The sequence below is a fragment of the Leifsonia sp. NPDC056665 genome, from assembly GCF_042791795.1.
Taxonomy (GTDB): Bacteria; Actinomycetota; Actinomycetes; order Actinomycetales; family Microbacteriaceae; genus Leifsonia.
The window spans coordinates 1-54,340 of record NZ_JBHTXK010000024.1 but is presented as its reverse complement, the minus strand read 5'-3'; the positions used below and the strand labels follow the sequence as shown (position 1 = coordinate 54,340).

At 63.5% G+C, this 54,340-nt stretch carries 46 protein-coding genes; 18 read left to right on the top strand and 28 right to left on the bottom strand.

What is annotated here, in order from left to right; translation table 11 throughout:
- Positions 1 to 141: 141 nt before the first annotated feature.
- From ACFQ9V_RS17770 to ACFQ9V_RS17730, 9 genes are all read right to left on the bottom strand, one after another.
- Entirely contained in the window at positions 142 to 1,482 is a 1,341-nt protein-coding gene (locus tag ACFQ9V_RS17770) for a right-handed parallel beta-helix repeat-containing protein (RefSeq protein ID WP_382460448.1), read from the bottom strand.
- A 44-nt stretch (positions 1,483 to 1,526) separates the two neighbouring features.
- Positions 1,527 to 1,709, bottom strand: a complete 183-nt coding sequence (gene tatA / locus ACFQ9V_RS17765; protein WP_382460447.1) for a twin-arginine translocase TatA/TatE family subunit — start codon at positions 1,707 to 1,709, stop codon at positions 1,527 to 1,529.
- A gap of 59 nt (positions 1,710 to 1,768) precedes the next feature.
- Entirely contained in the window at positions 1,769 to 2,971 is a 1,203-nt protein-coding gene (locus ACFQ9V_RS17760) for a NosD domain-containing protein (RefSeq protein WP_382460446.1), read from the bottom strand.
- A gap of 315 nt (positions 2,972 to 3,286) precedes the next feature.
- Positions 3,287 to 4,201, bottom strand: a complete 915-nt coding sequence (locus tag ACFQ9V_RS17755; protein WP_382460445.1) for a PfkB family carbohydrate kinase — start codon at positions 4,199 to 4,201, stop codon at positions 3,287 to 3,289.
- Positions 4,198 to 5,178: a glycosyl hydrolase family 32 gene (locus tag ACFQ9V_RS17750; RefSeq protein WP_382460444.1), complete on the bottom strand. Its 981-nt coding sequence runs from the start codon at positions 5,176 to 5,178 to the stop codon at positions 4,198 to 4,200. The genes ACFQ9V_RS17755 and ACFQ9V_RS17750 overlap by 4 nt, the downstream gene beginning before the upstream one ends.
- A gap of 11 nt (positions 5,179 to 5,189) precedes the next feature.
- Positions 5,190 to 6,236: a LacI family DNA-binding transcriptional regulator gene (locus ACFQ9V_RS17745; protein WP_382460443.1), complete on the bottom strand. Its 1,047-nt coding sequence runs from the start codon at positions 6,234 to 6,236 to the stop codon at positions 5,190 to 5,192.
- 42 nt (positions 6,237 to 6,278) lie between these two features.
- On the bottom strand, positions 6,279 to 7,118 hold the full coding sequence (locus ACFQ9V_RS17740; RefSeq protein WP_382460442.1) for a carbohydrate ABC transporter permease: 840 nt from the start codon (positions 7,116 to 7,118) through the stop codon (positions 6,279 to 6,281).
- Positions 7,115 to 7,972, bottom strand: coding sequence for a carbohydrate ABC transporter permease (locus ACFQ9V_RS17735; protein ID WP_382460449.1), 858 nt, complete (start codon positions 7,970 to 7,972; stop codon positions 7,115 to 7,117). The genes ACFQ9V_RS17740 and ACFQ9V_RS17735 overlap by 4 nt, the downstream gene beginning before the upstream one ends.
- Positions 7,973 to 8,087: 115 nt before the next feature.
- A complete protein-coding gene (locus ACFQ9V_RS17730; protein ID WP_382460441.1) occupies positions 8,088 to 9,365 on the bottom strand; it encodes an extracellular solute-binding protein in 1,278 nt (425 codons plus the stop codon).
- Between the two features lie 629 nt (positions 9,366 to 9,994).
- Between ACFQ9V_RS17730 and ACFQ9V_RS17725 the strand changes: the two genes are divergently transcribed.
- Positions 9,995 to 11,398 (top strand): ParB/RepB/Spo0J family partition protein, encoded by a 1,404-nt coding sequence (locus ACFQ9V_RS17725; RefSeq protein WP_382460440.1) that lies wholly within the window; start codon positions 9,995 to 9,997, stop codon positions 11,396 to 11,398.
- A 52-nt stretch (positions 11,399 to 11,450) separates the two neighbouring features.
- On the opposite strand, the gene ACFQ9V_RS17720 is transcribed toward ACFQ9V_RS17725, so the two are convergent.
- Positions 11,451 to 11,645, bottom strand: coding sequence for a hypothetical protein (locus ACFQ9V_RS17720; protein WP_382460439.1), 195 nt, complete (start codon positions 11,643 to 11,645; stop codon positions 11,451 to 11,453).
- Between ACFQ9V_RS17720 and ACFQ9V_RS17715 the strand changes: the two genes are divergently transcribed.
- The 3 genes from ACFQ9V_RS17715 (at position 11,638) to ACFQ9V_RS17705 (ending at position 14,311) form a co-directional block, all read left to right on the top strand.
- Entirely contained in the window at positions 11,638 to 11,868 is a 231-nt protein-coding gene (locus tag ACFQ9V_RS17715; RefSeq protein ID WP_382460438.1) for a hypothetical protein, read from the top strand. The genes ACFQ9V_RS17720 and ACFQ9V_RS17715 overlap by 8 nt on opposite strands.
- Before the next feature lie 804 nt (positions 11,869 to 12,672).
- On the top strand, positions 12,673 to 13,524 hold the full coding sequence (locus tag ACFQ9V_RS17710; protein WP_382460437.1) for a fumarylacetoacetate hydrolase family protein: 852 nt from the start codon (positions 12,673 to 12,675) through the stop codon (positions 13,522 to 13,524).
- 40 nt (positions 13,525 to 13,564) lie between these two features.
- Positions 13,565 to 14,311, top strand: a complete 747-nt coding sequence (locus ACFQ9V_RS17705) for an SDR family NAD(P)-dependent oxidoreductase (protein ID WP_382460436.1) — start codon at positions 13,565 to 13,567, stop codon at positions 14,309 to 14,311.
- Between the two features lie 110 nt (positions 14,312 to 14,421).
- On the opposite strand, the gene ACFQ9V_RS17700 is transcribed toward ACFQ9V_RS17705, so the two are convergent.
- The 12 genes from ACFQ9V_RS17700 to ACFQ9V_RS17645 form a co-directional block, all read right to left on the bottom strand.
- Positions 14,422 to 15,132 carry a GntR family transcriptional regulator gene (locus tag ACFQ9V_RS17700; protein ID WP_382460435.1) on the bottom strand — a complete coding sequence of 237 codons (711 nt, stop codon included), beginning with the start codon at positions 15,130 to 15,132 and terminating at the stop codon, positions 14,422 to 14,424.
- 45 nt (positions 15,133 to 15,177) lie between these two features.
- On the bottom strand, positions 15,178 to 16,278 hold the full coding sequence (locus ACFQ9V_RS17695; RefSeq protein WP_382460434.1) for a zinc-binding dehydrogenase: 1,101 nt from the start codon (positions 16,276 to 16,278) through the stop codon (positions 15,178 to 15,180).
- Complete coding sequence (locus tag ACFQ9V_RS17690) at positions 16,275 to 17,210, bottom strand: aldo/keto reductase (protein ID WP_382460433.1); 936 nt, start codon at positions 17,208 to 17,210, stop codon at positions 16,275 to 16,277. The genes ACFQ9V_RS17695 and ACFQ9V_RS17690 overlap by 4 nt, the downstream gene beginning before the upstream one ends.
- Positions 17,211 to 17,245: 35 nt before the next feature.
- Complete coding sequence (locus ACFQ9V_RS17685) at positions 17,246 to 18,130, bottom strand: amidohydrolase family protein (RefSeq protein WP_382460432.1); 885 nt, start codon at positions 18,128 to 18,130, stop codon at positions 17,246 to 17,248.
- Positions 18,127 to 19,215 carry a mandelate racemase/muconate lactonizing enzyme family protein gene (locus ACFQ9V_RS17680; RefSeq protein WP_382460431.1) on the bottom strand — a complete coding sequence of 363 codons (1,089 nt, stop codon included), beginning with the start codon at positions 19,213 to 19,215 and terminating at the stop codon, positions 18,127 to 18,129. The genes ACFQ9V_RS17685 and ACFQ9V_RS17680 overlap by 4 nt, the downstream gene beginning before the upstream one ends.
- A 30-nt stretch (positions 19,216 to 19,245) precedes the next feature.
- Entirely contained in the window at positions 19,246 to 21,411 is a 2,166-nt protein-coding gene (locus ACFQ9V_RS17675) for an alpha-galactosidase (protein WP_382460430.1), read from the bottom strand.
- Complete coding sequence (locus ACFQ9V_RS17670) at positions 21,404 to 24,700, bottom strand: DUF5107 domain-containing protein (RefSeq protein WP_382460429.1); 3,297 nt, start codon at positions 24,698 to 24,700, stop codon at positions 21,404 to 21,406. The genes ACFQ9V_RS17675 and ACFQ9V_RS17670 overlap by 8 nt, the downstream gene beginning before the upstream one ends.
- A 291-nt stretch (positions 24,701 to 24,991) precedes the next feature.
- The gene (locus ACFQ9V_RS17665) at positions 24,992 to 27,457 is read right to left on the bottom strand and encodes a glycoside hydrolase N-terminal domain-containing protein (protein ID WP_382460428.1); all 2,466 of its coding nucleotides are present in this window, start codon (positions 27,455 to 27,457) and stop codon (positions 24,992 to 24,994) included.
- The gene (locus tag ACFQ9V_RS17660; RefSeq protein WP_382460427.1) at positions 27,454 to 28,266 is read right to left on the bottom strand and encodes an NAD-dependent epimerase/dehydratase family protein; all 813 of its coding nucleotides are present in this window, start codon (positions 28,264 to 28,266) and stop codon (positions 27,454 to 27,456) included. The genes ACFQ9V_RS17665 and ACFQ9V_RS17660 overlap by 4 nt, the downstream gene beginning before the upstream one ends.
- Before the next feature lie 74 nt (positions 28,267 to 28,340).
- On the bottom strand, positions 28,341 to 29,669 hold the full coding sequence (locus tag ACFQ9V_RS17655; RefSeq protein ID WP_382460426.1) for an extracellular solute-binding protein: 1,329 nt from the start codon (positions 29,667 to 29,669) through the stop codon (positions 28,341 to 28,343).
- Positions 29,670 to 29,755: 86 nt separating this feature from the next.
- Entirely contained in the window at positions 29,756 to 30,685 is a 930-nt protein-coding gene (locus ACFQ9V_RS17650; protein ID WP_382460425.1) for a carbohydrate ABC transporter permease, read from the bottom strand.
- A gap of 5 nt (positions 30,686 to 30,690) precedes the next feature.
- Entirely contained in the window at positions 30,691 to 31,650 is a 960-nt protein-coding gene (locus ACFQ9V_RS17645; RefSeq protein WP_382460424.1) for a carbohydrate ABC transporter permease, read from the bottom strand.
- A 322-nt stretch (positions 31,651 to 31,972) separates the two neighbouring features.
- On the opposite strand from ACFQ9V_RS17645, the gene ACFQ9V_RS17640 reads away from it, so the two are divergent.
- Both ACFQ9V_RS17640 and ACFQ9V_RS17635 read left to right on the top strand, forming a co-directional pair.
- Positions 31,973 to 33,004, top strand: a complete 1,032-nt coding sequence (locus ACFQ9V_RS17640) for a zinc-binding dehydrogenase (RefSeq protein ID WP_382460423.1) — start codon at positions 31,973 to 31,975, stop codon at positions 33,002 to 33,004.
- Between the two features lie 73 nt (positions 33,005 to 33,077).
- Entirely contained in the window at positions 33,078 to 33,950 is an 873-nt protein-coding gene (locus ACFQ9V_RS17635; RefSeq protein ID WP_382460422.1) for an AraC family transcriptional regulator, read from the top strand.
- Positions 33,951 to 34,149: 199 nt separating this feature from the next.
- On the opposite strand, the gene ACFQ9V_RS17630 is transcribed toward ACFQ9V_RS17635, so the two are convergent.
- On the bottom strand, positions 34,150 to 34,683 hold the full coding sequence (locus tag ACFQ9V_RS17630) for an AAA family ATPase (RefSeq protein WP_382460421.1): 534 nt from the start codon (positions 34,681 to 34,683) through the stop codon (positions 34,150 to 34,152).
- A 1,537-nt stretch (positions 34,684 to 36,220) separates the two neighbouring features.
- On the opposite strand from ACFQ9V_RS17630, the gene ACFQ9V_RS17625 reads away from it, so the two are divergent.
- From ACFQ9V_RS17625 to ACFQ9V_RS17595, 7 genes are all read left to right on the top strand, one after another.
- Positions 36,221 to 36,415, top strand: coding sequence for a hypothetical protein (locus ACFQ9V_RS17625; RefSeq protein WP_382460420.1), 195 nt, complete (start codon positions 36,221 to 36,223; stop codon positions 36,413 to 36,415).
- 180 nt (positions 36,416 to 36,595) lie between these two features.
- Positions 36,596 to 38,638, top strand: a complete 2,043-nt coding sequence (locus tag ACFQ9V_RS17620; protein WP_382460419.1) for a sigma-70 family RNA polymerase sigma factor — start codon at positions 36,596 to 36,598, stop codon at positions 38,636 to 38,638.
- A 201-nt stretch (positions 38,639 to 38,839) separates the two neighbouring features.
- Positions 38,840 to 39,292 (top strand): hypothetical protein, encoded by a 453-nt coding sequence (locus tag ACFQ9V_RS17615; RefSeq protein WP_382460418.1) that lies wholly within the window; start codon positions 38,840 to 38,842, stop codon positions 39,290 to 39,292.
- Positions 39,293 to 39,315: 23 nt separating this feature from the next.
- Positions 39,316 to 39,528, top strand: coding sequence for a hypothetical protein (locus ACFQ9V_RS17610; RefSeq protein WP_382460417.1), 213 nt, complete (start codon positions 39,316 to 39,318; stop codon positions 39,526 to 39,528).
- A gap of 325 nt (positions 39,529 to 39,853) precedes the next feature.
- A complete protein-coding gene (gene mscL / locus ACFQ9V_RS17605; RefSeq protein ID WP_382460416.1) occupies positions 39,854 to 40,333 on the top strand; it encodes a large conductance mechanosensitive channel protein MscL in 480 nt (159 codons plus the stop codon).
- Between the two features lie 385 nt (positions 40,334 to 40,718).
- Positions 40,719 to 41,075 (top strand): hypothetical protein, encoded by a 357-nt coding sequence (locus tag ACFQ9V_RS17600; RefSeq protein ID WP_382460415.1) that lies wholly within the window; start codon positions 40,719 to 40,721, stop codon positions 41,073 to 41,075.
- Between the two features lie 375 nt (positions 41,076 to 41,450).
- Positions 41,451 to 41,708 (top strand): hypothetical protein, encoded by a 258-nt coding sequence (locus ACFQ9V_RS17595; protein ID WP_382460414.1) that lies wholly within the window; start codon positions 41,451 to 41,453, stop codon positions 41,706 to 41,708.
- Between the two features lie 377 nt (positions 41,709 to 42,085).
- On the opposite strand, the gene ACFQ9V_RS17590 is transcribed toward ACFQ9V_RS17595, so the two are convergent.
- From ACFQ9V_RS17590 to ACFQ9V_RS17575, 4 genes are all read right to left on the bottom strand, one after another.
- Positions 42,086 to 42,655, bottom strand: a complete 570-nt coding sequence (locus ACFQ9V_RS17590; RefSeq protein ID WP_382460413.1) for a class F sortase — start codon at positions 42,653 to 42,655, stop codon at positions 42,086 to 42,088.
- Between the two features lie 109 nt (positions 42,656 to 42,764).
- Positions 42,765 to 43,739 carry a class C sortase gene (locus ACFQ9V_RS17585; RefSeq protein ID WP_382460412.1) on the bottom strand — a complete coding sequence of 325 codons (975 nt, stop codon included), beginning with the start codon at positions 43,737 to 43,739 and terminating at the stop codon, positions 42,765 to 42,767.
- A gap of 97 nt (positions 43,740 to 43,836) precedes the next feature.
- Complete coding sequence (locus tag ACFQ9V_RS17580; RefSeq protein WP_382460411.1) at positions 43,837 to 45,357, bottom strand: SpaH/EbpB family LPXTG-anchored major pilin; 1,521 nt, start codon at positions 45,355 to 45,357, stop codon at positions 43,837 to 43,839.
- A 97-nt stretch (positions 45,358 to 45,454) separates the two neighbouring features.
- Positions 45,455 to 47,941 (bottom strand): SpaA isopeptide-forming pilin-related protein, encoded by a 2,487-nt coding sequence (locus ACFQ9V_RS17575; protein WP_382460410.1) that lies wholly within the window; start codon positions 47,939 to 47,941, stop codon positions 45,455 to 45,457.
- Positions 47,942 to 48,608: 667 nt separating this feature from the next.
- Here ACFQ9V_RS17575 and ACFQ9V_RS17570 point away from each other — a divergent pair.
- Positions 48,609 to 48,797 carry a hypothetical protein gene (locus tag ACFQ9V_RS17570; protein WP_382460409.1) on the top strand — a complete coding sequence of 63 codons (189 nt, stop codon included), beginning with the start codon at positions 48,609 to 48,611 and terminating at the stop codon, positions 48,795 to 48,797.
- A 181-nt stretch (positions 48,798 to 48,978) separates the two neighbouring features.
- Here the strand turns inward: ACFQ9V_RS17570 and ACFQ9V_RS17565 are convergent, their stop codons facing one another.
- The gene (locus ACFQ9V_RS17565) at positions 48,979 to 49,290 is read right to left on the bottom strand and encodes a hypothetical protein (protein WP_382460408.1); all 312 of its coding nucleotides are present in this window, start codon (positions 49,288 to 49,290) and stop codon (positions 48,979 to 48,981) included.
- A 503-nt stretch (positions 49,291 to 49,793) separates the two neighbouring features.
- Here ACFQ9V_RS17565 and ACFQ9V_RS17560 point away from each other — a divergent pair.
- The 4 genes from ACFQ9V_RS17560 to ACFQ9V_RS17545 all read left to right on the top strand — a co-directional run bounded on the left by ACFQ9V_RS17560 (position 49,794) and on the right by ACFQ9V_RS17545 (position 53,839).
- On the top strand, positions 49,794 to 51,134 hold the full coding sequence (locus ACFQ9V_RS17560) for a hypothetical protein (protein WP_382460407.1): 1,341 nt from the start codon (positions 49,794 to 49,796) through the stop codon (positions 51,132 to 51,134).
- 237 nt (positions 51,135 to 51,371) lie between these two features.
- Complete coding sequence (locus ACFQ9V_RS17555; protein WP_382460406.1) at positions 51,372 to 51,581, top strand: hypothetical protein; 210 nt, start codon at positions 51,372 to 51,374, stop codon at positions 51,579 to 51,581.
- A gap of 546 nt (positions 51,582 to 52,127) precedes the next feature.
- A complete protein-coding gene (locus ACFQ9V_RS17550) occupies positions 52,128 to 53,096 on the top strand; it encodes an AraC family transcriptional regulator (protein ID WP_382460405.1) in 969 nt (322 codons plus the stop codon).
- Positions 53,097 to 53,143: 47 nt separating this feature from the next.
- The gene (locus ACFQ9V_RS17545) at positions 53,144 to 53,839 is read left to right on the top strand and encodes an RNA polymerase sigma factor (protein WP_382460404.1); all 696 of its coding nucleotides are present in this window, start codon (positions 53,144 to 53,146) and stop codon (positions 53,837 to 53,839) included.
- Positions 53,840 to 54,340: the final 501 nt, after the last annotated feature.

The window sequence follows — 54,340 nt, the reverse complement described above, 5'->3', positions numbered from 1 at the left end:
GATCGCCCGCTGGGCCGAGGCGGAGAGTGTTGATGTCATGCAGTCTTCCTCCCAAGTGGAAGACCCGACTGTCAACAACCTCCGTCAGTTTTATATGCGCAAGTCGGCCTGCTGGGTAACACAGGAGCGACGCTGCTAACCCTAGGAGCCGATGCCGGGTGTCGGCCGGAAGGCATTGACTGTCCGGTCGAGATTCGTCTGGGCGTCAGTTCCGGAATCGAGAATCGTGTTCCGGTCGGAGCTCGGCTCAACAAGGACGGTGACGACGTCGAGGGCCTCGGCTGCCGCGGTTGTGAGCAGCGCGTCCACCTGCGCGTCGAACGCCGAGTCTCCTGACGAGGACCGTACATCCAGCGCGACCACATGGTTACTGGCGACGTAGTTGTTGCTTCCCTCAGTGAGCCTGATCATGACCGGGGTCGCTCCGCTGGGTCGCAGCTTGTGCGAGTCGACGATCTCGGAGAAGTGGTTTCCGATCACTGAGTTGTTGGTGCCCTCGATGAGCAGTAGTCCGAAGAGGTCGTCGCGTCCGTTGTCCACGTCGATGAATGGCGCCCAGGGTTCGCGGTCGCGAAGCAGGTGGTTGGAGGCGATGAGGTTTTCGGAAGCGTTCTGCTCCAGGATCAGCATGCCGGGGTAGAACGAGTGCAGACGATTGTTCGTCACGCTCGACCGTGTGACGCCTTTAAGGTGCACGCTGCTGGCGCCGCGGGGGAAGACATTGTTTGCTGTGATGAGCAGCCCGCCGTGGTTCTCGGCGTAGATGGAATAGCCTTTGGGTCCGGCGCCGATCAGGTTGTCCGTCACCTTCGAGGCCTGTCCCCAACCGCGCAACTCGATGCAGCTGCCGCTCTCGGCGATGAAGTTGTCGTGAATGGAAAGCGCATCGGCGTTGTAGATGGTGAGTGCGTGCTCGAGGTACACGAAACCCATCCCGTTGAACCGGAAGGAGTCGTTTGCGCTCGCGACGCAGATGCCTGTCTTGCCGTTGACGTAGGTGTTCTCGGGGTGCAGCTCGGACTCGTCCGCGACGAAGTGCAGCCCGTCGATGCAGAAGTTGGAGAACTCGACGGAACTGATCCGCGGGCTCCCCGTTCTTTTCACGAGGAAGGCGGCGCCTCCTGACTCGTCCCCGTCGTCGCCCGCCGCGATCTCAACCAGGATGCGGCTTCCACCGGGCCAGAGTTCGTGAAGATCCGACCACTGGTCCTCCGGGACGTTGAACCGGATGCTCGAGGAGGTGAACCCGTGTCCCGATCCTTCGATCCGGAGGAAGCTGACGTCGATCAACACCTGGGTTCGAAGGTGATAGTCCCCCGGCGGGATGTAGATCACCGCCCCGGGCTTGCCACCGTTTGGCTCGACTGAGGCGTTCTGGCGCTGTTTCACGTCGGCGATGATGCTGTTGATCACCTCGCCGATGTCTTCCGTTGCGTCGCCGAAGGGCCAGGTGGTCACGTCGTAGCGGGTGGTGCTTGGCATCTGTCTTTCCAATGGTGTGCTGCTTGATCCGAGGGGGTGCCGGGTCACGTGTCGGACTGGTCCGGCTTGGGGCTCTGCCCGTCGTGGAGGTCCTTGGCTTCGCTGCGAAGGATGCGGGCCGATTGACCAAGCGCTCGTGCGAGTGCTGGCAGCTTCGCGGCCCCGAAGATGAGGAGCACAACAGCAAGAACAACAAGAAGGTGCCAACCGGTGAGGTTCGCGAACATGGACGGCCTTTCGTCTGTTCGGGGCGGGTGCGAGGGGGTTGCCCTCGCACCCGCCAAACTTACGGCGTGGGACGGAACCCGTAACTGGTGGAGTTCGCCAGCAACTGCTCCTGGGTCCCGCTGTCGAAGACGTGCGAGTTGGTTGTTCCCGCGTCGAGGACGACGGTGTAGACGGCGAGGTTGGAGATCACGTGATTCGCGCCGATCAGGTTCTGGTCGCCGTTCTTGATCCGGAAGATCGCGGCGGTGCCGCCGGCGGGCTTCACCTGGTCGGGAGGGATGATCAGGGTGACGTGGTTGGAGGTGATGGTGTTGCCGTCACCGTTGACCTGCACGACTCCGAAGTCGTCGTCCAGTCCGTTTCCGGTACCGATGAACGGGCCGTACGTCTCGACCTGTCGCTCGAAGACGTTCGAGCTGATCAGGTTCTCCTTGCAGCTGCCCTCCAGCGTGATGCTTCCGGGATAGAACGACTGGAGGCGATTGGCGGAGATGTTCGACCGGAACGAGTTCTTGATGTGCACCGAGTCGATTCCGCGCGGGAAAATGTTGTTCCCGGTGATGAGGAGTCCGTTGCTGTTCTCGGCGAAGATCGAGAAGCCGACGGGGCCGGCGCCCAGGTGATTGCCTTCGATCTTGGTCGCCTGGCTACCGCCGAGGATGAAGATGCAGGTCCCGCACTCGGCGATGAAGTTGCCGGATACATCGAGAGCATCCGGCCCCTGGATCACCAGAGCCTGCTCGAGATACACCATCCCCATCCCGCGGATCCGCGCCGAATCGTTGTCGGTGCCGAAGCGGATGCCGACCTTGCCGTTGCGGTACGAGTTCTGGTTGCTGCCGAAGGAGACACCGTCAAGACAGAAGTTCTCGAAGGCGACCGCACTGAGCCTCGGGTTGCCGTTCCTGGCCACGAGGAACGCTTCCGAGGTGCCATCGGTGTTTTCGACTTTGATGTGGCTACCGCCCGGGTTCAGTTCGTGCCATCCGGTGGTATCCGAGTTGTACCGGATGGAGAGCGAAGTGAACCCGTGGCCGGACCCGCGGATGGTGAGGAAACTCACGTCGACGACGACGCGGGTCTTCAAGGAATAGGTACCCGGTGGGATGTAGATCACGGCGCCGGGCTTGTCGGCCGGGTCGCTCTGCCGCTGTTTGATATCGGCGATGATGCTGTTGATCACCGCACCGATGTCGTACTGAGGGTCGATCGGTTTCCCGGGAGTCTTCCAATCGGTGACGTCATACACGTTGGATTCCATCTGTATTCCTCTCGTTCGGTCGCAGCTTCGCTGTTACAGGAGGCCGACAGGGACTCGGCGTTTTGGTGCAGGCCGTTGTGCCTGCTGCGGTGGCGTGGTTTCTGCGGCCGCGGGTTTGGCGCCCACGTACGTGAGCGCAGCGATTGCCACGGCTGTCGCCGCGGTCTGGACGACAGCGCGGCGGGAGGGCTGGATCTTCTCCGTCATGGGGTGCTCCCCTTTCTGCCCAATCGTTTTGGCACAATGTGGGCGGCTTAGAGTAGCGATTCGTATCGCCGAATGGAAGAAGAAACTCGAGTGGCGCTGGTCGCCGAATCAGTCCGCCGCTGCGGCGGCGGTGAGCTCGCTCAGAACGGGAAGGTCAGCACCCGGGCGTGACACCGTGATGGCGGCGGCGTGTGCCGCTTTACCGCCCGCCACCTGCAGTCGGTCCGGCCGCACCGGCCGTCCGTCCCAGCCCTCGCCTTCGAAGATGAGCGCCCAGATAAGGGTGGCCATGAACGAATCACCCGCCCCGACGGTGTCGGCCACGACTGTCTTGACCGGGGGGATAATGACCCGGCCTTCCCCGCTCGACAGCACAGCCCCCTTGCTTCCTCGGGTGATGCCGGCCACGGCCACTCCGCCGTCGATGAGCAGATCGAGTACATAATCCAGGGACTTGCCGGGGAACAGGAACGCGGCGTCTTCATCGCTCAGTTTCGTAAGGTGGCTGGAAAACGCCAGCGCTTCGAAGAGCTTGCGCGCCTTGTCAGCCTGAGGAACGAGCGACGGACGCACGTTCGGATCGAACGTGATGATTGCACCGGCCGCGCGCCCCCGCCTGACGATGTCCCTGGTGATGTCCGAACCCGGATCGAGGAAAGCACCAAGCGAGCCGGCATGGATAACTCTCGGCGCCCCGAGATCATCGAGATTTCGAGGATCCCAGGTCAGCGAGAACTCGTAGGACGCCGATCCGTCCTCGGCAAGGATGGCGACCGCTTTGGAAGTCGGCGCTGCCGTCAGCGATTGCGGCGTCAATACCACCCCGGATTCGCTTAGGTACGCCCTGATCACGTCACCGTCGGCATCATCGCCGATTGTCGTGTGGAGTCGGGTGACGAGATCGAGTCGGGAAAGCCCGAGGGCGATGTTCGCGGGCGATCCGCCCGGGTAACGGCTTATCCGACCCGGTTCGACGACTTCGTCGATGAGCGCCTCACCGACGATGAGTGCGCCCGCGTTCACGATGAGACTCGGACTTCCCGCGTTTCGAGCTGGCTCTCAGACCCGACCGACAGGCGACCATTCACCCAGGAAACCGGCTGGGGGTCGGTGATCTCGCCGATCCACCCGCCGTCCTCGTCATCGTTCCTGAACGCCAGGAATTGCCATTGCCCGTTACGGTCCTGGATAAGCCGGCCGACGTAGAGTCGTTCGTCTGTGATGCGGTAGGCCTCCCGGGTGTCGAACGGCCCTGCGAGCGACTCGGTGGGGAATGCCCAAACGCCTCCGACACGATCTGCGGCCAAACGATCGTGCGCGAGCTCGGATGCAAGACACGAGAACACGCCAACTGGCTTCCCCTCGACGTTGAGCGTCTGCACGACCTCGATGTGTCCGAATCCGGCGCCAGGCTGTGAAAGGGGCGGCTGCACGGTCCACGTCGTGAGGTCCGGCGACGTCGCGTGACCGATGACCCCTCGGTTGTCGGGATCGCCGTGGTTGGCGCGGGCGGTGATCAGCATGTGCCAGCTGTCGTGGTCGCGGAAGACCCACGGGTCCCGCCAAGCCTGGTCAGGCCACTGACGGGTCTCCGCTGTCTCGTACCAGCGCGAATCCGGTTCGAGCACCTGCCGCCCGGGCTCCCGCCGCCAGGTGAAAAGGTCCTCCGAAACGACGGAGCTGATGCGCTGGACGATTCCTCCTTCGGATCGGCTCACCGCGGTATAGAACATGCGCCACGTTCCGTTGTCTTCACGCGCGACCGAACCGGTCCAGGTGGCCATGTCGTCAAACGCAGGGGCGTCGTCCGGAATCACTGCGTCGGCGTGCTCGGTCCAGGTGGTCAGGTCTGTGGAGGTGGCGTGCCCGATGGTCGCGCGCCAATGGCGGCGGTCGGGGTCCAGGAGGGCGCGGGAAGCCTTGAGGAAGAACAGGTGGTACCGGTCGCCGTCGTCAGCGAGCCAGAAGTCCCATACCCAGGACGAGGCGAGTCGGAGCATCTGTGTACCTTTCAGGCGGAAGTCGGTCGTGCGACCGATCCTCGGACGATGAGCGGGCAGTCGAGCAGTGTGGGCTTGTCGGCGAGCAGTTTGTATTCGGCTTCGCCGTGGATCAGGCGCACCAGTGTCTCCACGGCCCAGGCGCCCATCTCGTAGTGGGGAAGGGCGACGGTCGTCAGCCCGGGGAAGAGGTTGGCTGCGATGAGTTCCTGGTTGTCGAAGCCGACGATAGAGAGGTCGTTCGGGATGTTGAGACCGAGTTCCGTGGCTGCCCGGTACGCACCCATCGCCATCCGGTCGTTGTAGCAGAAGAGCGCCGTCGGCCGATCCGTCCGGGAGAGCATCTCGCGCGCCAGCTCATAGCCGGGCAGCGTCTCAGACGGTGCAGTGGAGACGAGGGTCGCGTCGAACGGGATGCCGTGTGCGTCCAGCACCTGGCGGTAGCCCTCGAACCGGAGGTGTGTCGCTGGGACATCGTCATCGTTGTTGAGAAACCCGATTCGGGTGTGGCCCGCCTCCACGAGGTGCGTGACTGCTGCGACCGCGCCACCGACCTCGTCGGGGACCACTGCCGGGACGATGCCGGCGCGGTCCGTCGAGTCGATCAGGACAGCGGGCAGTGCCTGCAGGTTCGGGGGGAGGGACACGCGACGGTGGTACATGGTGGCGTAGAGGACCGCATCCACTTGCCGGTCCAGCAACGCCTGCACGTCGTCCTTGTGCGAGTTGCCGGCGGATTCGCGTTCCGTGTTGATGATGACCAGGGTGAGATCGTGTTCGCGCGCGGCGTCCTGAGCGCCGAGGATGATCCGGCCCGCGTGCGGGGTAGTGGCGATCTCCTCGCTAAGCAAGCCGATGAGCCCGGACCGATTCGTCCTCAGCGCCTGCGCCGCACGGTTCGGACCATAGCCCAGCGACTTCGCCGCGTGACGAACACGTTCCCGCGTCTCTTCTGCCACCCTCGTGTGCGGCGTGTCGTTCAACACGTGCGACACCGTCGTGACCGATACGCCGGCCAGTTCGGCTACGTCTCGGATTCCAGCGCTTTTCACTGACACAGCTCTTCCTCCCCCGATTCCTGATGATTCATATCGCGCGCGTCAGCCCTTGACCGCACCGAGCGTGAGGCCGGCCACGATGTGCCGCTGCAGCACGATCGCCAGAATGATCACCGGGACCGAGTAGAGCACAGCGAGCGATGTCATGTTGCCCCAGTCGAGCCCGAACTGACTCTGGAAGTTCGCGATCTGAAGCGGGGTCGTCACGGCTCGCACCGAGGTGAGCAGCAGCGCGAAGATGAAGTCGTTCCAGGAGGCGAGGAAGGCGAAGATCGCGGTGACCGCCACTCCACCCCTCGCCACAGGCAGGACGACCCGCCACAGCGAACCGAGGCGGGAGCAGCCGTCCACCCGGGCGGATTCGTCGAGCTCGTCGGGGACCGCCTCGAAGAAGCTGGCCATCAGCCAGATGGAGAGCGGCAGCGAGATCGTGGTTTGGGCGATCGCGAGAGCCAGGGACGTGTCCGACAGCCCGAGGCTGTGGAACATCGTGATCAGCGGAGCGCCGACGATGATCGCCGGGACCATCCGCATGATCAGCGCGAGCAAGATGAAGATGCGCCCTGGCCGGGTGCGATAGCGGGTCACCGCGTACGCCGCCGGCACTCCGAGCACGAGGGAGAGCACCGTGCTCAAGGCAGCCGTCTGGAGGCTGTTGACGAACGACTCCGGCACCCCTTGGGTGCTCAGGACGTTCAGGTAGTTCTGGATCGTCCAGGTCGACGGCAGGATCTGCGGCGGGATGGCGTTCGTCTCGATCGGCGTCTTGAACGAGGTGAAGAGCATGTACACGAACGGGAACGCGTACAGGACCACGAGAACGCTCAGAGCGATCCAAAGGACAGCGCGGGTGCCCACGCGGCGGGTCTCGAGTCCGTTCATCGCTCTTCGCTCCCAGGTCGCCAGATGGTCAGGACGGCGACGATGGCGATCACCATCATCGCGATCAGATAGATCGTCCCCATGGCACTGGCAAGGCCCGGGTTCCCGTTCGCGATCTGCGTGTTGTACACAAGCAGCGACAGCACATTGGTGGAGTTCTGCGGGCCGCCGTTGGTCTGGACGACGATCGTGTCGAAGGCCCGGGCGGCGTCCACGCCCCGGACGATCAGCGCGACGGCGATGATCGGGCGAAGCTGCGGAACGATGATCCGGAACAGCAGGGTCGGGTATCTGGCCCCGTCGAGACGTGCCGCCTCGATGATGTCGCCTGGGACGTTCTGCAGACCGGCGAACAGGACCAGCGTGATGAAGGAGGTCGTCAGCCAGATGTCTGGCAGTGCGACGGAGAACAGCGCGATGCTCGGGTCGCTGAGCCATTGGATCTGGTTCGGCGAGGAGATGATGTGCGCCTCGTAGAGGAGCTGGTTGACGATCCCGGAGTTGTCGATCAGGAGGAACCGCCACAGCAGTCCGGCGACGATGGGGGCGATCATCAGCGGGTAGAGAAAGATCGTGCGGAAGATTCGGGACCGGTTGCCCAGTCCGCTGAAGAGGAGCGCGACAGTCAGCCCGAGCACGAATTCCAAGGTGACGACGATCACGGTGTAGGCGATCGTGCGGAAGGCGGAGTTGCCGAATTCTGAGGAGGTGAACGCTGCGACGTAGTTGCCGAAACCGACGAAGGTGTGGGGGCTTCCGGCGATCGGGTTGTACCGGTAGAAGCTGTTGACGACGAACTGGACCAGAGGCCACGCAACGAACACGGCGAGGAAGGCAGCCGCGGGAAGCATCATCAGCAGCGCGAACCGGGCGTCGGTGAGGCGGAACCGCGAACGGCGTCGTGGTTGGGTGCGGGGGCCGTGAACGGCCGGCCGGGCGGCCGGCCGTTCACGTGTGGCGGTGGTCATGTTACTGCTGGACAATCTGATCGATCTGGTCGGACGCGGACTTGAGCAGAGCCGCATTGTCAGCACCAGGCTGAAGCGACTTCTGGATCATCGGCACGAGGACGTTGTTGACGATGTTCTGCCAGTTGGCGTTCGCGGGCCGGGTGACCGTCCCAGGGGCCGAGAGGGTCGTGACCATCGGGCCGTACGCCTCGTAGCCCGGCTTGTCGGCGTACTGCTTGAGCGCCGAGATCCGGGCGACTAGACCCAGGGAGGTCTTCGCGCTCAGGGCGTTGTGGTCGTACGCGTACTTGACGAACGCGGTCGATGCCGCCTGGTGGGCCGCCTGCTTGGGGATGCTCAGGTAGAAGGGGCCTGGCACGCCGGCGATCCCGCCCGGGCCTGCGATCATCGGCGCGACTCCGGTCTTCCCGTACACGGGAGCGCTGGTCGGGATCTGGCGGTAGGCGTGCGCCCAGAAGAGCATCATCGCGGCCTTGCCCTGGTTGTACAGGTTCTGGGCGGCATTCCAGTCCACAGCCGCGGCGCCCGACGGACCGTACTTGGCGAGACTGGTGTAGTAGTCGAGCGCCTTCAGGCTGGCTGCGTCGCCGAGAGTCGACTTCGTGCCGGCAGCATTGAGCACCATGTTCTTCTCACCGGCCTGTGAGAGCGTCGCGAGGTACTGTGTCTCCACAGCGCCCGGAAGCGGCGCCCCGTACATGCCGTCCTTCGTGAAGAACTCAGCCACGTCGGAGTACTGCTGCCAGGTGGTCGGGGGCTTCAGGTCATAACCGTACTTCGCCTTGAACGCCGCCTGGTTGGCCGCGTCGTTGAACAGGTCGGTGCGGTAGTAGAGGATCTCCGAGTTCGCGAAGGCGGGCATTCCTACGTAGTTGTCGCCGACCTTCGCCTCCTGCACGACGGCGGGGAAGTTGTCCGACTTCACTTCCGACGTGTACATGCTGTTCAGCGGCTGGAGCCCGGCGGCGAACGCCGGCAGCCAGATCGCGTCCAGAGCAGCCACGTCGAACGAGATGCTCCCCGTCGAGAGCTCGCTGTTCACACGGTTGTAGAGACCGTTGTATGGCAGCTCGACGAAGGTGACCTTGGTGCCGGTGTCCTTGGTGTACTGGTCGGCGATCGGCTGAAGCTCGGCGTGGCCGCCGGCCTCGACGAGCACCGTGATGGATTTGGCAGAGGAGGACGAAGACGTTCCTCCAGACACGCCGCATCCGGCGAGCGCCAGCGCGACGGCGACACCCACTGCCGTCGCTGCTGCGATTTTCTTGCGAAGCATCGTTACTCCGGATCGTGAAGAGCAGCTCCCGCTGCATGTGATTGGACCATTCTAAGGGGCCAAGACGTTTTGGCAAAACGTCTTGGCATGAAGTTACGTCTGACGACGTCACATCCGCAACCGCCAAAACGCGCCAAAATGCCAAAACTTGCCAAAGCGACCAGTCGCGCTCTAGCCCGGTCACGGCGGCGTCATGCGTCTTTCGATGCGCTGCGTAGAGCACTTGTGTCACGGTTCGTCGAAAAGGAGTCATGGTCACGCAACGCGGCGCCCGGGATCCGACGCGACACCCTCGAATACCTGGTCCTAATCGACCCGATGGACGACTTGGGCTGCGATAGCTGTCAGTAAGCCCCGACGAGCCCACGCCAGCCGGTCGCGGGCTCGATTCCTGTGCTGGGGAGACGTGAATGGAGCCGCGAGCGACGCCGTGCTTGATGGGTTGTCCGTCTGCCTGGCCGGTTGATCGTAGTTCGCTCCCGCGGGCTGCGTGCCAGGCTTTCGCGGCATATCCTCACTCGCTTCGCTCCCTGCGGTATTCCACGACCCGGCACTGCGCTCCGCTCCCGCTCACCCTCGATCCCCTTGCCAGACAGGCGAACAAGAACAGTTGAAGGGATCACAGAACCATGAGCGACACAACCACCGTGGCCGGCACCATCGAGCACCTCGACCCGCACACCCTGATCATCGAAACCAACGTGCGACCCTCCGCACCCATCACCCCCGCCTTCGTCCAGTCCATCAAAGAGAACGGCGTCCTCACCCCCGTCCTCGGCCACCGCAGCGACGACGGCCAGGTGACCGTGAGAGCAGGGCAACGCAGGGTGTTCGCCTCACGAGAAGCCGGACTAGCCACCATCCCCGTCTACCTGGTGGACGCCAACGAGGCCACGGCGGAGCGGATCGTGCAGCAGATGGTTGAGAACGACCAGCGCGAAGCCCTCACCGACAGCGACCGGGCCGCCGCGTTCCAGCAACTCGCCTTCGAAGGGCTCACCGTAACCGCGATCGCACGGCGCACCGGGACGAAGCAGAAAGAGGTCAAGACCGCGTTGGCGGTCGTCGAGAACCAGGCTGCGGCGTCCGCGATCCAGGAGCACCAGCTGACTTTGGATCAGGCGGCGGTGCTGATCGAGTTCGACGGCGACGACGGAATCCGCGCCGACCTGATCCAGGTCGCGACCACCGACCCGGCGCAATTCACGCACGCGGCCCAGCGGGCACGCGACGAGAAAGCACGCAGCAAGACCAAGTCGGACACGGAAGCCGACCTGGCGGGACGCGGGTACCTGATCCTCGACAACGATCCCGGCTACTACGACACCGAGTACACCCACATCAGCGAACTCATCACCACCGACGACCAATGCGTCACAATTGAGCACATCGAGAACCTCGACGGACGCGCAGCCCACGTGCGCGTCTACGCCGACGGGGAGACGAACGTGACGTATTTCGTGCGCGACGCGAAGGCCGCTGGGTTCCACACCTTCGGCGGAAGCCAACCCAAGTCCGGACCGATGACCGACGAAGAGAAGGCCGAGCGGCGCATCCTGATCGCCAACAACAAGGCGTGGGCATCCGCCGAGATCGTCCGCCGCGAATGGCTCACCACCCTCCTCTCGCGCAAGACCCTCCCCAAGGACACGGCGGTCGTGATCGCCAGGGGCCTCACCGTCCACCGGCAGGCGATCAGCACCGCCACCCGCGAAGGAAACGAGCTCGCCCACCACCTGCTCGGCCTGGAGCCGTCCGGCTACTTCGAGAACGACAAACTCGCGGCGCTGATCAAGCAGACCCCGGCTAAGGCTCAGCACGTCGCCCTCGCGGTCGTGCTCGGCGGGTGCGAATCCGTCACTAGCAAGCAAACCTGGCGGTACCCCTCACCCACTGACGCCGACTACTTCGCCCTTCTCGCCGACTGGGGGTACAGCCTCAGCGACGTCGAGCTCATCGTGACCACCGAGAAGGCAGCAGACGCGGAGGGGAACGCCCCTGCAGTCAGTGCGGAGCCTGGCGACGGCGACTGATCACACCGGACGGAAGCGGGCCCGCACACCGGGCCCGCTTCCGTTTGCGCGTTCAGGACAGTCCGTGAGTCGATGCCCCAACCGTCGCCGGCCCGACGACCGGACCGCCCCGCTGCGCCACCCGGTTGAAGGCCACGAACGGCACACACGCCGTCTCCGCCGTCAGCGCCGCCAGCCGGCCGATCGGTGTGCGCGGGTCCGCGGCGATCGCCCACCCGTCTGCGGCATACCGACTCACCGTGTCCACGCACTCCTTCTTCTCCCCCGCTGATGGGCTGCTCGAGCCGACCACCCCGATCAGTCCGCCTTGCAGTTCCGGGCCCATATTTCTCGTATCGATGGTGAATACCCGCATCCTGATCACTCCCCTGGTTGATCGTTTTGTTTGCCTTTCCGGCGGAGAGATCGAGAGCGAGTGGGAGGGGCGCAGTGCCGGGACCGTGGAATACCGCAGGGAGCGCAGCGAGTGAGGATATGCCGCGAAAGCCCGGCACGGAAGCACCGGGAACGAGCTACGATCGCCCCGCGGAAAGACACACAAACCGGCAAGAACGGCGCCGCCAACGGCGGCCCCAATCCGGTGTCTAGGTTGACGCACTCGGGCACATCCTGCCGATCTTCGACGCCCCCAACCGACTTACCTGCCATGAAATCGGCTGGCGAGCAAGGCAAATCAGACTGGACCAGTCTCGGAATGGCTCTCCATGAGATGTGAACTCAACTTCAGGGACCCGAGTTTTTGACGATTCCGGCCAATCATTCGGCGGAGGGCCAATCGAATGGGCTTCCGTCGTCGACTAGGACATACGACCCTTTACGGTCATCGTCAGGATGGAGTCGACCAGCCCGCCAAGAGTTTGACCGTCTTGTGACGTGCCAATACCTCGTTGACAGCCTATTTCAGGACATCGGGGACGCTTAGATCGTCTTCGGCTTGCGACGGCACCTTTGCTCGAGTGAATAGGCAAACGGACACAGCCACGCGAGGCCGTCGCCAGCCAACGAATTCCCCATAGTCGTTTCGTTTAGGTCTCCAGTCGAATGTGCCATTCAAGTCCTTTGCTCCCACCGTAAGATCACAATCGGTAGCCCGTTGAGATTCAAATCCCAGATTGGAAAGTATCTGGGCTTGAGCTGGCGCGAGCAGTGTGGGATTGAATTTGCGGACGACGTCTTGGCGCTTGCCCCTTGTTTCTGCACAACAAGCAAGCCCATCCCAACATGGGGGCTCGCGAGCCCCGCAAGCCAGGCGCGACCTCTGCGAAAGGACTCCTATGCGTTTCATGCGACTCGGCGACCCCGGTGCGGAGATCCCCGCCGTCAGCGACGGCGAGAGCACGTGGGACCTGCGCCCGCTGACCGCCGACATCGACGGCGCGTTCCTCGCCTCCGACGGGCTGGCGCGCGCGGAGGCCGCTGCATTGGCGGGCGAGCTGCCGCAGCTCGACGCGGCGGGCCTGCGCGTCGGCGCCCCGATCGCGCGGCCGCAGGCGGTCATCTGCATCGGTATGAACTACGCCGCCCACGCCCGCGAGTCCGGGGCCGAGCCGCCGAGCGACATCGTCGTGTTCTACAAGCACCCCAACACGGTCGTCGGCCCCGACGACGACATCCTGCTGCCGCCCGGCTCCACCACGACCGACTGGGAGGTCGAGCTCGCCGCCGTCATCGGCACCCGTGCCCGTTACCTCTCCTCCCCCGAGGAGGCGCTGGGACACATCGCCGGCTTCACGGTCGCCAACGACGTCTCCGAGCGCGAGTACCAGCTGCAGCGCTCGCTCGGGCAGTGGAGCAAGGGCAAGAGCTTCGAGACCTTCAACCCGCTGGGCCCCTGGCTGGTGCCGACCGCGGAGGTCGGCGACGGGTCCGGGCTGCGGATCTGGTCCACGGTCAACGGCGAGCCGCGCCAGGACTCGAACACCTCCGACCTGATCTTCGGCGTCGCCGAGATCGTCTACCGGCTCAGCCAGTTCACCGTCCTCGAGCCCGGTGACCTCATCAACACGGGCACGCCGGAGGGCGTCGGCCTCTCCGGCCGCTTCCCCTACCTCGGCGACGGCGACACGGTGACGCTCGGCATCGACGGGCTCGGCGAACAATCCAGCACGGTGCGCCCCGCACTCTGACCACGCACTGACCACCCGCACCACCGACAAGGAGACGATGTTGTCCGACTTCGAAGGGCTCGTGGCCGCGGTCACGGGCGGAGCATCCGGCCTGGGCAAGGCCATCGCCGACGAGCTCGCCTCCCGCGGCGCCCGCGTCTACGCGCTCGACCTCGACGCGTCCACGGTGACTGCGCCGCACATCGGCGTCCGCTGCGACATCGGCGACGACGCAAGCGTGCGCACCGCGATCGCGCAGGTGGTCGCCGACGCCGGGCGGCTGGACATCGTTATCGCCAACGCCGGCATCGGCGCCCAGGGCGATGTGGAGGCCAACGACGACGCCGAATGGGCACGCGTCCTCAATGTCAACGTCATCGGCTCCGCCCGCACCATCCGCCACGCCATGCCCCACCTGAAGGCGTCCCCGGCCCCGGCCGTCGTGCTCACCAGCTCGATCGCGGCGTGGGCCGGTCTCCCGCAGCGCGTGCTCTACTCCGCCTCCAAGGGCGCCATCTCGGCCATGACCCTGGCGATCGCCGCAGACTGCCTCCCGCACGGGGTCCGCGTCAACGCCGTCGCCCCCGGCACCGCCGACACCCCCTGGGTCGGGAGGCTGCTGGACAGCGCCGCCGACCCCGACGCCGAACGCGCCGCGCTGGAGGCCCGACAGCCGAGCGGCCGGCTGGTGCAGCCGCAGGAGGTCGCCGACGCCGTCGCCTACCTCGCCTCACCGCGCTCCGCCTCCACCAACGGCGTCATCCTCGCCGTCGACGGCGGAATGTACTCCCTCCGCCCGCGCCGCTGACGAAGGCCCGAGAGTTCTCGCTCCGGGGTCGATTGCACTTGGCTTCTCGGAGCGAGCGACTTGTGTCGCCCGAAAGTCTTACGAACTGATCGGCAGGGGTTACCCCTCTGCTATGCCGCGGTGTAGTCCGCGTCTTCGGAGATGCGTTCGTAAGACTTGTCGATGTGGTCGAGCATCGCTTGTTCGGCCTCCGCTGGTGTGCGGGCCCGCAGCGCCGCAACAACCGCCTCGTGCTCTCTCAGGGTCTCGGCAACCACTCCGTGTTTGAAGTAGATGCGGTACTGGTGCATGTGCGAACGGAGCCGAACGATCGCGTCCTCGAGGAGGGTGTTACCCGAGTGGGCTGCGATCAGTCGGTGGAACTCGGCATCCTGGTTGGCGAACTCCTTATAGTCCTTGAAGCGGTCCTCACCGGTCTGCGCAGCCTCGCCGCTGCGGTGCACGTCCTCGCACAGCTGGTCCAGTAGGTCCAGCGTCTCGGGGTCGATCTCCCCCGCGGCACTGCGGGTGGCGTACGGCTCCAGGAGGCGCCGCATCTCGAAAAGCTCGCGTAGCCCGTCGCTGTCCAGCAGCGGCGCTGCCGTGTAGCCCTTCAGCGCTTTCTTCGCCACCAGACCGTCGGACACCAAGCGGGCGAGCGCCTCGCGCACAGGTGTGGGCGAGACGCCGAGTCTGCGTGCGATGCCGTCGATACTGGCACGGCTGCCGGGCTCGATCACCTGATCCATGAGCAGGCCGAGCACGGCGTCGTGGACGTCGTCAGCCAGCGCCCGCCGAGCAGGAACCGTATAGACAAATGGGCCTGGTTCTCCGTCCGTCACGGCAGGACTTTCCAGGAAGGACGGCAACGAAGGGTCCCAACGGATTCACGCGGGGACATCAGATCGATCTTCTCGCTGCGGTGCCCCTGCCGGAATGAGAACCACCTTTCCGGTCGAACCGGACGCGGCAAGCTTGTACGCCTCGTCGGCGTCTGCAAGATCGAATCGGTGGGTCACAACGTCTTCTGGTCGGAGCCCAGCATCAGATAGGAGCCGGGAGAGCTCCTCCATGCCTTGCAGCGAAGTAACCCAAGAGGCAGTGAGCGTGAGCTGCTTGTGAAGGAGGGTGTCTGAGACCTCCGTCTCAAGTCGACCTCCCTCTCCGATCAAGCCGACGCGACCCCACTCGGCGGTGGCCCCGACGGCGGTGGACCTGCCAGGTGTGCTGCCAGAGCAGTCAACGCTCACCTGGCAGCCAACTCCTTTCGTAAGCGACATGATGTTGGCCACGGCAGACGAGTCGGCTTGAACGATGTCGTCCAGCAAGCCGCCTGATCGCACGGCCTCGATCCGCTCGAGGCTGCGTTCCACACCGATGATCCGTCGCGCACCGAGAAGCCGGCCGATCATTGCGGCGGCTAGTCCGACGGGTCCCAGCCCGACTACCAGGAGGTCCTCTCCCCCGTGAATGCCGGTGCGCTTCAACCCTTCGTATGCGGTGCCGAAACCACAGGCGATGAGGGCGCCGTCAACGAAGCTCAGGCCGTCTGGTAGCGGAATGCAGGTCGATTCGTCTACCAACACGTAGTCGGCGTGGCCGCCGTCACGCTGCCACCCGTACGACGCCTTGTTCCGCGGATCGGAACAGCTGATGTAGTACCCGGCCCGACAGTTGCCGCATCTGCCGCATCCTTGGATGTGATAGACGATTACGTCGTCGCCCACCCCGAAGCGGACCAGGCCGGGGCCTGCTTTGACGATTCGGCCGCTCGGTTCGTGCCCTGCTACAACTCCTTTGTAGGCGGGGGCGCCGTCGAGACCGCGGTGGGTGTGGTGACCGTTATAGATGAGTCCGAGATCGCTTCCGCAGATCCCGGACGCCCCGACTTTTACGAGCACCTGACCCGGACCGGGCTCTGGCACCGGAATCTCTCTCGTAACAGCGGTGCTGTCGCCCGGAAGGAATACACCTCGCATTGTGGTCATTCCCCGCTCGTTAGAAGGCTGGCTTCCGCGAGCGCAACCCACAGTGCATCAGGCACGCCCGCGCGAAACAGCCGTTCATTTCGCTTGACCTGGTCTGCACTGCGCATTCCGAGGGTGACGCTCGCAACTGAAAGGTTGCGGAGAGGGAATGCGATCGCGACCTGAGGAAGCGTCACGCCAAACCGATCGCAGATGTCCGCGATTTCATTTGTTCGTGCGATCAGGTCCGCGGACGCCGGCGAATAGTCGTACAGAGCTCCGGCGTCTGGACGATGTTTTGCTAGTAGTCCGGAGTTGAAAACTCCCGCTGCGACGATGGGTCGGCCGTCGGCGGCTTCAAAGATGTCATCACCGGCCCGGTTGTCTAGCAGCGTGTATCGCCCGGCCACCATTGCGAGGTCAATATCGGCGACTCGAAATAGATCGGTGACGGCGGCCGCATCGTTGGAGCCGATTCCTACGGCTCGCACGACGCCTTCGCTGCGCAGTTCGATCAGCGCTTCTGCGCCCTTCTCGGCGGCATCGGGGTCGCCTGAAACGTCGGGATCATGTAGGTAAACAATGTCGAGGTAGTCCGTTTGCAGCCGCGTGAGACTAGCTTCGATCGATCGGAGGATCCCGTCACGGCTGAAATCCCATTCCCGGCGAAGCTCATCACCGACAAGGAAGAGATCGTTGTCGCGTCCCGTCGGGTTCTCATTCGGTACGAGCAAACGTCCCACCTTTGAGGAGATAACGAGTTCATCACGAGGGAAGCGGGTCAGCGCCGAGCCAAGACGGCGCTCCGACAAACCAAGCCCGTAGTGCGGGGCCGTGTCAAAGTAGCGAATTCCGACGTCAAGTGCTGCCTGCACTGCCTCGGCGGCTTCCGACTCGGTCGTTTCACGAAAGAGGTTGCCCAGGCTTGCCGCCCCGAACGACAGCTCGGACACGTGAACTCCCGTTGACCTGATAGCTCTGGTTTGCATCAGTTTGCTATCCGATACGTCCTGGCCGCGTTGTCAGCGAAGATCGCGGCTCGCTCGTTCTCACTGATCGAGGTCAACAGTCCGTCGAGCACGGTCGCCCAAAGCCGTCGCCCTCCGGTTAGAAGAACCAACGGCCAGTCTGAACCGAACAGGAGCCGATAAGGACCAAAGGCGTGCAGAGCGACGTCCACGACGGGGTGAAGATCTTCGGCGATCCACGTCAGCCAATCAGCTTCGATGGTTAGACCCGAGAGCTTGGCTACGACATTCGAGTTCGACGAGATGGATACCAGATCTTCTGACCAGCGGTCGAGGGAGCCGCTTCGAATCGGCGGCTTGCCGAGATGATCAAGGATGAAGCGGGTCCCCTGATGCGAGGCAACAACCTCCGCTGCTAGCTGCAGTTGGGACGGGTTGAGTACCAGTTCAAATGGAAGTCCGATGCGTCCCAGAGCGTCTAGTCCGGCTCCAACCGATTCGCGTCCGAGCCACTGAGGGTCTGCGTCTTGATGAACGAGGTGCCGAATCCCAACTAGAAACTCCCCGCCGGGCGCTTCGAGCAGGCTTGACACCTGGTCGATGACGTCGCGTTCCAAGTCGACCCACCCCACGACGCCTAGGATCGCGGGACTTGTCGCGGCGGCTGCCAAGAGGTCTCGGGACTCATCGAGGGAATTGGATGCTTGGACAACTACCGCACCCGAGTTGGCAGGAAGGTCCGCCTCGAGCTCGGGAATCCAGAAGTCCCGATCAATAGCGGCCATCGATACAGGGTCGATCCACGGTTGCGGATTGCGGTGTCGCTGCCAGAGGTGAGCGTGAGAATCGATGACACGGGCACCGGCCCGTGTCGGCCCTTCGAGGTCAGGCCCTTGGCCGGTCACGCCACCCTCCGGTCGTCGATTGCGTCAGGGTCCCATTCGATGCCAAGACCCGGAGTGTCTGGGGCGAGGGCGTGCCCATCCTTTATGGCCATCTCGTTTCGGGTGATCGACCGCAGCTGGGGAATGTGTTCCACGTAGCGACCGTTGGGCACGGCGGCTACGAGACTGACATGAAGCTCCATGAGGAAGTGCGGACACACAGCAACGTTGAACGACTCAGCCAGGTGCGCCACCTTGATCCACGGGGTGATCCCGCCGACCCTCGCTGCGTCGACCTGGATGATGCTTGCAGCGCCACGTTCCAGGTACTCCCGGAACTGAGCAATCGAGTACATGGACTCACCAACGGCAATTGGAATGGTGGTCGCTCGCGCGAGTCGTTCGTGACCAGAAATATCTGTGGCCGGCAGGGGTTCCTCGAACCAGAACAGGTCGACAGGTTCGAACGAATGGGCACGTCGAATCGCCTCTGCAGCGGTCATCGACTGATTGGCGTCAACCATGATGTCGAATCGGTCACCCACCGCTTCCCGGACAGCGAGCAGTCGTTCAAGGTCCTCACGATGACTGGCCTTACCAACTTTCAGCTTGGCGCCGCCCCAGCCGGCGTCGCGCGAGGCGATCGCGCCTGAGACCAGCTCGTCTTGGCTGAGGTGCAACCATCCACCCTCAGTATCGTAGAGCGGTACGTCGCGACGAAAACCACCGGCCACCTTCCACAACGGCGCGGCCGCGCGCTGGCATTTGAGGTCCCAAAGCGCGGTGTCGACGGCGGCAAGCGCCAGCGATGTGATCGCGCCGACAGTCGTTGCCCGTGTCGAGGCAAATAGATCCATCCAAATGGCTTCGATCTTCGAGGAGTCTTGCCCTTCGAGGCGGGGCACGAGATGGTCCCGCAACATTTGGAGGACAGAGCGCCCACCGGTCCCGATGGTGTACGAGTATCCAACCCCGGTGAGGCCGTCGCTTGTTGTTATGGACACGAACACGGTTTCCTGCTTGAGGAAAGCCTGGACCGCGTCCGTTCGCACCGTCTCCACATCGATGTCCACCAGGTACGCCTGGGCACTGGTAATCGTCGTCACAGCTAGTCCTTAAGGATCGGTTCAGCAGGTTCAAATGATCGATTCAATGGAGAGCAAGTAGGCGTGCTCCGGAGCGAGTGGCACCAGCTGAACACCGCTCATCTCTAGGGCGCGCCCGGAAAGAATTACCTCCTGGTCCACCCACGCCGGCGGTTTTGGTCGAGCTGCTTCGAGAGTTGTAATCGGGCAGACGCTCACCCGATAGTGACGGTCTGGGCTCAGGCCAGGCAGGCGCAGCATTCCGGGCGGCCAGGTGGCCGGGCGGGACATCATGGCCACACCGAAGAGAGCACTAGACCGATCAGGGGAAACAACCCCTGACACCCACACCGAATCGTCGGCGCTGTCTACGGTGATCGTCTCGCCGTGATGGATGAGAGGTCTCTGCTGCTTGTGGAACTCCACCCAGGACGCGAGTTCACTGAGCTCGGAGTGGCTGCTGTTGCGTAGGTCGATTTCGATGCCGAACGACTTCCAGAATGCGGTTTCGGCTCGAAACTGCAGGTCATGCATCCTCGAGGTCGTGTGTGACGGGGAGGCTCCAACGTGCGCGCCGATCAGTTCCGGTGGAACGAGGAGTCCGAGTCCGCGATGGATGCGCTGGCGTTCAAGGGGGTCGTTTGTGTCGCTGCCCCAGACTCGATCGGTGTGATCGAGCATCTCAAGATCGATTCGGCCGCCGCCGGAGGCGCATGACTCGATTTCCAAACCGGGATGCCGGCGGTGCAACTCATCCATCAGTCTGTAGACGGCGAGGGTTTGTCCGTGGATGGCTGGTCGTCCCGAAGGCTGGTGGCCCGCTTCCACGAGCTGGCGGTTGTGGTCCCATTTCAGGTAGGCGATGTCGTACTCGATCAGCAGACGGTCGAGCGCGTTGAGGATGTGCTCATACGCTTCGGGGTGGGTGAGATCGAGAACATGCTGATTCCGCGAAGAGAATCCTTCGCGTCCACCGGCAGAGAAGATCCAGTCGGGGTGTGCTCTGGCCAAATCGGAGTCGAGGTTGATCATTTCCGGTTCAACCCAGAGGCCGAAGTCCATCCCGAGTGCGTGAACGCGGTCGATTAGCGGTTGAAGTCCGTTCGGCCAAACGTCGGTCGACACCGTCCAGTCGCCCAACCCGCTGCGATCGTCGCGCCTGGAACCGAACCAGCCGTCGTCGAGGACAAATCGTTCAACGCCGATGTCCGAAGCGATCTCAGCGATCTCGCCGAGAACCTCGAGATCGTGTTCGAAGTAGACAGCCTCCCAACTGTTTACGATGACGCGTTGGGGGGTCTGTCGGTATCCGGGTCGGCTGCGCACGTGTTCGTGGAATCGGGCCGACATGGCGTCCAGTCCGACGGCGCTATGAGCGCCGTAGAGCCACGGCGACGTGTAGCGTTCGTCGGCGTCGAGGATGACCTCGCCGCTTTGCAGGAGCTCCCCTCCACCGATGCTTCGGGCGCCGTTATAGGTTCGCTCGGCGTACAACTCCTGGTTTCCGCTGAAAGCCAGGTGAGAGGCCCACAGTTCGCCTGCACGATATCCGAAACCTTTGCGGCCGGCGGCCAGAAGCCCGGCGGCATCGAGCCCGGTGCGACCGCCCCGCATCTCACGCGAGTGCAAACCTACGGGGAAGGAGGATCGTTGTTCGGCTCGTTCCATGAGATGACGCCCCGTGAAGTCCAGCAACTCGTCGGCTTCACCACCGACCGGGAGAACGAGGCGGATAGCTTCCACGGTGTACGGGTCGTTCGGACGCTCGTTCGTCAACGTTGCTCGCGCTCGAAGTAGCCCGGTCTCAAGCAACTCGATCTCGAGGAGCACACCCAGTCCTGCGGACTCGTCGTGCCCTGTCGCGCGGACGGCGTCACCGCGCCGACCATCCTCCAGGTCTACTGAGCGTTCAACCTGAATCGTCTCGGTGCGGAACGATGGCGACCAGTCTCGGCCTCCGCGCGAGCCTTGGATTCCAGGTCGTCCTACCCATCCGTGGGCAAAGTCGGGCAGAACCGAAATGTCCCAAACCTGGTCGTTGAGATTGTGTTCCATCGGGGGTCGGCGTGCGAAGTAGAGGGCGGCCAGTTCCGCGGTCTCGACTTCTCCAAGATCGGCGCCCCAGTGAACGATCCGTGGGAGCAGTCCCCCGCCGGTTGCGAGCACGAGGCTGACGCCGGCATGACGAAGGTGGATGAGGTCGTCGTTGCTAGGCATTGAATCCGTCCAGGGTCAATTCGCGATCGATTGCTGTTTCCAGGAGTGCTGCTGCGTGAGCGTCTGCCGGGTCCTCCGCGAGGACACGGGCCAGATGCTCGCGAGCACTGTCGATGCTGCCGGTGGCGAGTGCGAGTTGAGCGTCGAGCAACGCCACGAGACGGTCGCGTCGCGCGATCAGGTCGTCGTCGAACGTCAACAGCTCAGGCAATGACGTTGCAAAGTAGTCGATCTTCGGTGTGCTCGCGCGAAGGTGGTCTGCGTACGTTGCCAGGCCCTCCAGCAGCCCGAGCGCTCGAGACTCGTCTCCGAGCCGACGTGCTGCGGTAGCTGAGTAGTACGTCATGGAGGAGAACGGGACGACCGACATTGTCGTGAAGTCGCCCGCGCTCTCAGCGGCGCGAGTCCACGCTTCGAAGGCTGCGTGGGTATCGCCAGACCTCGACGCTCCGTCTCCTGCGAGCAGCAGGACATCAGAAAGGTTCGCCAATGGATGGCGTTCCTCGCCGAGCGATTCTGGAAGGTTCAACGCCTGGTCGACTAATTCGCGTGCTTCGTCCGGGCGCCCTCCGGCAAGGGCTCGACGCGCAAGCATGAGGTGAGCGCTCGTCCACACGCGAATTGTTTCTCCCTCACCGCCCTCCCACGGCTGGAAGGCGTGCGCGCGAAGAAGGGCTACGGCCTGTTCGGGATTCCTCGTCAGCACATGCAGTTCCGCGAACACCAGAAGCAGGTCGTCTCGCTGCGCCACTGCGGAGCGCTGGTTCTCCAGTGCGGCAAGCCGTCGTTGAGGGTCGACCCCTCTCAACCGAGCGAGCTGATCAGCTTCGAGAAGCAGACGCGGGTCGGCCGGGCTCGCTGCCAAGGCATGTGCGTACGCGTCTGCTGCAGCGCTCGCGTCATGGTCGACGTTCATTCGCAGCATGCCTAGACCGCGCCATGCGACCGAATCGGAAGGCCGCAGGCGGCTCGCCCGGTCAAGCATCCTTTTCGCGTCATCGAATCGTCCGTGCGCCTGGAGCCAGTGACCGTATGTCGCTGCCGCTTGTGCATCGTCGTTGTCGTGAGCGGTGACTCGGTCAAGCAACAGCGCATCCTCGAGTCGCGACACGAAGCTCCGCTCGGCCCAGGTCGACCGGTCTGCGTTCAGGCTCGGCTGTGAGTCGCCATTGTGTGCGAGCGCCTCCCGCTGGCGATACCGGAGGACCGGTTCCAATGTGGGCATCCCGTTGACGGGTGCCTCGGTCTCCAGACGGATCGCGACATCGCAGAGGCGAACAACGTCATCCCAAAGCCCGAGTGAGAAGTATTCGACGGCGATGTCAGCTACGACGTCTGGGCTACTGGACACGGGGCCGCCATCGAGGTCGCTGAGCCACGCGTCGAGCGGGTCCAGCTGGCGAGCAGCGGCGAGGGCGATGCTTGCCTTGCGGGCGCCGCCCGTTCGGCGGAGGGCAATGACACGGATCGCGGCAGCTTGAAGCTGGTCCGAGTCCACGTGCAATGCGTTCTCAGCATGAACCAGTGCTGCAGCCCAGTTACCTTCCGATGCCGCGATGCGTGCCCGCAGAAGTTCGGCAGCTCCTCGCCAGGCGGCGTTCCAGGCGGATTTGGCGAACGCGTCGTCGGCGCGCTTGGTCTCGCCCGCGTACCAGCGGGCCACTCCGAGCAGGTAGTAGGACTCACCATCTCGCGGGTTGGGATTGCGATGGGTCTGTCGAGCGATCGCGCGCTCGAGCAACTCGATCGCATCCGACACTCGTCCAGCGTGGAGTCGGCGCTCGGCCAACGCAATCCCTGACCGCGAATCGCCCGGATCACGGCGCAGCGCTTCCTCCCAGTACGGTTCGGGGTCACGAGTAGCGTGCCGATACTGCGCGAGGTGGACTCCCGCCAGGTAAAGCTCATCGTTTGAAGAGATCGTTTCCGGCGCCGGGATCTCCGTGGCTGGCTCGGCGAGGTCGAGGTCGAGGTCGTCGTCACTCGCGTTTCGACGGTGCCAGCGCAACAGCTCAGCGTCAGCCTGCGAGATGACGAGTTCGAGCTCACCATCCTCCGCGTGCTCCAGTGCGACAGTCCTGCGCACAGCAGTTCCCGGAGTAAGGGTCAGCTCTTCCTCGCGCCAGACAGTCACGTCCTGATGGAGCACGGACACCTGAACGTTGCTCACGGCTCGGCTACCGGCGATCGCGAACTCGATCGCGCCACGCTCCACCGCGACATGAACCGCCGCGTCCTTGGTTGCTTGCTGCGGGATTCCGATTTCGTGAATCGGGTACCAGAACTGGCTGAACGTCTTCGTCTCACCAGGCAGAAGCCACGCGAAATCGGGCTGGTTGTCGGTGTAGACACCGGCCATCAACTCGACGTACGGGCCGTCACCATCGGTGAGATTACGATCCCACGCCCACCCGAACGGGTCGTTTCCCCACGTCCACTGCTTCTTACCCGGAGCGATGTGATGGTCGGCGACATGGACGAACCCGAGGTTTGCGGCATGGTCGTACCCGCCGAAGAAGTCATCGTCGGTGCCCAAGCACATGTAGGAGGTCGGGACGGGGATGTTCCTGTACCAGTCGAGCCGGTCCCCGTCGGGGCGCTCCGGCGTGACGCGAGACGGGTAGTCCACGCCGTAGTACCGGCCTTCTGCGCGCGGGAAGGTGGACACCGCACGCTTGGCGTGATCGGCGACAACGTGCACGTCCGTCGGGAAGAAGCTCTGGTAGTCGTCATGTACCGCCGCTGCCACGTTCGCCCACCAGAGGAAGGTCTGCGTGAGAGGAGTCCGGTTGAACAGACGCACCCGCGCTTCGATGATCGCACTACCCGGCCGCAGCCGAATACCGTGCATCCCTTTGAGCCGGCTCTGCGGATCGTGGTCGGAGCACCACACTGTGACAGACCCGTCGTCTTCTTCTTCGATCGACCAGTCGACCGGGAGGTATGTTGACGGTCGGTGGTGCTGTGGCCAGTTGAACTCGACTCCCCCGGAGATCCAGGGACCCGCGAGCCCCACCAGGGCCGGCTTGATCACGTTGTTTCGATAGAACAGGTCCCGGCCAGACAGCTTGTCGTAGGCGACATGAATTCGTCCGCCGAGGCTCGGCAGGATCATGAGCCTCAGATACTCGTTCTCGAGATGGAGGGCCAGCCACTCCTGGTGATGCGCGTCGCGATCGACCGCCTCGATGAACGGGATTGGATAGACCCGTCCGGAGGAACCCTGGTACACCCGCTTGTCGAGGAAGGCCGGAAAGCGGCTCGCCTCTGCAGGGCTGTAGGTGAGCATGGACACAGTTTCGGCCCAGCCGGCTACTGCGCGATCCGCCTTTGAGGATGGGACAGGGGGAAGGGACAACCGGGCACTGGAGTCAAGCATGTTCACGATGCTAAGGACCTCGACAATCGTTACGGCACAAGAGTTCAACGGAGTATCTGGATAAAACACTCATCCAGGGTTGGATTTTGCGCCGCAGGGCAGGTATCTAATGGACTATTCGTTGATTTGGTCAGATGGCTGGCGCGGTCGAACGCCGCGTTGCGTGGGCGCTGGGCACCCTGCCGATGGGCGTGAATGCCATCACGAGCTGACTCGTTCGGGGATGCCTGCCGCCACTCGGCGCAGGTCGCCATTCAGGGTCACTGTTTCCCCTAGTGGCACCTGGACAGCAACCTCGACGAGGCCGTACACAACCGTGACCGGCACGTCGCCATCGCCGCTATCGCGAGTGAGGCGTACCTCAGACACCTCGCCGTCGCTGACGTCGAGGTCTAGCGTGATGCCTCCTCGCGCCCGCACGCCCCGCAGCGCAACATCTCGCCATTGGGCCGGCAGCGCTGGGATGAGTTGGATCCTGCCCCGATGACTCTGCACGAGCATTTCCGTGATGGCTGCGGTGAAACCGTAGTTGCCGTCGATCTGGAATGGAGGGTGCGATGAGAACAGGTTGGGCAGGAGCCCGCCCCATTGTGTTCCGTCCCAGGGTGCGTTGACGTCCGGGTTTCCGTCGAGGCGTGCCATCGCTTGGAGCAGTAGCCTGCGAGCAGCCGAACCGTCACGCAGACGAGCGCGGCACGCTGCCTTCCATGCCCATGACCAGCCCATCGCGCCGTCATCTCGCTGGTCCAGGAGATGTTCGGCCGCGCTGGCGAGCTCCGGCTCGGAGTCAACATCGATCAAGTCGAATGGGTACAGGGCCACAAGCGGTGAGATGTGCCGGTGTTGAGGGTCTACAGGCTGACGGTCGCGCTCCCATTCGAGCAGCAAGCCGTCCTCGCCGATCCCGAACGGTGGGAGCCGGTCAAGCATCGTCTGGACTGCCTCGGCGCTGGGGACGGCCTCCTGGATCCCCAGAACTTCCAGCGCCTGCAGGTATGCCTGACCGTTCGATCGCGCCAACGTAAGGTCAATTGTTGTCGATCGGGAAAGTGACTGCGCTGATCCGTCCGCGGCGACGAACTTGTTCTCTGGGGACATGGACGGTGAAATGTCGAGGCGGTCGCCCTCTCCCGGAACGACGACACCGAGGTAGAACTGAACGATTCCAGTGAGCACCGGCAGAGCGCGATCGCGGAGGAAGTCTCGATCGTTGGTGTGTTCGAAATGTTCCCAGAAGTGTGTCGCGAGCCAAGCGCCGCCGCCAGTGAACGCCGCCCACCCGGGGTCACCTTTGCCTCTTCCTGCGGGAAGGGCCCAACCCCAGATGTCGGTGTTTGAGTGCAGGACCCAGCCGTCGGTTCCGTAGAGCTCTCGGGCGACGTCGGCTCCGTTCTTGCGAACGACGTCGACGAGATCGAACAGTGGGCCGTGGCATTCGGACAAACCGGTGGTCTCGGCGGGCCAGTAGTTCATCTCGATGTTGATGTCGTTCGTGTAGCCCGATGACCACGCCGGTTGCATCTGGTCGTTCCAGATTCCCTGCAGGTTCGCCGGAGGCCCTGAGTTGGGCCGAGATGCTGACATCAGCAGGTAGCGACCGAGCTGGAACATAACGCTTATGAGTTCGGGCTCGCTGTGGACGTCAGAGAGGAGCCACTCGGCTGGGATAGGATCGCCGGCCGGTCGGCCGATCTGCAGAGTCGTCGCGTCCAGGAGGCGTCGCGCATCAGCGACATGTGCCTCCAACAGTTCTCCGGCGGGTGTCTGAGCGGCGTTGGTCGCTGCCGCGAGCGCTGCTTTGCGGTGGGCCTCCCTGGCGCGTGGCCCCGGTTCGTGGCCGAGCCTGGCTTTCCACTCCGAGGCGGGAGCTGTCGAACTGCTGACAGCTACGAGCAGACGGCTGTAGTTTTCGACGACTAGTGCAGACGGCCCGACGGTTGTTGCGTCGCCGTCCGTGGTCACGACGAGCTGGGCCGTCGCGTAGGGATCATAGGAACCGTGACCGGGTGTCGTGTACGTCCATGCCGGGTCAATGTCTGGTTCGTGTTGCGGTGCCCCGTCGACGGGTAGTTCAACACCGATACCGAGCCGGCCGTCGGCTGCCGCGCGATCAGCGATGGGCAGGGGCGAGTTGAGTCGCAACGTGGACGACAGAAGTCCGCCGACGACCTCGATTTCGACCAGCAGAGCGTCCTGCGGCTTACTGGCCCAGACTTTCCTGCGAACCATGACGCCGTCGATTTCTGCTTCGTCCTCGGCGATTGCAGCGTTGAGATTGAGTGTGCGACCACGGTAGGTCGCCCCCTCTAGTCCCGGCGTTTCGATCTGGATATCAACGAACGGAAGGAACTCCTGGCTATAGGGTCCCTGGAAGGTCTTGATCAAGGACTCAGCCGTTGTGTAGTCCCCGCGGTCGATGGCCGAGCGCACCTCGTCGAGACGTTCCGGCCCGGCACCGCCACGGAGGACCTCGCCGAGGTTGTCGGAAGGGAGAGCCGGCGTTCCGGACCAGACGGTGGAGTCGTTCACTTGAAGTCGGAATTGGTCGGTGCCGCCGAACATCATGGCGGCAAGTCGCCCATTGCCCACGGGCATTGCTTCGATCCAGGCTTGGGCGGGATCCGCCCAAGTCAGAACGATGTCGGTGTCGTTGCGGTAGTCCGTCATGCTCGCTCACCGTCCGATGCCCACAGGGCCGCAAATTCGTTCTCGGGCCTGCGATAGAACGCCAGATCCAGTTCGTTCACTCGCTCACCGAGGACACGGTGCAGAGTCTCGATGGTTGGCACGGGTGATGGGATTGCCGTGTCGACAAGGTTCGCGACGCGAACCCCCGGTCGAAGAGGGCGAACGACCGCGTCGGTGAACTGGTCCAAGACCTTGCTGACCGGGACCGTTCCAAGCTGGGTGAATGGCAGCACAACTTCATCAAGTATGGCCTTGTAGTCGTCGTCGGCGACCACGACTCCGATGCGGAAGAGGTCGAACTCCAACGCGGCGTCGCTGCGCGCGAAGTATCGAGACATTTCTTCGATGAAGTACTTCGAGACCCCGTACACGTTGACCGACTCACAGGGGTGGTCGGATGGGATGGGAACTGCAATGGGCCAAAAGTCTTGTGTTAGACAGCCGGCTGCAGCGATTGAGCTGGCGATGACGAACCGACGCGTGCCGTGATCAATCAGGTAACGGAGGAAGTGCCGGGTCCCGTCGACATTGACCCGGAACGCGTCGTCTTCGTTGGCTTCACCGGTGACTCCGGCGAGATGGACGACGACATCGAAGGAGTGGTCCCGCAGTTGGACGAGATCGTCCGGGTTCGCGAAACTCCCCACGATGTTCTCGGCCGGAGAGTCCACCGCTGTTCGCCCGAGTGTGGTGACCGCGCAGCCGCGGTCAGCCAGGTGTGTAACCAGACGCGAGCCTATGTAGCCGCTGGCCCCGGTAACGAGGACTCGCGGTGTATCGATGTTCATGCACTTCCCTTTGTAGATGCTGCGATGGCCGGCGAGGTTGGGACGGCCGGGCTGCCGGCCGTCCCAACCGAAGCTCAACCGTTCTTACCGGCGAGGGTGTCCTGGCTGACCTTCACTGCCTCCGGCCAGACGGAGTTGTCCTTCTCACCAGTGAAGTACGCCTCGAACAGCGGGTTCAGGTTGGTACCGATCTGGTTCCAGTTCTTGGCAGGAAGCTGGTCGATCAGCTGCTTGTCAGTCTGCTGCTTCAGGAACACGCTCAGATCGACGCCCTTGGCCTGCTCCGAAGTAACGAGAGCCTTCATGGAATTAGCGATCGACGGGAAGAACGAACCGTTGTACGTCGCAGCCTTGGTCTGGCAGGCTTCCGACCCCTGGTAGCTCATCCACGCGAAGGTCGCCTTCTTGTTCTTGCTGCCCTTCCACATCACGTTGGTGTTGGAGTTGCTCAGGCTCTTGATGCCTTCCGGCCCCTTCACGGTGGGGGCGATTCCGACCTTCACTCCGGGAAGGGCCGCGAATCCGGTGGCCTCCCATGATCCGCCGACAGTCATCGCGACCTTGCCGCTACCGATGAGCTGCGAGTCGCTGAGCGACGTCTGGTTGAAGTTCGGCGAGTACCCCGCCGCGATCAGGCTCTTCACCCAGTCCATCGTCTGGACGAACTTCGGCTCGTCGTAGGTGAACTTCGTCGGCCACGCCGCCTTGTCGCGGGGGAACCAGCCGGTCGATGCGGCGAACGGGTACCAGGACGTCTGTCCCGAGAAGTCGTTGGCGCCGATAACGCCCACGCCGTACTGCTTGATGTGGGTCTTGTCGAAGCCCGGCTGGTCGCCGCGGACACCGTTCTGGTCAATGGTCATGTGGGCGACGATCTTCTGGAACGTCCCACCGTCCTGCGGGTTCCAGGTCATGTTCTCGATCTGGTCCGTCGTCAGCCCTGCATCGGTTACGGCCTTCTCGTTGAAGTACATGGCCGCGGACGCCCAGTCCAGCGGCAGACCAAGCTGCTTGCCGTCGGGGCCCTGACCGGACTTCACGCCGAGGGCGAACTTCTTCAGCTGGTCCGGTGCCAGGTACGAGTCGAGCGGCTCCAGCATGCTCAGGTTGTTGAGCAGAGCGTCCTGGAAGGCATCCGGTGCGGTCCCCGCAACAGCGGTCGTTGTCAGCTTGGTGAAGTAGTCAGCGACGTTGTACTGGGAGACCTTGACCTTGATACCCGGGTTGGCCTTCTCGAAAGCCGGAATGCACTGTTCGTACGCGGCAGCCTGGTTGGGGTCCCAGGTCCACCAGTTCACGGTGTAGTTCGAGCTCGTCGAACTCCCGGTGCCAGTGCATCCAGCAAGGGAGAGCGCCACGGCAGCAGCGCCGGCAGCGATGATTGCAATCGCCTTGCGTTTCATGTGATTACCTCTTATCAGTGGGGGTGGGGGCGGGTAGGTTCCCGCCGTTTGATGTGAACGACGACGTTCACACGCATAGGGCGGCGTTATTTCACGCCGGTGAAACCGATCGAGTTGACGATTCGGCGCCCGAAAACCATGAACAACAGGAGCATCGGCAAAGCCGCCACAAGCGTTGCCGCCATGAGTCCCGCCCAGTCGGGTGCGGATTCCGGCGAAGCTTGCTGGAAGACAGCGAGCGCCAGGGTCAGTGGTGCGACGGAGGTGTCGCTGGTCACCAACAGAGGCCAGAAGTAGTCGTTCCAAATGCTGATGAAGCCAAGGATGAACAGGGTTGTAAGCGGTCCCGAAGTCAATGGGATGGTGACCCGGAACAGCACCATCAGCGGGCCAGCACCATCCAACAATGCAGCCTCTTCGATCTCGTTGTTCAGGCCGAGCATGAACTGCCGCAGGAAGAAGATGTCGAACGCTGAGAACAGCGCCATCGGCAGGATCAGCCCCGCGTAGCTGTTGAGCAGCCCGAGGTCTTTGACGAAGAGGAAGTTCGGAAGGAAGGTCAGCAGCGCTGGCACCATGAGTGCGGACAGCACCACCCCGAACATGATCGTTCGCCCTCGCCATTTCAGCCGTGCAAATGCGTAGGCGGCCAGCGTTGAGAAGAACACCACAATGCCCGTCGCCAGGCCGGCATAGACGATCGAATTGAAGACCGACTGGAGCAGGTTTACCGACGCTCCGCTTCCGCCCTCAGCAATCGCCTGCGCACGGGTCGCGAACCCAAGCACACGTTCGAACGGTCCGAGCGTGAAACCGACCGGCAACGGCGAGGCAGGGTTCGTGTTCAACGCAAAGTTGTTGGAGAGTGCGGTCCTCAGCATCCAGTAGAACGGGAAGATCGTCACCAGAATTATCAGCGAGATGTATGCCCAGGAAATGCCGCGCAGCGCTTTCGATTTGGCGTCCCGCCGGGTGCGGTGGGGCCGGCTGCGTACGAGAGTGTTTGTCACAGTCATCCTCCTCAGTTCAAATCCGACTCGCTGGCGCGGAGCAGCCGCACCTGGAGGAAGGTGATGACAATCAGGATCGCGAACAGACCGAGCGACATCGCCGATGCATAACCAAAGTTCAAGTTGCCGCTGAAGGCCGTGTCATAGATACGTTGCTGAAGGACGTTCGACGCATTCGCCGGGCCACCCTTCGTCGTCACTTGGACAATGTCGAACACCTGGAACGCGCCGATAACGGAGAGGACCACGACCAGCGCCATGATGGGCCGCAACAGCGGCAGTGTCAGGTGGCGGAACATCTTGAACTCGCTGGCACCGTCCAGGCGGCCCGCTTCGTAGATGGTCGGAGGAATCGTCTGCAGGCCCGCGAAAATGATGATCGCGTTGTACCCCATCGACTTCCAGACGCTGATGAGCGCCAATGTCGGGATGACCCATTGCCGCGACCCGAGGAAGAGGATCGGGTGACCGAAGATCTTGGTGATGACCAGGTTCACGATGCCGAGCGAAGGGTCGAGCACCCAGGCCCAAATTGTTCCAGCGACGACGCCAGAGACGAGGAACGGCAGGATGATCAAGCCGCGGATAACGGTGGAGGCTGTCAGCCGGTGGAGAACGACAGCGGTCGCGAGGGACACGATTGTGCCGATGACGACCGTCAGGATGACGAAATAGACGGTGACGAAGAGCGAGTTCCAGAACGCTCCGTCGTGGATCAAGTCATTGAAGTTCTGGAGCCCCACCCACTTCGGCGGATCGAGCACGTCGAAGTTCGTGAACGCGAGAAAGATCCCTCGAACCGTCGGGTACCCCACGAAAAGGAGGAAGCCCAACATTGCAGGCGCGATGAGCAGCCATGCGACGAGCGGGTCTTTGCGGTGTGCTGGCGATCCGAGCCCGGTGTCGCGAGTTCGGGACGCGCGCTTGGTACGCGTGACTCGCTCGGGTGGCGCCACTTCGACCGTCACCATTTTGCTTTTTCCGTGTCGAACAAGCTGCACGGGAAAGTCATGGGCTCCAAGCGGGAGCCCTGTCTTGCCTCGGTCATCGTCGACCTCCTATCACTGCTGTGTGGACGCCAACTGTCGGCGTTCTTTTGGTCAAAGGTAGGTCGGAAAGTTATTCCGACATAGGGAGAAATCGTGAACTATCTGGACAATTCGACTATTAGTGAGTTCACCGTTTTGTCTAGACTTCTAGTTCATTCCTCGTGGAATCAGCCGAAAGACCGCCCTAGATTGCCTTGAAAGGAACATCCCGCATAGACGCAGTGATGGAAGGTGGAAACGCATCGTGGCAATCAATGAGGAGCGCCTGGAGGGCACTGCCCTAGTCGCGTACGGAGAAGGAAGCTTCGGACTCGAGTCGATCAGAACCGGGCCACTCACTCCGGACACGATCGGGATCGAGACCGCATGGTCCGGAGTCAGCTTCGGCAGCGAGTTCGCTGTTCTGCGCGGAAAGCTCAACTGGGGCAGCTACCCTCTGGTGACCGGCTACATGGGAGCCGGGCGCGTGGTCCACGTTGGCTCTCGCGTTGACGGATACTCGCTCGGTGACCGGGTCTACTACCGCGCGAACCCTGAGCTCGCTCTCTCCAGCGGCGCCCCGCTTGCCAGCGCGCTCGGTGTGCACGCTTCCGTTGCGGTAATCGACCCGCGTGGAGACCACGGAGCCGATCACATCCCCGACAGCGTCCCCGACGACCTTGCAAGCACCTTCGTTCTGCCGGCTGTTGGCTTGAACGGCGTCAACGATGCTGGGGTGTCTGTCGGCGACACCGTCGTCGTTATCGGCGTCGGAATGATCGGACTCGCCGTCGTGGCAGCTGCTGCCGAACGAGGCGCCCGAATCCTCGCCATCGACATCCGCGATCACCCCCTCGAAGTCGCCTCGAAACTCGGAGCCCACTGGACTGTCAACAGCACTCAGGCCGACGCTGCCAGCGTGATTCGCGACACGTTCGGTCCAGACGGCGTCGACTATGTGTTCGAATCAACGGGCACCACCGACGCGATCGACCTGGGCATCAGCCTCCTTCGCGACCACGGCACGTTCGTGTGGCAGGGGAACTACGGTCAAGGCAAGGTTTCGTTCCAGTTCCTTGAGGCGCACTATCGTCGCGTCAGAATGCTGTTCCCGAGCGACGATGGCCTTCGCCCGTGCCGCCGAGCGGTTCTTGATTCGATGGGCGCGGGCCGGTTGCGGTGGGATGCGACAATAACAAACCGCATCGAATCAGACAACGCGCCCGACTTCTATCGCGGCGTGTACGACAACGGACTAGGCGGTGTGCTTGGTGCTTCCATTCGTTGGGACCGCTGACAAGGACGAATCGATTTCCACAAGCGACCGTTACGGATTGGACAGAACCACCCGGCTAGTAGACACTTTTGGAATGGCGCCGCCGATCGCTGAAGGCTTCCCAGGCCAACGCATGTTGGTCTTGCCTCCAACGCAAGCTCGACAGTTCCTCGCGAACCCGGCGTCTCCCCGGCTTGTAGTGACCAACATCGGTTACTTTCCTCACGCTGCCTCGCATGGCCGATCCCGGCCGGTGCCGATCCAGCAAGCCATCGTTCTCGTGTGCGTCGACGGCAAAGGATGGTGCGAAACGCCCAGCGGACGCTTCGGCGTCGAAACGGGTGACGCTGTCGTCCTGCCGCCGGGCTACCCGCACTCGTATGGCGCCGACATTGAACGGCCCTGGACACTGTGGTGGTTCCACGTCTCAGGTCCGGAAGTAGCCGCCTTCCTCGACGGGGCCGGCATGAACATTGACGGGCCTGTCCGACGCCCCGCCTCGCTGTACCAGATCACCTCCCTGATCTCCGAGTGCCTGCAATGGATGGAACGCGATCAAACTCATGCGAGCCTCCTGGCGGCGGCGGGCGCAGCGTGGCATGCGTTGGCGCTTCTGGCAACCGACCTTGCGCGAGGAGGCGGACTTGACCGCGCCATCGATGACGCAGCAGCGTACTTGCGGCAGCACCCGCAATCGCAAGTGCGCGTCGAAGAGCTGGCCGCGATGGCACGTCTGAGTACCTCCTACTTCGCAGCCCTGTTCAAAGAGAGGATGGGGATGCCGGTCCTTAGGTATCAAACGCAGTTGCGTATGTCACGAGCGCGGGAGCTCCTCGACACCACGGACGAACCCATCTCTGTGGTAGCCGAAAGGGTTGGCTACATCGACTCGTTTTACTTCGCCCGTCAGTTCAAGAAGATTCACGGGTCGACGCCTCGCGAATATCGAGCCGAACACAAGGGCTAAGACTATTCAGTTCAGCACACGGGGACCCAGACATGTGGGGCGCCGTCGACGCTACCCGATGCGGCTACGTGGTCCTCGCCAGCGCTCCGCTCACTACGAAAACTGGTTACACGCGGATCGGTGACCGCCTCGCCGCTGAAGCGTCGACGGATCCGTACGCGGCCGGCCGACGAAAGTGGATCAGGCCTTCCTCGGACGATTACGGGCAATCCCATTCCAGAACGGTGCCCAGCATCTCATCCACGGAAGCTGCGCTGTCCAGCCGAAGTACCGGCTTGTCGATGCGGGCGAGCCAGGTCTCATGGGCGACACGACTACGTCCGGTAGAGGCCGGGTCGTCATAGCTCCCTGCCCAATCGAGAAACTCGCGCCATGCTGCGTCGTCGTACTCCATCCCGGCCCGACGCCGCGCCTCGCGTTCCTCAAGCCGGCGGAGTCGCTCAACGGGATCGAGTGACAAGAAGATGACTGCATCACACTCGGCGACCACAGCCTCACCCCAACCGAGCATCGACCCGGACAATACCCACGCCTCCCGGGGCACGAACAGCTCGCGCATCAGCGCCGCGCGCTCATCCTTGGGACGCTGCGCGACATAAGGCGGATTCGATGGCAGCCAGAAGTAGTCGTCCGCGTCCGCGTGAGGAACCGCCCAGCGATCAGCGAGCGCGCGAGCGAGTGTCGTCGTTCCGCTACCGCTCGCTCCCATAACGTGCACTCTGGACCGCTTCATAAGCACATTCTCCCGGGTCGGACCAGGCCGCAGGCGGCTCCTTTGTGGATCTGGCTGAGGCTAGCTGCCGGATTTCCCTGAGCTGACCCTGGCTGGAGAGGGTCGGACAATCTCTCTCCTCCACCATGCGTGACCTTCACTCGCCGATCCGGCTACCGTGGGGCGCCAGGTCTGTAAAGGACTTAGTCCGCCCGGAGCCATGCATGTGACGGGCTGCTGGGCGGAGGGAGTGAACGCGTTCAGCGGCCATTACCATGTTGAGCGTTCCGAGGGAGGATCTCGCGAGTTGGGTTCGCTGAACTGGACGAACGCTGCGGGCCCGGAGGCGAGGTACGCAGCGTGGTGGCGCTCCGCTTCGTCTGGAGTGGCGTTTTGCGCGTTGCCCCTGATCTGCCCCAGTTCATCCTCACGGCTGAGGGGCGCGACCGTCAACGGCGCGGCACAGCAGTACACTCGTCTGTCCGGATGTGGCGAGAAGACTCTGACACGGTGCGCGGTGCTCCAACCGACGTCATATTTGCACCAGTTTGCACTCTCTTTAATGCCAGCACTTGCGCCTTGTTCGTCCGTGTTGGTGCAGCCGAGTCGGGTTGGCTGCTCGCGGGGTGCTCTGCTCGGGTCCTGGGCACCCCGCCCTCTTGGACATCGACGGGAGAGCGGAGCACCGATGGATAACCCTTCCGAGACCCCCACGGAGGCGTGGTGGACCGGGTCGATTTCCTTCTTTCACGTCGAGAGGACCAGGAGTGCGATTACGGGTGAGTGGGTGGAGACTCGCTGCGATTGCTCGCTGGAGAACGACCATACTTTCGCCGATTGGGTAACAAGGTTCGGCGACCACGCAGCGGACGACATTGAATGGTGGATTCCCCGGCAGGAGGGCGACCAGCCTTGAGGCACTTGGGTGGCACCGCTCTGCAGCTTTGACCGACTCGACCAAGCACGGTCCGATCGATCTCGTTCGGCTGCCCCAGCTGTCGGCGACAGGAGGCTCCAGTAGTCGCCGCCGGTCGATTGGTTCGGCGTAGCCCGATGCACTGGCTGCTACGCCGGGGCGACGAACTGTCGCTTTATGACCGGGCGACTCGGCTGTTGTACTTCTAGCCGCAGGGATGCCGGATAAGTAGCTAGCACCCCGGTGTCTGGCGATCGCCGCTTTTCCGGGGGCTGTGCACTGCTGTTGTGGTGGCATCGCCGCGAGTGCGTCATATTCTCGGCCGGTGGCGCTCTCTCTAATGCCAGGGCTCGTCCTTTGCACGTCCCGGTGCAGCCGGGGGATTGGCTGCTTGCGGGGTGTCCGGGGTGAGCACCGGGCACCCCGCACTCCTAACGCAAGACGAATGTCTCCTCGATGGGTGAATATGAGATGAGTAACACGGAGCACCCGTTAGTCGGACACCTGGTTCGTTGGCGTCGGGGCACGAATCGGCTGCGTGGTCTGGCCGTGAGTTACGACTCCCACACGCACGCGCTGTCGGTACTTGTTGACCCCTGTGTTCGAGTGTCGGTGCCTGTGCGGGAGTGCACCCTCAGTGCCTTGGTAAGCGACCGCGAGGTCATCGACGACATCACCGCGTATGTGTCGGGCTTGACCGCCGCGCGCGACGCGATTTCTCTCGTGGTCGCCGACTTTGTTCTCGCGCAGGACACTCGGCGATGCGCCGGGGCGAGTCGCGCGTACGGATCCGTCGACGCGCTCATCGCAGCGCAGGTCCTCAAATCAAACGACTGAACCCCATCGGGATCTGCCCCCAGCCGAACAGGCGCATTCCGCGTCATCAGGGAGCTTCGGGAAAAAAACTTTCGCCTCACGCGTCATGAAACGTGACGCAAGCGCTCTCTTAAGTGGATGCCTGTAATTTCCTTGCCTGGCCGGCTGGTGTCCGCCTCATACCCGAAAGCGGAGGTGCTCGTGGCCAGACGCGTCAAACCCACAGAATCAGATCAGGACTACGGGTCCTCCGATTCCGAGCTCGTGGCCTTGACCAGAGAAGGCGATAACTCTGCCTTCGCGGAACTCTGGCGCCGCCACTACACCGCTGGCCTTGCCGTTGCCCGATCCTTCAGCTCGTCCCTTGACCCGGACGATCTGGTCTCTGAGGCGTTTGCACGCACGTTCAAGCTCATCGGCAACGGTGGGGGCCCAACCGTGGGTTTCAGGCCTTATTTGTTCACCGTAATCCGCAACACGGCAGCTTCCTGGGGTGCGTCGCAGGAGTGGACCAGCCTGGAACAGGCGCATGAGGTCGAAGATGAACGATTCTCTGAAGAGGCACTGCTTACCGCGTTTGATCAATCCCTGGCTGTCAAAGCGTTCCGGCGTCTCCCGACCGCGTGGCAGGAAGTCCTCTGGTACACCGAAGTGGAGGGGATGCGTCCTCGGCAGGTCGGCCCGCTGCTGGGCATGAACGCGAACGCGGTCGCTGCGCTTGCCTATCGCGCCCGGGAGGGACTGCGCCAATCGTGGATCCAGATCCACCTGTCGACCCTTTCCGAGGACTCCGAATGCCGGTGGACAGTTGAGCATCTAGGTGCGAAACTCCGCGGGCGGCTGAGCAAGAGCGATCTTCGCCGTGTCAATGACCATCTCGAGGACTGCACCCTGTGCCCGATCGTTGCTGAGGAAGCGGCCGACGCCAACCGCCGCATCGCTCTGATCCTGCTGCCACTGGCTGCAGGCGTCGGTGGCGCTGCCGCATACACCGCCTGGCAATCGACCTCCGCCGGCAGCGCTGCCGTCGCCGCCGAAGTGGTGCCCAATATGGGACACGGCGCAGTGGGCTGGCGTTCGATCCGAGCTCAAGCCCTGGTGATCACGGCGGCAGTGGTGGCCGCATCCGCCCTCGGCGTCTCCGTATCCGTCGCGCTTGCAGGTGGACCGTCGCGTTCGGAGAACGCTCCTTTCTCCGCAGCCGCCGATCCCACCTCAACACCTAGTGCGCAGGAGGCCCCGCCCGCACAACCATCCGCCCCGAAACAAACACCAGCGCCCGTCGCGCCTCAACCCGCGCCGCCAGCCCCCGCGCCTGTCGCCTCGCCACTTGCCCCCTCTGTGTCGGTGACCGTCCCGGCAGCGCCTGGAGCAGTTGCCGCGTCGCCGGTAAACGTGGCACCCCCACCGCCAACCATTCCCCCAACCTCGCCAATAGTCACCCTGTCACCCAAGGTTCTGAGCCCAGCGGCAGGTTCAATCGTGACGTCAGATGCTTTCACCGTCACCGGATCCGGCACCCCCGGGGCCCTGATCACCGTGCAGCTCAGCACCCCCACGCACACGGCAACCCTTCCCGCCGTGAGTTCCTCCGTCGATCGCAGCGGAGCGTGGCGCCAGATCGTAAACGTCGCTGATCTTCCGGATGGCACTTACGAGCTTCACGTCCAAGAAGCCCTTCAAGGCGCAACCACCGCGACAACCGTGCTCACGATAGAGATCATCCGCCGCCCGGATACCCCAGTGATTGCAACGGTTGACACGGGGGACGGCCCGAACTCCGGAACCCTCTACCCGCTCATTTTCGGTAGCAGCCTGCCCGGGGCAACGATCTCGTTGACGGCCGCAGGAACATCGACTGCAACTACTGCCGACCAGGCGGGCCACTGGTCGGCGATCGCAGAAGCCGGGATGACCGCCGGAATCAACACCCTGGCAATCACACAAACGGACGCCCAGGGCAGCACCTCCCCACCAGTGGTCCTGCCCATCACTCTGAGCGTGCCAACGATCGCCGTGACAAACCGTCCCTCAGCCGCTCTCATCACAGGGACGCCGTTGGCAACCATCCAAGTCGCCGTCGGCGCCGGGGGTTGGGCTGCAGCGACGCTCGATGAAACGGGGACGGTTTCTGTTCCGGTTGACTTTCACCAATTCGGCCAAGCGAGCTCGATTTTGGTGCGATACGCAGCAGAGGGGCGGTACGGCCCAGCCATCACTGTCAGCGCGCCAGATCGAAAATGAATCAGTACGCTCACGGACGCCCTGGACAGTCTGGCCGCCATGCGGACGATAACCAGACTGTGATGGGGCGGCAATTTCAGGGTCTTCAACCCGAGTGGACATGCCGACGGGCGGCTTCGTCGGTTCCTGCTCAGGGCGGCGCGCGTCATAATCGGCGCTCCCGGCTCTCTCATTAGTGAGGGAAATATGGGAGGAAACCCGATGTCAGTATCGCTGCGACAACTCGAACACCGCCGGTCCGTGCGCGCATCGGCTGAGAACGGGGGCGGCGCTTCACACCCGGACCCCCGGCAGCAGCTCCGTAAAGCAATCCTCGCCGAGTACTTAGAGAAACTGCCGGACTTCATCCCGCTGCGCTCGCTGCCTGAAATCTCTGGACGGTCGCTTCAAGAACTTCAAGACGACATCGACTCAGGCCTCCTGAAGCTGACCAAACACAACGGGTTCATCGGTATGGCCCCTCGCCGGAATGTCCCGTTCCTTGGCACGCTCACCCTCCTAAGAACCCGGTCAGTGGCGTCCCCCGCAGACTCGCCCGACGCGTCAACAGAGCAGATCACGGTGTCAGTTGTGGCCTCTCATGAATTGGCGCAGCGGGCCAGCCTCACCGGGCGCACGGTGGCAACAATTGTCGATGAAATCCTCAACCGATGAGCTGGAGGCAGACGAGAAGCCAGGTGCGACGCACCGTCGCGGTCGGAATGCTGGCAAGTATCCTCTTGCTGGCAGTGAGCGGGTCCCTTCTGAACGCCTCCTTCAACCACCGGTTGGCGATCCTCTTGCACGCCCCCGACGGTTGGCTGATCGGTGTTCGCCTCGGTTCGCTCGCCGCGATCGTCCTGGCGCTTTTCGGCATGTTCTCGCTCTGGCGTGGATACCGGTCCCTGTGAGCTCCGCCGCGCAACCTCGCCTGCGGACGGGAGTATCCCCCGTTGAGTACCTCGCGCTCCGCTGGCGCGCACGCCAAGCAGCGCTGGAGGTCGCCACCACCATGGCCCGGGTCGGTCGCCGACTCGACGATGAGGGCATCGACCGGCTCACCTACGTCTTCTTAGCGAACAAGATGGCCGCCCTGCGCTCGAAGACGTCCTCCCCCAATCGGGCGGCACCCTCGGCGCGGCATCGCCAACGATCGACGCAGTCCAAGTTACTCGTCTCTGGAGCTGACCAACCTTCATCACCAAGCATGAGCACGACAATAGGAAAGGGGCAACGGTGCTGAAGGAGTTCAGAGAGTTCGTTCTACGAGGCAACGTTGTCGATCTCGCTGTCGCGGTCGTCATCGGCGCCGCCTTCACAGCAATTATCAACTCAATCGTGATCCATGTCCTCAACCCGCTGATTGGCGCCGTATTCAACGCGGAAGATCTCGCCAAAGCCGGCGAAGTCCGCCTCGGTTCAGCATCCCTCTCGTTTGGCGCCGTGGCGGCGGCATTGCTGCAGTTCCTCATCGTCGCAGCCGTGGTCTTTTTCCTCCTGGTCCTTCCCGTTAACGCCCTCCGAAGTCGAAACCGGGGGGCGTCGCGAGACAAGCCAGAGGCCTTTGACCTACAGGTGGAGCTCCTGGCCGAAATCCGCGATCTGCTTGCCGCCCCGCCCGTATCGACGGCCAGGCATGCCCATGTCGACACCGCAGGCGAGGACAGTCCCCCCTCAGCTGCCTCTGGGGAGCACGGACAGAAACCGTCACCGTGATCACGGCCCACGACCGCGGGAGTAACCGGATGTCCTGATCGCCCGAATCCGGTCGTCTCCTGCCTGACCCTTTCCACAATGCCCACCCTAAGGAACCCCTTGCCAACACCAGCCATGTGCCCGGTCGCATCACTTCCGCCAGCGGAGCAGAAGCCGGCACTGCACCGGCACCCGCCCGGGTCCCGACCATGACACGCACCTCGAGTTCAGCACGCACCGTTCCCGATCAAACCGCTCCATGGTCTGGACCGTGGCATTCACCGCGGGAACATGCAAGCACAGCCGCGGAGCTTCACAAGCACATCGCCTACGGTGCCTCGAGGAGCGCTGTGCCCAGCGTCAACGCTGCTGTTCGGCGGCCGCAGGCGGGCCGAGGAGTACGGGTATGAGCGAACTGGAGCGGGGGACGATATCCTCCCCCACCGACGCGGAGGTGCTGAGCCTTTCCAACGGAGAGCACGTCGCTCAGTGCCCGACATGTCCGTGGGAAGGGGGCGATCAGCGGAACCACTTCTCGGCGGCCCTCGAAGCGGCGCACCACAACCTCATCGTCCATCAACCCCGGACCGTTCCTCCCGAAAGCAGAATCGCCCGAGAAGATCCGGTCGAACAGGCTCCCGCAAGCGCCCATCGCCCTTCCGGCGACAACCACGTTCGCGAGCGTCACACGGTGAATCATGCGCGCCGTTTCGAAGCAATGTCGGGCGGGCAAAACCACCCGCTCTTGTCGAAGCTATGGTGATGGGCGAGAAGAGCCAACGTGATGCGGCGCATCGATCGCGGACGGCCGTGTTCGTGCATGCCCGCGGCCTGCAGGGTGGCCGACTCTTATGGCCCCGGCCCACCCTCTCGATCACCGAGCACCGCGACAACAGATGACTTCCGTCGAATCGCATCGACGTCCGTGTCCAGCCGTCCGTACCAAGAACGTGGAGGATTCCGCGGTGACCACAATCCGGGCCGTGTCCCCAGGGGCTCGCGAGGGACGCCGCACCTGTAGCCGGTGCGGTCGTAAAGGGGTGACCGTTCGGCAGACCATCAGACATGGCGCACCCGTCCAGGCATGGCTGTACGAGGTGCATTTCCCGCCAACAGGCCGCGATCGATGACACGCTACGTGACCGGTGACGAGCACGAACTCGATGTGCTCGCTGCACAAAATGTCCATGTCGTGATCCGCGGCGCGAGCGCGACAGTGACCACAATCGGCGTCCCTCGAGGCATCGGGTCGCGGCTTCGAGAGCACATCCTGCAGGCCCGGGGCCTCGCTCTTCACCAACTACGCAATCAAGGCTTCCAGATCGTCGACACTGACCGGTTCGATGACACCCAGGACAGCAGCTGCTTCATGATTTGGGACAACCTGACCACCTGACCGCTCACGAACCTGCAGCCGCGGGAGCCGCGGAATGCTGACGAAGTTCTGAGCGTGAGATGCCACCACGGACCCAGGCAGCAACGCGCTCGGCGAAACGGATCCGATTTCCCCGTTGGGCACGGTGGAATGGGCCGCCGACGTCGTTCACCCGAGGAGTTGATCCACCACTTGGTCCAGAGCAAATTGAAGTAGTGCAGTGGACGGGTGCCGGCTCCTCACAAGGAAGGGGCCGGCACCCTGGTGAAACACGTCGGGCTGGGCCTCGACGTGAATCCGACCGGAGCTGGATCCGGCTGCGGAAGTGTCATGATGCTTCCTACCTTAGAGACCGCAGCGTTGGTCGATCATGACGGAAGCCCGCACAGTTTGTGCCCCTATTCGCCCACACCGCTGGTGACGAGTTGGGCGGTGATGACCATGTTGTCGATGGAGGCCGTCTGGTTTGGTACTTGGAGGCAGGTGAGCAGGACCAGCCGACCAGGGGTATTCGCCCAGATGTTTGTTTCGAGGTGCACGTTCGGCTTGTACACCTTTTCGGAACCAATCACCCGGTAGTGGAGGGTGCCCAGATAGATGTCCGCACCGGGAGCGACGGCTGCGGTGCCCGAGTTGACGTTGATGAGGTAGTTTCCGGGGCACACTGCTCCGCCGCGGCAAGAGTGCATTACAGCGAACACTGTTCCTTTGGCGGCGTTGGTGAGGTTGGCTCCGTAGTTACGGACCAGGTAGGCGGAGGCGAAGCCGGGCGGATCGATGACCCCGTCGACATCGTTCAGCTCCCCCAGCGGTACCGTGAGGCCTGCGGAGGGCACACGCAGAGTCATCGCCTTCACATGCGAAACAGCGTTGGTCTTCTCCTGAACAGCGGTGGATGGCGGCGGCAGAATCACCGGGTTACCGCGCATGTCCTTCGGGTAGGACTGTTGACTGAGGTAGGTGGACACCGTCCAGGTGCCTGCGACCGCAGCGACCGCGCAGAGCGCTCCCGCCAGAAGGATACGGAGAAGCCCGACCCTGCGCCGACTGGAGCGTGTCTTCGCTCGGAATCGTTGTTCAGACATCGGGAAGCTCCTGGTGCCGCGGGTGGGAGAGCGAACGGCGTGCGGTGGGCACCGCACGGCGACGCCCACCGGTCGCATTACGGCGTGGTGCCGGGGCTCGCCCAGACCACCAGATGTAGAAGGCAGCGGCAATGGCCGCCCCGGTGAAGCCGGGGGCCCACCATGGGAATCCGGGTCCTGGAGCGGGTTTGTTCGCGTCTGCGACCGCGGAAGCGGGGGTGGGGGTCACGCGTTCTGCCGTGACGAGGATGCGCTGACTGTTGACACCGATGGGGGTGCACGTGACCAGGGTGACGAGGTCTTTTCCGGGCACGGGATTCAGAGTCTTGGTCTCGTCGGGATTTACGACTTTGATGCTAAAGATCTTGTAGGTGAGAGTCTCCCCGAAGACGTAGATGGTGAAGGTGTCACCGGTGACGACCTTGTCGAGGTTTGTGAACAAAGTCGCTGAGGCCAGACCGCGGTGTCCGGCGAGGACAGCATGTGTGCCGGCGCCGCCAACGGGGAGGGAGGTCCCCTCGAGGTGACCGATACCGTTTTCTAGGGTGGCGTCGCTGGTGCCGTGGTAGATCGGCAAGTCGACTCCGATGGAGGGGATGACGATGCGTGCCATGAGCCCGTATGCGTCCGCTGCGAGGAGGGTGTTGTAGGCGTAACCCGCCGGGAGTTTCGCGCCCGCGTCCACCGGGATCCGCTCGTTCGCTTTCACTTGGGCGCCACTTTCGAGGGCCGCGTTATAGGCATGGGCCTGCTTGATCGCTTCGATGCGGCTGGCGGGTCCGATGACTTTCACATCGTTTCCGTACTTCGCAATCTGTTGTGCCTCCTGGACAGCGCTGAACCAACTCGCCGTCGACGGGTAAAGGGCCACGCTCACTCCGAGAAGACAGATCACGGCGATCAGCATCGACAACGCAGACAGACGCCACCGTCTCCGGGTGGGCCGTGCGGGCGGTGCGGCGGTCACTACTTGCTCCCTGGGATGTGAATGGAGGTGAGAAATGCGGTCGAGGTGGTGGCACCGATCCAGGACCGGGGCCACCACCTCGTTGGTGCTGCGGAGACTACTGCTGGGCTGCCTCGTCGAGCAGGACCGGGTCGCCGGCCTCGGCGCGGCGGCGGCGGACCAGGAGCAGGCCAGCTGCCACCGCGATCGCTGCCAGGGTGAGTCCGCCGCCGATGAAGATGGCGGTTCCGGTGGAACCGGTCAGCGGGAGTGCGACCGGGGCGACCTGCGGGTCGGTGACCGTGATGGTGGCGTTGGCGCTGGTGCCGGGAGCGACGGTCTCGGCGTAGCCGCCGGTGGACTGCTGGAATGCAGTTGCGATGACGTAACCGGCCGGTGCCTTGGTCTCCACGATGTAGTAGGTCAGGTTGGCGCCGGTTCCGTTGTTCTGCGCCTTCAGACCGTTGATCGCCACGTTTCCGCTGGTGTCCGAGGTGAAGGTGGTCGCCCCGCTGACCGAGACCGGATTCGTCAACGCCTGGGCGTCAGCCTTGTTGGTGAACACCTGGAACTGCGCGCCGGAGAGCGCGGTGCCGTTCGGGTCGACCTTGTGCAGGGTCACGTTGCCCCAGGTGTCGTTGGCCGTGTTGGTCGGCGTCGTGGTCGAGCTTCCGTTCTGGGTGTTGATCAGCTGGTTCGCCGTGTTCGGGATTGTGCCGTTGCCGTCTGAGGCGACCACGGTCGGGATGCCCACGGTGATCACGGCGGATGGGTTTGCGTTCAACAGGGTCAGGCCGGCAGCGGTGAAGACCACCGACACCGTCTGTCCCGTCACCGTGGTGGTGTAGTCAGCCGCAGGAATCGTCAGCGCAGCCCCGGTGGAGGTCTTCGCGGTCACCGTCACCGCAGAAGCTGCCGGCGGGGTCAGTCGTGCGTCCAAAGCATCCGTGATCGAGTAACCGGTGATGGGGTTGCCGGGGGTCTGGTTCGGGACGGTCGAGTTGATCGTCCACGTGATCGAAGCACCGACACCGTATGCGCCGGTGTCGTTGACCGTCTTAACCGGGGCGTTCTGCACGGTGTTCTTCGGGTAGACGTACACATTGGTCAGCCAGTTGTTGCTCTGCGGCAGCGGTAGCGTCACCAGGAACGGGGCTCCCAGCTGAACCCCTGCAGGCGCGCTGGTCTCCGTCACCTCGTACACGGCCGGCGTGGAGGTGGAGTAGGTGGTCACCCCGCTGGCGTTGGTCGCCGTCAAGGCGGTCGGTGTGCCGGTCGTGTAGGTGGTGCCACCGTTCACGACCTGGCCGGCCGCGTTCACGGTCAGACCGGACGCGGTCGTCCACCCGGCAGGGGTGGTCAGATCCACACCGTTGACCGGTGCGATGCTGAACACCACGCCCGGGATGGGGGTGAGCGCGCTGACGTTCTGCTGCGTCCCGTTGGTGGCCGTTCCGCCGGTCACGGGGTTCTGCAGCTTCGTGATCGTCAGATTGTAGGGGCCGGCGGGGACGTTGCCGCCGGTGGTGTCGGCCTGCGCGGGGGCGGCGATCACCGCAACTCCCAGCAGGGCGAGCGCTCCCGCGCCGACGATTGCGGTTAGCTGCCGCAGTCGGGGCCGGCTGTGATTGCTGTTCATGAGATGCTTCCTGTCTTTCGGGTTTTCGAGTGTGATGGTGGGTGAACTGGATCTGCACGGTGGGGTCATGGTCCGGCGGCCATATGTGCGCGGGCGGTCATCGCGGCCGCCTGGTCCGTGAGCGTCGACGCAGTTGCCAGCCCATCAGGACGGCAGCTGCTCCCAGCAGCGAGAGTGACCAGTAGGTGATCACGTCCGTTCCCAGGCCCCCGGTTAGCGGTAGGACGATCGGCGCTGCCTGCTGGTTCACGACGTCGACCAAAACGGTGGTCTGGGTGGTGGCTGAGACGGTCACGGGGATGGGGGTGGAGTTCAGTACGTAACCGACCGGGGCTTTTGTCTCGACGAGTTGGTAGGTGCCGGGGGTGAGGCCCTTCACAAGGAACAGCCCGCCCGCGGGGTTAGTGTCCGCGCCCGTGCACGGGGAGCTCACACAGTCGGTGACGGTCACGGCGGCGCCGGTCGGCTGACCAGCAGCGTTCACCGGGGTCAGGGCCCACGCTGCCCCCGAGAGCATGTTCTTCGACGCGGTCGCGTCGATCTTCCGCCATTGCAGACTCGCACCGATCGGATTGGTGACGGAGGTGCCCATGAACGCGTTCTGCACCTGTCCGAACGCCGCAGCGTTGATCGTCACCGAGTAGGACACCTTCACCGTGGTGTTCGCCGGAACACTCCCGGTCCAGGTCAGGTGCTTCGAGGTCGGGTCGAAGACGGCGGCGCCGGTGCCTGCCGGGGTGATCGTGATCGATCCGGTGTTGAAGGTGGCGTTGTTCAGCACGTTGGTGAGGTCATCGAACGGGGAGTTGACGGTGGAGGGCACGGACCCGGAGTTGATGATCGACACGGTGTAGGTCAGGGTGTCCCCGGGATTCACTAGAGTTCCAGCGCCTTTGTCGACCGTTTTTGCGTACGAGATGATCGGCTGCGCGGTGTTCGTGACCGTGCAGGAGATGTTCGCGCCCGCGACCGGTGTGATGGTGGGCGGCGATGCGGGGTTGAACAGGGCACCGTTCGGCAGTCCGGTCTGCAGCCCGTTGCTGTCGGTGCAGGTGATCGTCGCGGTGTAGTTCGCCAGAGATGTTGTGCCGGAGGCGGACTCGGACATGGTGTAGGCGGTTCCGGCTGTCGCCACAACGGTTCCGGTTGTGCCGGTGCCGGCGGTCACCGTCGATCCGGTGCCAGTCGTGGTCGAGTTCGCTGTGCTGTTTACTGGGGTGCCTGTGGGTCCACCAGCGAGGATCGCCATCGTGAACTGGTCGGTGGCGCTTTCGCGGGGGGCGCCCAGCGCCTTCGTCAAGGTGATCCGCGGCGCGCGGACCACCAGGGTCGCGTTCGCGGGCGGGTTCAGATTGGAGACGATGTTGCCCGGCCCATTGACGTATGTGCCTTCCGCGGCGGCCGTCACATTGAAGGAGAGCGTGCAGGACGCCTGGCCCTGCGCGAGGTCGCCGCCGGTCGCCGAGAACACCCCTGTGCCTGCGACGGCAGTCCGGACAAACGCGGCGCCCGTCACCTGAGCGCAGGTGCCCCCGACGGCGGGCGTCGGCGCGATGACCACACCGGCCGGGAGGTTGTCGGTGATGCTCCAGTCGTTCTTCGCGTCGAGCTCCGAGGTGTTCGTCACCGTCAGGGTCACCGTCGAGGTCTGGCCCGGCGCGATGAGGGCCGGCGTGAAGGACTTGTCGATCTGCGGTGTGACATCCACCAACCGGACGTTGTCGAACGCGCCGTCGTTGCCGTTCGTCGTCCCGTTGGTGTTGTACATCTCCAGGCCCATGCTCGTTCCCGTGGCCTGGAACGCCTGGTTGGTCGTCATCGAGTTGATGGCCACGGTCTTCGTCACGGTCCCGAAGGCGCCGCCGACGCTGCTCGTGACTGTCTGCGTGTAATCGGTGACGTTTGGGTTGCTGCTGGCCTGGCACCCGTCCAACGGCTGACCGATGTTCGTGACGACATTCGTGATCGGGTCGACGGTCGCGAACTGATAACCGGGGTCGGCACCTGCCAGACCACAGTTCATGTACGCCGTGTTGACGCCGAAGACGTAATAGTGGCCGGGAATAGTCGCGATTGGCTGGACCGTCTTGAACATGACCGATCCAGTCGCCACGCCCGAGCCGGTCGGCAGGGTGTCGCAGGCTCCTCCTGCGGTGCTGCTCGACTGGCACTCAGTGTAGGAGCTCACGACATGGTCGGTGGTGGGCGAGCCCGGCGTGAACTGCTGTCCCATCGCGAGCGCAAGCATCCGAAGGAACTGGTAGCTTTCGATCGTCGCCGAGTCGGAGCAAAGGCCGTTGGCGCCGGAGTTCGACGCGGACGTGCCCGACTGCGCCCACGCGGGGGTCGTCACGTTCGCGTAGTCGAGGATGACACCGTTGCAGCGGGCCCCGTTGATCCACTTCGGCGAACCCGTGTAGGTCTCACCCGCCGGGGTCGTGCCGACGTAGGTGGAGTAGTTGACGGCCGATGCCGCCGGGTTGTTCTCGAAGTCCTCGTTGAAGACCGTGGTACCCGGTTGGGTTACGCCCGGTGTCCCCGGTGTTGTCGCTTGCGCCGGGAGCGTAGGCGACCAAACCGCCACCGAAGACAGCGCAAGTCCGACAGTCGCGACGATCGCGACGAGCGTGCCCATACGGCGTCGGCCCGGTGCCCCAACGCCTGACCGGTGACGCCTAGCGCCGCGCCCCTGGGGGGCGAGTCGGTAAGGGCGCCGAGGTCTCGGGTCGGTGCCTTGCATGAAAGTCGGTCCAATCTCGGAGCTCGGGCGATGAGAGACGGCTCCCTTTGCGAGCTGCCTCGTAATAGAGAGCGAGACAACGCCGAGGTATGACGCGGACGCGGAAGAATCGGCAGGAAACTGAGCCGATTCCCAGGATCACTAGCAGCCTCACCCTCGACGGCAAACACTGCGCGCCCCCTGCGGGATCCCGGAGGTGCCTCCAGCCGCTGCCCGCTCGGGTGGAGATCATCCGGTCCATGAGTCGAGTGGAACCCGCCTGCCTGTCACAGTCGGCACTGAACGCATGTGCGTGTGGCTGCTATCGGGATGCTGATCAATCAGCGAATCGAGAGGGAACGGGAATCGATTCGAGGCCCCTGCCACGTGTCGGCTCCGCGTCATGATTTCTCCGCGCGACGCTCTCTTTTGTGCGAGCGCTTCACCCGGTTGCGCCGCGACTGACCGCCCCGCGGGGCTACGGCCCGCTTCGGCACCCAGCTGACCGCGCAAACCCGAATTGAGGAACTTGATGGACGACCCCTCCGACGCCAAAACCGATGACCGGATCGAGTTGGTGGCACCCCACGTCGAACGCGTTCTCAGTGCGAGCACAGGAAAGTGGGTAGGGATCTACTGCGACTGCCCCATCGGCATTGACCACACCTACGCCGAATGGATCGCGCGCTACGGCGGGCGTGCAGCGTACGGACTGGACTGAGGTCTTCAGCTCTTCCAGGGGATACCCCAGACGATCAGTCGATCGCGCTAAGCGGCCGCTCGCTCGTCGCGCTCAAGGCAGCTAGCCGCTTTTTGATCCACGCGGTCGGTTGAAATCGACGGCGGTTCCCCGTACCGGTGCATCATTACCAGTACGGGGGGCGCTTGCCAAGCGTCGAGCGTCAGGCGCCCGGCACAGGATGGGTCTCGTAAACATCGATCGTTCCACCCATTGCAATATGCGGATGACCTTGCAGGAGAGCCGTGATTTCTGCAAAGGACTCAGCCTGAAGCACGGAGTACCCGCCAACGGTAGGATCGGCGCTGGGTGAGACTGGCACTGTGGGGTCACCGAAATCAACGATGGTCCCTCCCGCGCGGAAGGCCCAGTCTTTCCAGGCAGCCATCATCTGCGCGCCCTCCTCAACCGTGGGCTGTGGCATCGCTCCGATGTGGGCCGGGTCGATTCGGTAGATCAGCAAGAAGTTGGTCATCTCAGTTCTCATTCCTGGTCATCCAGCGGTTGCCCGGCACAGTGCGTGCCCGGGCTGCACGCCCACGAGGGGCGCTTGCAATTAAGAGAGCCCCGATCGGCGGAAACGTGACGGCGCAGCACCATGCCACCGTGGCTGCGCCGCGAGGTACGGCCACCAGGGTCTCTAGCGGAGGATCAGCCGCGCTCACCCGAGAGAAACCAAGTCCTTGGACCGGGATGCTCCACACCCGCCCGGGCCTGCCACCGGGTCGCCGAAGGCGTGTAGCCGAGCACCACCTTTCGGACTCCTTCAAGACCTGCGCGCCCGAACAACGTCGGCAGCTCCGGCGGACCCGAGGCGACCGCCACCCGCCGAGCCACCGCACGCACCGCAAGAGCTCCTACCCGCTGCTCCCTGCGGCGTCATAATCCGGCCGCGTAGTGCTCTCTCTATTGGGCCGGTCTCATGGGGAAGGCTGCCTGTCTCGAGGCGCAGTCTTTCGCAGGTGCGATCGTGACTCGATGTCGACGCTCGCCGTCTGGTGCGCAGCCGCAAGACTGGGAGGTCTGTTGGTGAATATCCGTCATGCTCTAGCGTCAGTGATGACCGTAACGGCTGTGGCGGCTGTCTCACTTGCCGGCGTCGGCTGGGCCGGGCCAGCCCTGGCGGCCGGGTGCGTGATTCCCACCTCCGACGTCTCCACTAACCTCACCGACACGACCTCCGGATCGAACACGTCGGTCAGCGGGAACGACTCATTCCTGTGGACAACGGGCCTCTCGCACCTGGACGGGCTCGCCAACGGGTGTACGACGACTGTGTCGATAGATCCGTCGCTGTTCTACGGGCTGCAGTCCACCACGCTTTACCTGAACGCGGACGGCACCAGCTCTGCGACACAGCACACGGACTCCGTTGCGGCAATGGCCGTCGACCCGGCCAGCAACACGATCACCTTCACACTGACGAGCTATGCCGCAACCCACACGAGCGTGTCCGCACACGGGTTCGTCACTGCCGTCGTCACCGAGTCGATCAAACGCGGGGTGAGCGAGCCTGTAGTCGCGACTGTCAACGGGGTAAGCGTGCCTGTCGGATCGATCACGGGAGCGGTCTGCACCACCAATTGCCCAGCCCTGCCCACAGCGGCCGCAAAATGGGGATGGGAGAACACAGACGGCACCGGAGTGGTGAAAATTCAGTCCCCCACCGTAAAAGCCGCCGGGACCACCGTCACCTTCAAAGACACCCTCACCGCCCATGAACAGACCATCGTCGGCCCCCAAAGTGCCATCATCTTCGACTGCGCTGATGTGTGGGGCGCGCCAGGACTTCTCCAGCCGGACGGGTCCTGCCAGCCAGGATGGGACACCGTCCCCTTCATCACAAACCCGGACGGCACTTTCTTAGTGACGACCACAGGACCCAGCCAGGCGATCCAACTCTGGCTCGACATGACCTTCACCGGTCCCGGCCCGTGGACTGACGCCGCCACGATCACGGTGGACGGAACCCCATGGACTGCCACCACGACCGTCACGTCCTACAGCGTCGGCGGCGGCGCAAACGGCAACAACCCGACGCCCACCCCCACGCCGACGCCGGTGCACACGCCCGCCCCTACGCCGATCCCGACAGTGTTGAGCACACCGACCGCTCCTGCCACGGCTGCCGTGCCGGTGCCGTCGGGAAGCTCGACGCTCGCACCGGCTACGACCACCGGGGCCACAGTGAACACAGGAGGCGAACTCGCGAGCAAAGGATACCTGATCCTCTCGGCCGCGGCCGCGACCTTGGCCCTCGGCGCGGGGCTCGCCCTCCTCACCTCCGCATTGATTCGTCGACGCCGAACTCAGCCGTGATCAGCACCGCAACGACTGCGTTCGTCATGCCCACAACAAGACTCGAGGCGTTCAGCGACAGGGTGCTCGCCGTAGCCGTCACCCGATCGGTCCCCTCCACATTCTCGCGACCGCCCGCACTGCTTCAGCAGTGCCCCAGCCGTCGACGCGATACCGCTCGCACTCGAACCGAGAGACGATGAGCCAACCGATCGGGTCCGACGAGTGAAGCATCAGCCACGCGACAGTGTCACGTTCATGATCGCGACGGCCCTCAGAGTCCGGGCGCGTGAGACCTACCGGAAGACGGCACAACAAGCAGGCGACCGCTCCTGGGCTGACTTCCTGGAAACTGCGATTCTTCGCGAAGTCGAGCGACGCGAGCGTTCATTCAACAACGGCGATCCGTTCCCAATCATCGATGAACAACTCCGCCCAGGGCGCGGAAACAGGCGTCTTTTCGGTTAGGCCATGCGGGGACACCTACGCTGCATATGCACTGCGGCATGACCATCTCGGACGCCGGGCCGCTTGGCACCGCTCCCTCGTCGAGGATGGTGTTCACCTCCGCCACCTGAGGCCGCGCGATCTCGGTCGCGCGCGTTCTGTGTTCGGTGCCTGCGCCGCCGGAGTGATAGGGGTTCGGGTCGAGAATCCGACTCGGGGCGACGGTGGTCCGGTTATCCCCTGCGTAGATTACGGCACCATCGAGGAGCGTGCGCGGGCCCGACTCGGTGTTGACGTAGTGAGAGTGACGAGCCAGTGATGGTCGGCCAACATGAACCATTCCCGCACCGGCGCCAACCCGAAAGGCGCTGGTGCGAGGTGCGGCCGTGGAAGACAACCGCGATCTAGCTGCCGAGACCCCGCCCGCGAAGCACAGGACCTGCCAGCCGCCACGAGCTGAAACCCGCGCTCAGCTGGTCACCATTGGTCCAGTGCCGCGATCGGGTATAGGGTCAGGCCACATCGGAGGTTGCCGGGGGTTGCAAGCTGCACGAGGAAGTGGCAGAGGTGTCCGGATACACGTCGTTTGCGTCGACGGATGTCGATGAGTCAGCCGAGATCGGTTCGAGGTTGTTCTACAGCCACACGTTGACGCCTACCGCTGCGGGAAGTGCGTTCTCGTACGAGCTGGGTGGCTTCCAGCTGGGGAGCGTGTCGATCGGAAGCGCTGTGTACGGTTGCGGAGTGAGGCTTGCCATTGAGGGAGTCGAGGAGGTGTACGGCGTCAGCGCGCCGAGTTTGGGCGGGTTCAACGTCACGATGGGTCGCCGGCATGCGTTGGTCGTGCCTGGCGAGGCAGTCATCGTCGGGCCGGTCGGAGAAGTTGGCGCGTCCGGTTGGGACACGCCGGATGATGCTCTGACGATGGTCAGATTCAACCGCCGGTCGCTCGAGGCGGAACTTGCGCGGATGTTGGGGTTAGAGATCACGAGACCGATCGACTTCTCGTATGTGCTCAACATCGGAACCGGCCGCGGCGCGGAATGGTGGCAGATTGTGCGGATGCTGTGCGAAACCGCTCGCAGCCCCGACGGCCTACTCGACAATCAGATCCTGCGGGGCCAATTCGAGAGCCTGTTGATGGATGGTCTGCTCCTGGCCGCAGACCACCCGTTCCGTGAGAGCTTGGACAGCGACGGTAGCCCGACCGCACCACCTGTCATACGGCGGGCCATTCAATTCGTCGACGAGAACGCGTGGCTGCCCATCACAGTGTCGGACATCGCCGCGGCCGCCGGCGTGGGCTATCGCACCCTGCAACGGGGCTTCATCGACCATCTCGGCACGACCCCGGGCACGTACCTCTCTCGAGTCCGACTTGAAGAGGCCCACAAGGACTTGCTTGCAGGCGCAGTCCGAACCACAACCGTAGCCAGCGTGGCCTCCAAGTGGGGTTTCCACAACCTGGGAAGATTCGCAACCAGATACCGCCAGGCGTTCGGTGTCTCCCCTGCTGAGACGCTGCGCCGAGGCTAGCGGGGAAGGACGCTCGCCCACACTTTCAGCCCAGTCGCTGGCAGAAAGTGGCCGCAACCCTGTCGCATATCGGCTTAATCAGCGAAAAGCGGCGCACATACGGTTTCTTCCAGCTCCTGGAAGGAACAGACCCGATGACCATTTCCCCCGCCGACACACACATCGACACCGAGCTGGTCGCCCGCAGCCGAGCCGGCGAGAAAGAAGCCTTCGCTGAACTCTGGAGACAGCACTCAGAGGCCGGCCTACGGTACGCGCGGTCTGTTACATCCACGTTTGACCCGGACGACCTCGTGTCAGAGGCGTTCACGCGGATCTTCACAACACTCAAGAACGGCAACGGCCCGCGCACAGGTTTTCGAGCATACCTCTACGCGACGATCCGGAATCTCGTAACAACGTGGGCAGGAACTCGCCACGAGATCGCCCTGGACGACCTGGAGACCTACGACACGGGCAACGCCCTCAGCGGGCACGAGTACAGCCTCTGGGGCCCGTCCGGGGTCGTCGAATTACTCCGAGTCTTGCCACCACGGTGGCGACAGGCGCTCTGGCTCAGCGAAGTCGAACAGCTGACCGGGTCCGAACTGGCCGATATTTTCGACATCACTCCCATTGCAGCAGCAGCCCTGACCTACCGAGCACGTGAAGGCCTGCGCCGCGCCTGGAACGCCGAGATGGTCACGGCTGATCTCCCGGAGCAGCTGATAGCCGGGAAGCCTGCCTTGGCGCTTGCCGCCTGACGCCGAAGCAAGAGCGCCACCAGGAGCTCGAAGTCATCGCACATCCGCACGCACCCAATCGGGTGCTTCCCACCTAGCGTGCAAGCTTTGGCATGGTCGGTGGTATCTACGAGCAGCTCGAATTTCTCCGATGGACGCTGTGATTCGCGACTCGGCTGCACGAGTCCTCTGCGCGGTACACAAAAGGCGGATGCTCGACCAGTAGCTCCTGTGCGAATTCAAGATCCCCAACCCAACAACCTGGGCCTGGCGTCTCTCACGCTCTGCAGCGGTAGCGACCTGGAGCGATGTGCTGTAGAAGATGCACGCGACGAGAGTAGGGCCGGGGACGAATGAAGCCGAACTAATGAACGAAGGCAAAGAAGAGCAACGACCAAATAGGGAGCAAGAGATAAACCAGCGACAGTGATCTTCCCCCGGTTCCTCGGACAGTTTGATGTGTCGTTTCAGGCAGCCAGGGTGACTGTCGTCGGGACGATCTTCTCGTAGTCGGCCGGTGAG

What these genes read in the sequence shown, in the direction of transcription:
- ACFQ9V_RS17770 (WP_382460448.1), bottom strand. Translation starts at nt 1,482, where the DNA reads ATGCCAAGCACCACCCGCTACGACGTGACCACCTGGCCCTTCGGCGAC.
- tatA (WP_382460447.1), bottom strand. Translation starts at nt 1,709, where the DNA reads ATGTTCGCGAACCTCACCGGTTGGCACCTTCTTGTTGTTCTTGCTGTT.
- ACFQ9V_RS17760 (WP_382460446.1), bottom strand. Translation starts at nt 2,971, where the DNA reads ATGGAATCCAACGTGTATGACGTCACCGATTGGAAGACTCCCGGGAAA.
- ACFQ9V_RS17750 (WP_382460444.1), bottom strand. Translation starts at nt 5,178, where the DNA reads ATGCTCCGACTCGCCTCGTCCTGGGTATGGGACTTCTGGCTCGCTGAC.
- ACFQ9V_RS17740 (WP_382460442.1), bottom strand. Translation starts at nt 7,118, where the DNA reads ATGAACGGACTCGAGACCCGCCGCGTGGGCACCCGCGCTGTCCTTTGG.
- ACFQ9V_RS17735 (WP_382460449.1), bottom strand. Translation starts at nt 7,972, where the DNA reads ATGATGCTTCCCGCGGCTGCCTTCCTCGCCGTGTTCGTTGCGTGGCCT.
- ACFQ9V_RS17730 (WP_382460441.1), bottom strand. Translation starts at nt 9,365, where the DNA reads ATGCTTCGCAAGAAAATCGCAGCAGCGACGGCAGTGGGTGTCGCCGTC.
- ACFQ9V_RS17725 (WP_382460440.1), top strand. Translation starts at nt 9,995, where the DNA reads ATGAGCGACACAACCACCGTGGCCGGCACCATCGAGCACCTCGACCCG.
- ACFQ9V_RS17710 (WP_382460437.1), top strand. Translation starts at nt 12,673, where the DNA reads ATGCGTTTCATGCGACTCGGCGACCCCGGTGCGGAGATCCCCGCCGTC.
- ACFQ9V_RS17695 (WP_382460434.1), bottom strand. Translation starts at nt 16,278, where the DNA reads ATGACCACAATGCGAGGTGTATTCCTTCCGGGCGACAGCACCGCTGTT.
- ACFQ9V_RS17675 (WP_382460430.1), bottom strand. Translation starts at nt 21,411, where the DNA reads ATGCCTAGCAACGACGACCTCATCCACCTTCGTCATGCCGGCGTCAGC.
- ACFQ9V_RS17670 (WP_382460429.1), bottom strand. Translation starts at nt 24,700, where the DNA reads ATGCTCACCTACAGCCCTGCAGAGGCGAGCCGCTTTCCGGCCTTCCTC.
- ACFQ9V_RS17665 (WP_382460428.1), bottom strand. Translation starts at nt 27,457, where the DNA reads ATGACGGACTACCGCAACGACACCGACATCGTTCTGACTTGGGCGGAT.
- ACFQ9V_RS17660 (WP_382460427.1), bottom strand. Translation starts at nt 28,266, where the DNA reads ATGAACATCGATACACCGCGAGTCCTCGTTACCGGGGCCAGCGGCTAC.
- ACFQ9V_RS17655 (WP_382460426.1), bottom strand. Translation starts at nt 29,669, where the DNA reads ATGAAACGCAAGGCGATTGCAATCATCGCTGCCGGCGCTGCTGCCGTG.
- ACFQ9V_RS17650 (WP_382460425.1), bottom strand. Translation starts at nt 30,685, where the DNA reads ATGACTGTGACAAACACTCTCGTACGCAGCCGGCCCCACCGCACCCGG.
- ACFQ9V_RS17645 (WP_382460424.1), bottom strand. Translation starts at nt 31,650, where the DNA reads ATGGTGACGGTCGAAGTGGCGCCACCCGAGCGAGTCACGCGTACCAAG.
- ACFQ9V_RS17635 (WP_382460422.1), top strand. Translation starts at nt 33,078, where the DNA reads ATGGCGCCGCCGATCGCTGAAGGCTTCCCAGGCCAACGCATGTTGGTC.
- ACFQ9V_RS17630 (WP_382460421.1), bottom strand. Translation starts at nt 34,683, where the DNA reads ATGAAGCGGTCCAGAGTGCACGTTATGGGAGCGAGCGGTAGCGGAACG.
- ACFQ9V_RS17615 (WP_382460418.1), top strand. Translation starts at nt 38,840, where the DNA reads ATGTCAGTATCGCTGCGACAACTCGAACACCGCCGGTCCGTGCGCGCA.
- ACFQ9V_RS17600 (WP_382460415.1), top strand. Translation starts at nt 40,719, where the DNA reads ATGAGCGAACTGGAGCGGGGGACGATATCCTCCCCCACCGACGCGGAG.
- ACFQ9V_RS17580 (WP_382460411.1), bottom strand. Translation starts at nt 45,357, where the DNA reads ATGAACAGCAATCACAGCCGGCCCCGACTGCGGCAGCTAACCGCAATC.
- ACFQ9V_RS17570 (WP_382460409.1), top strand. Translation starts at nt 48,609, where the DNA reads ATGGACGACCCCTCCGACGCCAAAACCGATGACCGGATCGAGTTGGTG.
- ACFQ9V_RS17565 (WP_382460408.1), bottom strand. Translation starts at nt 49,290, where the DNA reads ATGACCAACTTCTTGCTGATCTACCGAATCGACCCGGCCCACATCGGA.
- ACFQ9V_RS17560 (WP_382460407.1), top strand. Translation starts at nt 49,794, where the DNA reads ATGTCGACGCTCGCCGTCTGGTGCGCAGCCGCAAGACTGGGAGGTCTG.
- ACFQ9V_RS17555 (WP_382460406.1), top strand. Translation starts at nt 51,372, where the DNA reads ATGATCGCGACGGCCCTCAGAGTCCGGGCGCGTGAGACCTACCGGAAG.